Source organism: Roseobacter cerasinus (genome assembly GCF_009811755.1).
Lineage (GTDB): Bacteria > Pseudomonadota > Alphaproteobacteria > Rhodobacterales > Rhodobacteraceae > Roseobacter > Roseobacter cerasinus.
Window position 1 is genome coordinate 287,183 of the sequence record NZ_BLIV01000005.1, and the last position, 56,538, is coordinate 343,720.

Below are 56,538 nucleotides of genomic sequence, written 5' to 3' on the forward strand. Positions count from 1 at the left end.
ATCAGCATCCAGCCGTCAAAGGCGCCGGGCACGACCGTGGCCAGCAGCCCGGAGCCGGGGATCAATATCAGCCCCTGCTGGGTATAATGCTCCACCGTTGCGGCCTCGGGTGCTACGCCCTGTGCACAGAGGACTTGGACTTCGCCGGTTTTGGCAGAGTAGAAAAGCGCGGGCATGTCCCCTGCCGGCCCGTTCAGATGCGGCTCGACCACCTGCAGCGTCAAGGCAGCTGCGACCGCCGCGTCGAAGGCATTGCCGCCTTTTTCAAGAATGCTCATCCCCACCGCTGATGCAATCCAATGGGTCGAGGTCACGACGCCAAAGGTGCCTCTGATCTCGGGGCGAGTGGTGAAATCGGACATGGAGCCTCCAGATTAATGATCGCGCGGATCAAGCGCATCGCGCAGGCCGTCACCCAAAAGGTTGAACCCAAGCACGACAAAGAAGATCGACACCCCCGGCCACATCGCCATCCAGGGGGCCTGATTGAGGAAGTTCTTGGCGGTGTTCAGCATGGAGCCCCAGCTTGGCGCGGGCGGCTGTTGACCAAGCCCCAGAAACGACAGCGACGCCTCTGCGATGATCGCTGTGGCAATGGTCAGTGTTGATTGCACCAGAATGGGCGGCAGCACGTTCGGCAGGACGTAGCGCGACAGGATCTTGGGCGTTGGCAACCCAACGGCGAGCGCGCTTTCAATGTAGTTCTCTTGCCTGATACTCAGGACCTGCCCGCGTGTGAGACGCACAAAGATCGGTGTGGCCGAAATGCCGATGGCGATCATGGCATTGGTCAGCGACGGCCCCAGGAAGGCTGCCAGTGCAATGGCAAGGATGAGGAAGGGCACGGCCAGCAACGCTTCGGTGCAGCGCGAGATGACCGCGTCGGTCCAGCCGCCGAAGTATCCGGCCAGAATGCCCAGAGGCACACCAAAAAGCACGGCGATCCCGACAGAGACGACACCCGCGGCCAGGGACGCCTGCGCCCCCCAGATCAGCCGGGACATGACATCGCGGCCAATCTCGTCGGTGCCCATCCAGTGCGCCCAACTGGGTGCCTTGCGCACGGCGCTCCAATCGGTTGCGGCCGGGTCCGGGATCGGCAGCAGCGGGGCGGCCAGCGCGATCAGGATAAAGAACACCACCAGCGCGCCGCCGAGCATCGCGCTCTTGTGGCTGCGGAATTTCTTCCACACGCGGTTTTCGGCGCGGGCCTCCAGAACGGGGTCATTTGATGCGGGCGCCTGGGTTGCGGTCCGGGTCATATTAGCTTCCCCTGAGGCGCGGGTTGAGAACGAAATACATCGCATCCGCAAAGAGGTTCATGACGATGAAGCCCACAGCCGTGACCAGCACGATGCCCTGCACCACCGCATAGTCGCGGTTGAAGACGGCATCGACGACCAGCTTGCCAAAGCCGGGAATGGTAAAGATCTGTTCGGTCAGCACGGCACCCGCCACCAGCTCCCCGAACAACAGCGCGGTCAGCGTTACGATGGGCGTCAGCGCATTGCGCAGCGCGTGTTTGAGGATGACAACGCGTTCGGCCAACCCTTTGGCGCGGGCGGTCCGCACGTAGTCCGCGCTCAGTACGCCGATCATCGAAGACCGTGTATGCCGCATCAGGGTTGCGGCCAACGCCGTGCCCAGCACAAAGGACGGCATCAGCATCGTGCGGATCGACTGCCAGAGATCCTCCGACGGCGGCACATAGCCAGAGGCGGGCAGCAGCTGCCATTTCACCGAGACAAGCAGGATGAGCATGATTCCCAGCCAGAAGTTCGGAATGGACAGTCCTGACAGGGCCACGACATTGGCGACATAATCCGTCGCCGTGCCTTTCTTGACCGCCGACAGGATGCCTGCCGGAATGCCGATCACGAGGGCAAAGACCATCGACATCAAGGCCAGTTGAATGGTCACCGGCAGCTTTTGCGCCATCAGCTCTGTGACGGGCTGATTGGTCCGCAGGGACACGCCCAGATCCCCCTGCAGAGCATTGCCGACCCAGGCTAGATATTGCACGGGGATCGGATCGTTTAGGCGGTACTTTTCGCGCAACGCTTCCAACACCGCTGGATCGCGCTCTTCCCCTGCCAACACCAAGAGCGGATCACCGGGCAGCAGGTGTTGCAGCCCGAAGACCATGATCGAGATGATCACAACCGTCGGAATGGCAATCAGGATACGTCGCAGCAGGAACGCCAGCATGTCACAGCCTCAACAGCAAAGGCCCGCGCCACCCTGACAGGCGGCACGGGCAGGAAAGATCACTCTTCCCAGGTCACGTTTTCGAGGCGGATCATGCCATCGGGATAAGCGGTGAAGCCCTTCATCTTATTGCTGTAAGCCCAGATCCAGTTGACGTGATACAGGAACACGCGATTCAGATCGTCCAGCAGGATCGTCATGGCCTCATCGTAAAGCGCCTTGCGCTCTTCCGTGCTGCCCGCCACGCGCGCGGCATCCATCAACTCGTCCATCTTCGGGTTGGAATATTTGGAGTCGTTGATCCCGCCATCTGTCGTCACGAACTGGTGGTTGTTGCCATCCGGGTCCACACGGCCCGACCACCCAATCTGGCTCGCAGTGTAGTCGCCTGCGGATTGGTCCGCCAGCAACGTGGCAAATTCCTTGGAGGTCAGCTTGATGTCGATCCCGGCCTCGGCGGCCATGGCCTGCACAACCTGCATCACGGCAAGCGGCTCGGTGGAATTGGGCACCTGAACCTCCAGTTCCAGCCCGGCAGGAAAGCCCGCCTCAGCCAACAGGGCCTTGGCCTTGTCGATGTCACGGGCCTCCAAAGGCAGTGACTGGTTGTACCACGGCGATGTTGATGGGAAGGGCTGGTTGCCGGGTGCAAATGCCCCCTCGAAGACCACCTGGTTCAAGGCCTCGCGATCAACCGCATAGCTCAGAGCCTGACGTAAACGCTTGTCATTGCCCCAGGGGTTGTCGCCACGCGCACCGTTGCCGATGTTGAAGGTGATGGCCTGATAGCCAAGCGACACGGCACTATCCACGACGATATCGGCATCATTGTTCGCCTGCGCCAGGTCTGTTGCATTCAGGCGCTCCAGCATGTCGATGTCGCCCGCCTGCAGGTTCGCCAAACGCACCGTCGTGTCCGGGATCGGCAGGAAGGTGACGCTGTCAAAATGGATCGCATCGGCGTTCCAATAGTCGTCGAATTTGGTCAGAACAATCTTGTCCTGCGCCACCCGCTCCGTGAAGCTGAATGCGCCCGAACAGACCGGGTTCAAGCCGAAGTCTTCTCCGGCAGCTTCGGCAGCAGTGGGCGAGACCATCATGCCAGCCCGGTCTGCCAGTTGAGCCATCAAAGTGGCGTCCGGCCCTGCAAGGGTCAGCACGATTTCATACTCGCCGGTCACTTCGGTGCCGGTGATCGAGGCCAGCTCCGATTTGCGCCGGGACGTCTCCAGCGTCTGCGACCGTTCGATATTGGCGGCCACGGCCTCCGCATTGAATGGCGTGCCATCATGGAACACAACGCCCTCACGCAGCTGCATCGTGATCGCGGTGCCATCGTCAGAGGTGCCCCACGACGTGGCCAGCTGTGGGATGATCTCAAGATCGGGTGTGATGTCGACCAGCTTGTCGCAGAGCGACGCATAAACGATCCGCCCCACAAATGTGCGCGACTGGTCAGGGTCCAGCACGTCGGCGTCCGACTGCAAGGCAATCCGCAAATCCTTGGCAAAAGCCGGGCTGGCGGTGAGTGCCGTGGCGCTGATCAGCGCGGTGGCAATGACTTTCTTTATCTGTGACACATTCGAATCCTCTCTGTTCATGGTCGATCCTGTTTTTCTTTGTGGGCAATGGCGCCGCCTTCTGTCGCCGCGCGATAGAGCGCAAAACGAGCCTCGGCAGTCTTCGATTTTTGTGGTGCGGTTGCGGGGCGGGGCTGCGCTGGCAGCGTCTCCGCAAAATGGCATGCAACCTGGTGCGACGCGCGCTTTCCGGTGCTGAGCGTTGGCACCTGTGTCTTGCAGAGCGCCTGCGCGTGTGGGCAACGTGTGTGGAACCGGCAACCTTGCGGCGGGTCAAAAGGGCTGGGCATTTCGCCATGAACCGTCTCGCTGTGATCGGTCACGGCCCCATCCATCGACGGGACCGCGGCCAGCAGCGCCTGGGTATAAGGGTGCTGAGGGTCGGCAAAGACGTCCTCGGTTGTGCCGACCTCGACGATCCGGCCCAGATACATGACCGCCACACGGTCGCTCATATGCCGGATCACCCCGAGATCATGGGCAATGATCACGAGAGTCAGCCCAAGGTCGCGCGACAGATCACCCAAGAGATTGATCACCTGCGCCTGCACCGAGACATCAAGCGCCGACACGGGCTCATCCCCGATGATGAGCTTGGGCCCGGACGCCACCGCGCGTGCGATGCCAATGCGCTGGCGCTGGCCGCCGCTGAATTCATGCGGATATCTGTCCGCATGCTCCGCGCGCAATCCAACTTGGCGCAGCAGCTCCGCAACCTTGGCGCGCCGGTCCTGCGCGGACAGGTCAGGCGCATGGATTTCCAGCGGCTCGCCGACAAGCTTGCCAACTGTCATTCTCGGATTGAGCGAGGAAAACGGATCCTGAAAGATGAACTGCATGTCGCGGCGCAGCCTTCTCAGTTCCTGACCCTTGATCGCACTGACCTGCCGCCCCTCGAACAGCACATCCCCCGAAGTTGGCGTCAGCAGCTGCATCAGCAGGCGCGCGAGCGTCGATTTTCCACAGCCGCTCTCACCCACAATGGCGAAGGTCTCTCCGCGCCGCACCTCAAGCGACACCCCATCAACCGCCTGCACAACCGGGTATCGGGACAGCCACCCGCCACCCGTTCCGAAATGTTTGACAACATCGATGGCCTCAAGGATGATGTCTTGCTTCATCGGGCCACCTCGATGTTTTCCTCAAGAGGGACAAAGTGGCAGGCCACCTGATGCTGCGCGGCAATCTCCGAAAGAGCGGGACGTCGCGCGCATGCCGCCGTTGCGAAAACGCACCGGGTCCGAAAGCGGCAACCCTCGGGCATGTTCGCGATGGTCGGAACCGTTCCCGGGACAATTGCCAACCGCGCGCCTGGACGCTCCAGACCCGGCATCGCGCTCATCAGACCAATGGTATAGGGGTGTTGCGGGTTGTCGAAGACCTCCCGCACGGGCCCTTGCTCGACCACCTGACCGCCGTACATCACCGCTATGCGGTCGCCAATTTCGGCGACGACACCAAGATCATGGGTGATCATGATGGTGCTCATCCCGATGTCATCGCGCAGGTCCCGGATCAGGTCGAGAATTTGCGCCTGGATGGTCACATCGAGCGCGGTTGTCGGCTCATCCGCGATCAGCACCTGCGGATCATTGGCCAGGGCCATCGCGATCATGACCCGTTGGCGCATACCACCAGACAATTGGTGCGGATACTCCAGCAGCCGCTGCGCCGGGTTGGCAATGCCCACGCGGCGCAGCATGGTTTCGGCCCGGGCACGCGCCTGGGCGCGTGTCGCACCTCCTTGCTGGATGATCGCTTCGCAAATCTGGTCGCCGACGCGGAAGGCCGGATTTAGGGATGTCATCGGCTCCTGAAAGATCATGGCGATGCGATTGCCGCGCATGGCGCGTGGCACGACGTCGCGTGTCAGGTCGAAGGTCTCTCCGCCAATTCTGAGGTTTCCTGATGAAATCAAGGAAGAATCTGGCGGAAGCAGCCCCATGAGCGCCATTGCCGTGACGCTCTTGCCACAGCCGGATTCACCAACAACGCAGAGCACCTCACCTGATTTGGCCGCGAGAGAGACGTGATCCACAACGTCGTTTGGCTGCCCTCGAAAGCGGAGAACCAGGTTGGACAGTTCCATCGCGCAGAGATCAGATGGCCCATGCGAGCCGGTCTGATGATCTTGTGCATCTTTTGACACGACGTAGCCCTGCGACAGAGAACGCCCGAGAGCGCGAACCAATGTGAGATTGGTATTCGATACAACAGCGCCAATGCTGTCAATGCCAAACCGGTGGCACGGGCGATGTTGAGACACCTCGACTACATTTTGTGCATTGGGGCATGGCAACCGGCAGCGGCGATGCCCTCTGCCAGTGAAAACGGGCCTGAAAACCGGACCCGACCGGCAGATTTCTTTCGGGCAAAGCGCACAATCCGCTCTATCATGATCGAGAGCGGATCGCTCGGCCATCGCATCTCAAGCAACGGGAGGGTGGCAGCTTCGACCGCTGGAGTGTGCAGACAAAGCATCGTCTGCGGGCACACTGAGGGAGGAAAACCAATGCTGAGAAAGATCATCGTACCGGTTCGGGGAGATGGTATGACACAGACCGTGCTCGGGCATGCGTCTGCCTTGGCCAAGCATCACGGCGCCCATATTGTTGTGGCTCATTGCCGCAAGCGAGCCGAGGACATGCGGCCCTACAGCCGGGCTTTGCCATCGTTTGCGCGGGCAACAATGGTCGCGCAGTCAGAAGAACTGGCCAACCAGGAAGAACAGGATCTCCGGGCGCAATTGCATCAGTTCATGGCGTCGCTCGACATTGAAGAAACGGAGCGGCCGCACCCCGGCACCGCTTCGGTTGAGTTTGTCGAGGACTTTGGCCAGATGGCGGATGTGATCAAACGGACCGGGCGGCTGGCAGATCTGGTTGCGGTGGCCAAGCCCGACAGGGACCGCAACATCGGCACAAACTCGCTGCAGTCCGCCCTGTACCAGACCGGGCGGCCGGTGCTGATGTGTCCAAGCAGCGGCGATGTGGCGCCGGATTTCGGGGCGCATGTCACCATTGCATGGAACGGGTCATTGGAAGCATCGCGCGCCGTCGCCATGACGCTGGACATCGCCCGGGCGGCCAGATCGCTGACGATTCTGTCGGGCGGTAAGGGCGAACCACATGGCACGACGGCAGATGAGCTGATCGAATACTACCGCCTGCGGGGGGTCGACGCAGGCGCCCACAGATTTGAGGCGCGCAATCCGGGCGAGGCGCTTCCGAAGATCACAGCAGAGCTGGGTGCCAGCCTGTTGATCATGGGCGCTTATGGCCAAAACCACGAACGCGAAACGCTCTTTGGGGGCAATACTCAGGTTGTTGTAGACAGGTCAGAAATCCCGGTGGTTTTGGTACACTAAAGTATTCTTCATCCAGCAATAAAGTTTTGCTTGAAATGTTATTTTGGCAATATAATTTCTTTTTGGCAGAGACTATCTGTCACAACATGTGACGCTCTGTCCTAAGTGGCCATTCTGGAGGGACTGTCTAATGAAGATTACGAAACGCATGTTCATGAGTATCGTCGGAGCATCGCTGCTTGCCCCAGCACCTATGCAGGCCCTGGCCGATGGCTGGACGCCCCGAAAGCCTATTGATTTCGTGATCATGGCCGGACCTGGTGGCGGTGCCGATCAGATCGCGCGGTTCGTTCAATCTGTCGCGGAGAAAAAAGACCTCACAAATCGCCCGCTGGTGCCGAACAACAAGGGTGGTGGGTCCGGCGCAGAAGCACTGATCCACGTGAGCAACGCCAACGACCCTGATCACACCATTCTTGTGACGCTGAATTCGTTTTTCACAACACCCCTGCGTCAAGCCAATCTCGGCATCGACGTGCAGAAATTCACACCCATTGCCATGATGGGCGTCGACCCCTTCGTTCTGTGGGTGCACAAGGACAGTGGCATCACAACGATGGATGAGTACGTCGCCAAGGTCAAAGAGATGGGGGGCGAGTATGTCATGGGAGGCACTGGTGCCGGTCAGGAAGACAGCATCGTGATCGCCTACATGTCTGACGCCTACGATCTCGATATCAAGTATATTCCCTATGATGGTGGCGGCGCGGTTGCGAAAGACCTTGCGGGCCAGCAGATCATGGCAACTGTGAACAACCCCGCCGAGGCCAAGGGGTTCTATGAGGCTGGAGATTTTGTCCCACTGCTCGCCTTCTCGGACGAGCGCATGCCAGCCTACCCGGATGTGCCCACGATCAAAGAGATGGGGCACGATTTTTCCTACTACAACCAGCGGGCCGTCGTGGGTGCTCCGGGCATGTCGGATGAAGCGGCAGCCTACTATCAGGATGTGTTCACCCAGATCTATGAGAGTGACGAGTGGCAGGGATACCTGGAAGCCGAAAGCCTGTCGCCGCTGTGGATGAACGCGGACGAACAGCGTGACTATTGGGCGCTGCAGGTTGAAAATCACAAGACGCTGTTGACGGCTCTCGGAGAGTAAGGGCCGCACCCCGGTCTGGCGACAGACACAGATGACCTGAAAACAAGGAGGGCGAGATGCGCGTTGGTGAAATTGTGACCGCCGGATTTCTCGCCCTTCTCTCACTCTATTTGATGTGGAAAAGCACCGAGCTTCCCATCGGTTACATTGCGGGCCGGGGGCCGGGCGGCGGCGCCTGGCCTTTTTGGCTCTCCGCAATCATGCTGATCTGCTGCGGGTGCATTGCCTTCAACTGGTGGCGCGGATCAAACCCTGCCGCACAGTCGGATGAGCCTGTGCTGGACAGCCACGGATGGCGGACCCTGCTTCTCGTCGGCGGCGGGATTGTCGGCTTTGTGGCGCTGGTCAACATCATCTCGATGTACGGCGCAATCGCCGTGTTTCTGTTCTATTACACATTCATCCTGGGGCGGCATCGGCTGATCCTGAGTCTTTCGATTTCGCTGATCACACCCATCGCGCTGTTCTTCTTCTTTGAAGGCGCCATGCGCATCACCATGCCGTCCGGTCTGCCGTTCACTGATCCGGTGTTCAACATCCTCTACGACATCATTTACTGAGACCATGGCGTGTCTCCCAACTGAAAGTGTCTGGCCATGGACGTACTGACCCTGCTTGCGGATGGCATGTTGTTGTCGCTTCAGCCGCTGAATCTGGCGATGATCCTGATCGGTGTCACGGTGGGTCTGTTCATTGGGGCCATGCCTGGTCTGGGCTCTGTAAATGGGGTTGCGATCCTTCTTCCGGTCACCTTCCTCGTCCCGCCCGGATCGGCGATCATCTTCCTTGCAGCAATTTACTATGGGGCGATGTATGGCGGTGCGGTCTCGTCGATCACACTGGGTATTCCGGGCGCGTCCACGGCGGTGGCCACAACCTTTGACGGCCGCCCTCTGGCACGTCAGGGCCGGGCGAGCCTGGCCCTGGTCACGGCGGCCCTTGCGTCATTTGTGGGCGGAAGCGTGGCCAATATCCTGTTTACGCTCTTTGCGCCGGTACTGGCCTCTGTCGCGCTGTCGTTTGGTCCGCCGGAGGTCTTCGCGCTGATGCTGTTGGCCTTTGCCACCTTTGTGGGTCTGGGCGGCGATGACATCCCGAAAACCATATTCTCGATCTGTTTTGGCCTCGTGCTGGGCGCCATCGGGTTTGACCAGATTTCGGGAGCTCCGCGCCTCGTCCTGTTCGACTACAACGGCTTCTTGCAGGGCATCGGTTTTCTGGTTCTCGCCATCGGCGTTTACGGCATTGGTGAAATGCTCTGGACGATTGAGCAGACCCGCGGTGACGTCGAAAGCAACACGCCTAAGATGAGCATCAAGGGCATGGCGGTCGACACTAAGGAGGCCGCAAAACGTGGATGGCGCGGCACAATGATCGGGTCATTCCTGGGCTTCTTTGTCGGTGTCCTGCCTGCCGCCGGGGCGACGCCCGGTTCGCTGATGTCCTATGGCGTGACCAAGATGCTGTCGCGCAAACCCGACGAATTTGGCAAAGGCGCGCCCGACGGTGTTGCGGCCCCCGAGGCGGCCAATAACTCCGCCTCCACAGGCTCCATGTTGCCTATGCTGACGCTGGGCATTCCTGGCTCACCGACAACGGCCATTCTTTTGGGCGGTATGGTGATCTGGGGGTTGGTCCCGGGGCCGCGCCTCTTTGTGGACGAGCAGGAGTTTGTCTGGGGGCTGATCGGCTCGTTCTATATTTCGAACGCGGCGGCGCTTTTGATCAACCTCGCCTTCATTCCGGTGTTCATCTGGATGCTGCGGATGCCCTTTACCATCCTCGCGCCGATGATCTTTGTGCTCTCCATCGCGGGGGGCTATGCCGCGACGCGCGACATGTTCGATATCTGGCTCATGGTTGTCTTTGGCATTGGCGCGTTTTTCCTGCGCAAGTTCGACTATCCGCTGGCACCTGCAGTGCTGGCCATTGTGCTTGGGCCGATTGCCGAGCCGACCTTGCGCCAGTCTCTTCTTCTGTCATCTGGCGATCCATCAATCTTCTTTACCCGACCCATTGCTGGCCCGATCACGATTGTCGCCTTGGTCCTGATTTTCCTTCCAGCGGTGAAACTGCTGCGACGCGGGTTGGGAAGACGCCGCAAGAGGCCCGCGCAGTAAAAATGTGCGGGTCAGGGCCGGGCCCCCGTTGGACACCCATTGATCACGGCAGACACGCATCTGGCGTATTCTGTTTAAAGCTCTTGATTGATTGACGCGCCAGCTGCTGGTTCGATTGCTCCCGCAAGGAGGGATTGGCCGATGATGGGGCCACGGCAGGACGCGCAGGCGACGCTGTTTTATGCGCTCTTGCCGGAGGACCAGGTGCCGCAAGCCCACCTGCTGCGGTCGATTGACCACGTTGTCGATCTGGCCAGTATCCGCGCGCATCTTGCCGATTTCTACAGCCACATGGGTCGCCCGTCAGTCGATCCGGACCTGCTGATCCGCATGCTTTTGGCCGGGTACTGCTTTGGCATCCGGTCGGAACAACGGCTCTGCGAAGAGGTGCATCTGAACCTCGCCTCCCGCTTGCTCTGCTGTCTTGATCTGAACGATTGCGTGCCAGACCATACCACCTTCTCCAAGAACCGGCATGGGCGGTTTCACACAAGAGAGAAAGCAATGATCATCAAAAAGGACCAGGTTACAGGCGCGGATACAAAGACAAGGCTGCGCACCAAGAAGGTCATCAATTGGGACGCCACAGTTGGGCTCTGGTTACTGTTCGTTCTGGCGATTGTCGGCGTGCGGTACGTCCTGTTTGGCTGAATAGGTCAACAGTCTCATGTGAACGGCCCGGAACACTGCCGGGCCGTTTTTTGTTTATGTGGGCATACCAAAAAGTTATTCATAACGTTTTGATTCAGGAGCCTTCAGCTAGCGCTACTTAGCAGTTGTGCGGCTGAGCCGACTTGAAGATACACCGAGCCTCAAAGCAGATCACTACCGCTCAACTGACTTCGATGCTCGCCTAGCTTCCCAGTATCTCATCTTTCGAAACGAGGTAGACCTCGAAGCTCTTAACAGGGTCTTCACTGTCTTTTAGCCTTTGGAACAACCGATATACCCGTTCGCTGTCTCGCGGGTCGGGCGCTGTTTCAACGCCATCTACGAACTGAAAGACGAACACGGCAGTATCACCTTCCAGCTTAGGAGAAGCCTTCACCAAAGCCGCATCCAGATATTCATTTTGATCAGTAGGTTGTTTTTCCATTCCGCTCCCCACAATCACTGCAATCAATAGTAACTGGTTGCGGGTCCAAAAGCTTCCAGTCTTCAGGTTTAGTATTTCCTGACTCAGGTCAGCCCAACCGATAAATGGTTCGTGATCTGACTTCGACCAAACAGCAGTCACCCAGCCGTAGTTTTTGTGCCATACGTTTGCTCTCTCACCGATCTTGGGCATCAAATCCCACTTTGGCACGAATTTCAAATTCCCAAAAGCTAGCAACACCAGTTTCGGTCTCGCGCCAATAGTGTTTTCTAATTCCACAAGGTGTTTTAGACGCCGCAAAGGAGGTGGCAAAATCAAAGCCGGTTTACAAAGGTTTATGTTAATAGATCTTTCAGTAGATTTGGCGATTGTACCTCAAGAAACAAAAACTGCCTTTTCGGCCGGTTGATTTTGACTCTAGGTGCTTGGCAAGCACACAAGAATTAAGCGTTCTGCGCGCAAGAGCGCTACTAGCACGACTGTGGTAGAGTTGTGATAGGATGCAATTACTCAAGGGGATGACCGGTTCGAGACGGCGATGCACTTGCTTCGATGCACTTCTGGGCACGCCAGATTCAGCTGCGAGTAGACGAATAGCGTACGGTAATGGTCGAGCTCAGGAAAGCGGACTTTAATCTGATCAATCACCCACGCTTGATCCTCCGGGTCGTTTACGCTGATGAAAACAGGTTGATCCAGAAAATCAAAGATCTCTTCATCGCTGACGATATAGTCGCCCGGTCGCCGAAATTCGTAGTAGTCGTTGCTGTCAATAATGTCGTTGTAAAAGCCTATCTTCACCGAAGCGACCTGATCCGTTGGAAAAGAAGACCCTGATCCGACATCGCAGCGAAACAGCTTTTCGACGATGAAGGGGATGGAGTTGCTTTCCCCACCGCCGGCCGGGGTGTGTTCAATGAAGCTCCATTGACGAAACAGAGTGCTTTTCGTGGTGCTGAGCGTACTGCTAACGAGTTCCGTGCCGCCATCTGTGCTCTTTACTCCACCGCCTGCCTCAACTGTAGCGGAGAACCAATTCCAAAAGCTTGCGCCGACCTTGCCGGAGGCCTTCGCATAAGTTTCCTCAACGACCGTCTGCTTCACCTCGGATCGCGTTGTGGTGCCGCAAGGAACGTATTCACTGCCGGTGAACACAAAGGACCGTAGCGGATGCTCTCGGTCCAGTCTAAACAGCACGCCGCTTTCTTCATAGACGTCTAAATCGCGATCAAAAAGATCGAAAACAATCGTCTGATCGATGTTGAGCGTCGCGGCCGTCTGGGCGTCAAGCATAGCTTGGACGCGGTAGAAGTCCTGTCCTCCGGAACGGTCAGGGACACCATCGGCATCCGTGTCAACACGCGAGAAGCCAAAGGTGTAGCCCTGTCCTATCGGCTGTCTTTGGTCTCGGAGGCAATTTCCCTGCAAGACGATTGGGTTGCTTTCACCTGGGCAAAAAACGTCGCGCGTCAACCGAAAGGCTGCTTCCTTTTTACCTTCGGCTTCTGCGAAGAACCAGTTTCCGTTCCGTTTTCTCGCCTGTATCACCACATCTAGTCCAAAATACGAGCGAGCCGTTCTGAAGTTTACTTTATTGGGGATCCTGGACGTACTGTACAGGATCGTGCCTTCGGGCAGCCAGAGCATACGTGTCTGTGAGTCGTTGGAGAATGGGCGCATGTCAGACGCTTCAGCCCACTGGCCTTCAATAAGTTCTATCGTTTGCGCAACGGCAGGAGAATGGGTGACTAAAAGAGATAAAAAACACAGTTTGAGAATTCTGGTAGCTTGGGGCACCATTCTGATTTTCCAATGCAAATAAGACACGTACTAATGCTATGATGATGCATGGATACGCGTTCTTTGCCAACCTCGAATTGTTTGCGACGCGTCTTGCGATGCTCGACCTTTTAGACGCATCGGAACGTACCTCCAAACAAATCAGATTTCCCAAAGGCGTTTACGGTAGATAATCGCGACGATTGGCGTTTCAGACTGCTGGCCCAAGTAGTTCGCAACAAAAGCGGCTGCCCTAAACTTAGCTAGGAGATGTCACAGGAAAGTTCTGGCGGGGGCGGCAAGAGCGCTGGCCCCAGCCAACCGCTGAACCATGGCCCGGGGTCTTTTGCGCATAACAATGCGGATCAACTGCCCGGCAGTCCCACAAAGGCGCAAGAGGTCAGCCCAGACCTGCGGTCTTCGTTCGAGCAGAACAGCGATCCGCTGATGGCGCAGCAGCGCGCTGATTTGAGCAAGACGGAAGCAGAGCGCCGTGCAGAGCTGACGGGTCAGAAGCCATCACGGAGCCAGGCGCGGAGAACGCGGACACCGCATGCTCCACTACCAGAGATAATTTAAAGCCCGCCTTGCCCCACAGCGCGTCCGTTAAAGGGCGCTCCAAGCACTATGGCTATTTCTTCTGCAAGACCAAAGGTCGCTCGGAGCATCGCAAGAACATTCGCAAAGAGGTGATCGAAGAAGACTTTGAACACTTGCTGCGCTCCATTCAGCCTGCACCGAGTCTGTTCCATGTAGCGCGTGCGATGTTTGAAGAGCTCTGGACGCAGAGGCTTGCTCTTGCCAAAGGCGCAAAAAAACGCAGCCGAGCCCGTATTACGACGTTAGAGCGCAAAATGGCCACGCTGACAGATCGGCTTGTGAACACCGACAGCGAGACATTGATCAACGCGTATGAGTCGCAGATCAAGCGACTGGAGATCGAACGGGTTGAGTTGCATGAAATAGCGGCTCAAACAGAGGTGCCACGCAGACCCTTTGACAAGGTTTTTCGAACCGCCTGCAACTTCTTCGCAAACCCTTGGAAACTATGGGTTTCTGACAACTACGCCCATAAGAGACTGGTGCTCAGACTGGCGTTTCCGTCGACCTTGCCATACCAGCGGAATGAGGATTTCGAACCGCAGAAACCACATTACCATTCAAATACTTAGGGGGTTATTGTGGGCAAAGGTCCGGAGTGGTGGCGTTAGGTGGACTTGAACCACCGACCTAACGATTATGAGTCGTTCGCTCTAACCAACTGAGCTATAACGCCACGAGCGCGTGAATTATGATAGGCCGCATGCGGCGTCAAGGTGGAAATCGACGTTAACCGCCCCGAACCGCATCAATCATGCGCTGCACATTGTCCGGGTCGGCATCCGGTGTGATCCCATGACCAAGATTGAAGATATGCGGCCCGCCCGAAAAGGCTTTGACGATGGCGCGGGTCTCATCCACCAGGTCCTGTCCACCGGTGACCATATGGCGGCTGGCGAGGTTTCCCTGCACACAGCCATCGACCTGCACATGTTTCGCCGCCCAATCCGCGTCAACGGAATTGTCGAGCGCCACGCAGTCCACGCCCGTCGTCTTGGCGAAGCCAATGTAGCTCTCCCCCGCCTCGCGCGGGAAGCCGATCACCGGGATCTGCGGGTAGCGCGCCTTGAGTGCGGAGGTGATCTCGCGCGCGGGTTCCAATGCATATTTGCGGAACGCATCGCCCTTGAGCGAGCCCGCCCAGCTGTCAAAGATCTTGACCACCTCGGCGCCTGCATCGATCTGAGCGGCGAGGTAATCGATGGTTCCAGCTGTGATGCGCGCCATCAAAGCGTCAAAGACCGCCGGGTTCTCCTGCATCAACGCATGGGCAGGTCCCTGATCCGGCGTGCCGCGTCCGGCGATCATATAGGTCGCCACCGTCCACGGCGCCCCCGCAAAGCCAATGAGTGTTGTCTTGGACGGCAGTTCCCGACGCAGGATGCGCACCGTTTCATAAATCGGGTTCAGCGTGTCGTGGATATCCTCCACAGGGCCAAGCTTGTCGAAATCCGCCTGGCTCTGCACGGTCGACAGGCGCGGCCCCTCCCCCGTCACAAACCACAGATCGGCGCCCAGGGCCTGTGGTAGCAGCAGGATGTCGGCAAAGAGGATCGCTGCGTCAAAGCCGTAGCGGCGGATCGGCTGCAAGGTCACCTCGGCGGCCAACTCGGGGTTGTAGCAGAGCGATAGGAAATCTCCGGCCTGCGCCCGGGTCGCGCGATACTCAGGCAGATAGCGCCCCGCCTGACGCATCATCCAAATGGGTGGCGTCGGCAGCGTCTCGCCCGCAAGGGCGCGCAGGATGGTCTTGGTCTCGCTCATTACGTTGGTTCCGTCTTTCATGGCGCACACCCCGCTTGTAGTGGTAGAATCCAGATCATTCCAGTTGTCAGCTTAAGTTGACACACCTAAAAGATAAAGCCATGACAGCGCAGCTTCCTTCCCCCGACTCGCCCCTCAAGATTGGTACGCGCGGCTCTCCGCTGGCGCTGGCCCAGGCCCATGAAACCCGTACGCGGCTGATGTCGGCCTTTGAGCTGCCGGAGGAGGCGTTTCAAGTCGTGGTGATCAAGGTCACCGGCGACGCGATCCAGGATCGCCCGCTGAAAGACATCGGCGGCAAGGGGCTTTTCACCCGCGAGATCGAAGAGGATCTACTGTCAGGCAAAATCGACATCGCCGTGCATTCGACAAAGGACATGCCAACGGTTCAACCCGATGGGCTGGTGCTCGATACTTACCTGCCGCGCGAAGACGTGCGCGATGCCTTCATCTCTCCCCATCTGACGTCCATCACCGATCTGGCCAGCGGCGCGGTTGTGGGCACGTCAAGCCTGCGGCGTCGGGCGCAGCTGCTGCACCGGCGCCCCGATCTGAAGGTGGTTGAGTTTCGTGGAAACGTGCAGACGCGGCTGAAAAAGCTGGCAGATGGCGTGGCCGAGTGCACCTTCCTCGCCGCGGCGGGTCTCAGTCGGCTTGGGATGGGCGAGGTCCCCGCCACGCCGATTTCGCCCGACGATATGCTGCCCGCCGTGGCGCAGGGTGCCATTGGGATTGAGCGGCGTCTGTCCGACGACAATACGGCGCAACTGTTGCAAGCGATCCACGACGCCCCGACCGGGCAGCGATTGGCGGCGGAACGGAGTTTTTTGTTCACACTTGATGGGTCCTGCGAGACACCAATCGCGGGCCTGGCAGAGCTTTCCGGCGATCAGCTATACCTGCGCGGCGAGGTGCTGCGCCCGGACGGCTCAAAAGCCATAGCGGGCGACCGGCGCGGCGCGATCAGCGACGGTCATGCGATGGGACGTGATCTCGCCGAAGAGCTTCTGGCCCGGGCGGGCGCCGGCTTTTTCGATTGGCACAGCGCGCCTGCTTAGATCCACTTCGCCAATGGTGGCAGGCTCATCAGCACCGCATTGGCATCATGGCCGGTTTCCAGCCCAAACTTGGTGCCCCGGTCGTAGACAAGGTTGTACTCGGCATAGAGGCCGCGGTGTACCAGCTGCGCCTCCTTATCGGCCTCGTCCCAGTCCTGCACCCGGCGCTTGCGCACCAGCGGAACGAAGGCTGGTAGAAAAGCGCGGCCAATGTCCTGCGTCAGGGTGAAATCTGCCTCCCAATCGCCCGTGCAGTGATCATCCATGAAGATCCCACCCACGCCCCGCGCGCGCTTGCGGTGCGGGATAAAGAAGTATTCATCCGCCCATTCCTTGAGACGCGGGTAGAACTCAGCCCCGTGCGGGTCGAGCTTTTCTCGCTGCTGCGCGTGAAAATGTGCGGTGTCTTCGCCGTACTCAATGCAGGGGTTCAGGTCTGATCCACCGCCAAACCACCAGGCGTGCGGGGTCCAGAACATGCGCGTGTTCATATGCACGGCGGGCACATGCGGGTTCTGCATATGCGCCACAAGGCTGATGCCAGAGGCCCAGAAGCGCGGATCCTCCTTCATCCCCGGAATGCCCTTGCGCGCGGCCATGGCCATCTGCGCGCGCTCTCCCAGCGTGCCAAACACGGTGGAGACATTCACGCCCACCTTCTCGAACACGCGACCACCACGCATCACGCTCATCAGGCCACCGCCTGCGTCCGAGCCATCCTCACTGTGGCGACGCGTTTCACTGACATCGAATTGGCCCGGCGCCTCGGTGGACAAAGGGCCCTCACTGTGATCCTGCTCAAGACCTTCAAAGGCTGCGACGATCTCATCTCGCAAGCTGCGAAACCACGCGGCTGCGCGGGACTTTTCGGTCTCAAAACTGTCGGTCATCTGTGATCCACTGTGTCAGGCTATCCTGACAGTCTGTGTAGCCCGGAACGGGGTGAGACGAAAAGCGTCAATTCTCAGTGAGCCGGTGCGGCCACCACATCCAGCAGGCTGCGCCCGCCGTCTACCGTGATGACCTCACCAGTCACAAAGCCCGAGCTTTCGGCGGCAAGGAACTGGACCACCTCGGCCAGCTCGGACGCCCCGGCGATCCTGCCAAGCGGGGTATGATCGCGGATATCCTCACGCCAGTCGTTGTTCTCAACAACCAATGACTTGAGCGAGGCGCTCATCACCGACCCGAAAGAGATGGCGTTGACCCGGATCCGCTCCGGTGCCAGCGCCAGCGCCATGGAGCGGGTCATCTGCTCCAGCGCCGCAGAGGCAATGGAATAGCCCATCAGCTCGGGTCGGGTCTGGCGGGCTGCGATGGAGCTGAGGTTGATGATCGAGCCGACCTGCCCCTCGGGCTGATCCGCCGCCTGTTTGATCATCCGCTTGGCGACCTGCTGCGACAGCTTGAGAGAGGTCATCAGGTTCTGCTCCAAAAGAACCGAGACGGAGGTATCATCGACGTTCAACGCATCCGTCGGCATGACCTGACGCGAGGCGTTCACGAGGATATCGACCCGTTCAAAGGCGTCGATGGTGGCTGAGACCAGATTGGCGATAGTCAGGCGCTGCCGCAGGTCGCCGGCGAAGTAGCGCAGGTTGCTGTCTTCCGCCTCATCACCCCATTCGTTTGCGAGGCGTTTTTCATCCATATCGGCACATATGACATTCGCGCCCCGATCCGCGAACTGCCGTGCGATGGCCAGCCCGATTCCATTGGCGGCTCCGGTGACGATTGCTGTCTTGCCGCTGATTGAAAATGACATCTCGGTCTCCCATGACGCGGTTGGGGTGTGATGCGCTCAGCGCTTGTTCCGACGCGGGCGGCTGGCATGCAGAAGTTTGAATCTGCGGTCGCCGTCCAGTTCCTCGACGCTCGCAAAGAGGGTCTGTAGTTCGGATTCATAAGGCAAATGGCGATTGGCGACCATCCAAAGATGCCCCTGCGCGTGCAGAGCGCCTGCTGCCGCGCGGATGAAGGCCAGGCCGATCTGTGGATCCGCCTTGCGGCTGAGGTGGAAGGGCGGGTTCATGATAACGGTGTCGAGCGCCTGTGGCGGTCGCCAGGTGGTCGCATCCTCCCAGTGAAACTGAGCGCGCGGGTCGGTCACATTGTGTTTGGCGCACTCCAGCGCCATGTATCCAGCCTCGACCAAATGCACCTCTTCGACGGTCTGGCGGGTCAGCACATGCGCTGACAAAAACCCCCAGCCCGCTCCAAGATCAGCGACCGAGCGCCCCAGATCCTCCGGCAGCACCTCCACCAGCAGCGCCGAGGCTGGGTCGATACCATCCGCTGAGAAGACGCCAGGCGCTGTCCAGAACCCACCCTCCGTCAAGGCAGGGCCTGCTGCCCAATCGGCAAAGGCCTCGCCCCCCACATCCGTGACCCAGAACAGCTTTCCATGCGCCTTGGTGATCGGCCCGTGCACCTCCACCCGCTTGCGCATGTCGCGCAACAGGCTGTCAATGCCATCGGATTTCTGGCCATCAATCACCAGAACGCCCTCGGTTCGGGACGCGGCATCAGCGATCAATGCGCGGGCCAGAGGTTTCGCGCGGGGAATGCACACTACGGCTGCCGAATAGGGCCCTTGCGCTGCCGTTGCGCAGTCAAACCCCCGCGCCTGCAACTGTAGGGCGTCCGGTTTGAAATCACTGATGATGTGCGCACGCGCCCGGTCGATAGAGGGCAAGACCACGTCAGGCGAGGGGTGGAGCAGAGCGATCCGGCCCTCAGACGGCCACACCAACCACCCGCCGTCCAGCGCCAGCGACAACCGCGCGCCCATCATGCGATCAGTCTTCTTTTTCCATCGTGCATTGCAACGGATGCTGGTGGCGGCGCGCGAAATCCATCACCTGCGCCACCTTGGTCTCCGCAATCTCGTGGCTGAAGACCCCCACCACGGCCACACCTTTTTTGTGCACGGTCAGCATGATCTCGAACGCCTGCGCATGGTTCAGGCCAAAGAACCGTTCAAGCACATGCACGACAAATTCCATCGGTGTGAAATCATCATTCAAAAGCAAGACTTTATAGAGCGGCGGCCGCTTGGTCTTTGGCTTGGTCGCCGTCAGGATGGAGGTATCCCCGTCATCCTCCGACCGTCCGGCCATCATCACTGCGTCGCGGTGCATTGCTGCTCCTGATCTGCGTTTGGTCATGGTGAGTCTTTGAGCGCTCTATATAACCTGTCTGACCGTTTAGAAAAGGGGGCGGGGCGCAATGGCCCGCGCGCAGGACCGGATCGGCTTGGATGCGGATGACACTGCGCAGGCGTGTTCCATGTCACGCAGGCGCATGTTGCCCGTGATCTGCTCACCCGCGCCGATCAAAACAGGCGGCGCGGCAAGCTGCCGACCTCCAACAGATGACGCCTTGAGCGGAGAGGTGCGCTTCACGGAACATTAACGCAAATACCTTAAATCAAAGACTTTATAGAAACACAAAGCTGTGCTAGTCTCGCACATACAAAAAATGCCAGTCGAAAAATCGGCGGCGTGAGGCAGAAAAGGCAGATCATGATGAAGGTTCGGCGACTGATGCCGGCCCGTTACGGGCTATTTGTTCTTGCAGTTTTGTGGATGGTGATCATCGTGCCGCTGAGCGCGAGCGCTGCACCCTACGCGGCCTATGTGATGGACGCGAGATCTGGCGAGGTTCTGCACTCCCGCAATGCCGACACGCGGCTGCACCCGGCGTCGCTGACAAAAATGATGACGCTGTACATCGCCTTTCAGGCGGTCGAGCGGGGCGAGATCACGCTTGATACCAAGGTGAAAGTCTCACGCCACGCGGCGTCTGAGCCGCCGTCGAAACTTGGTCTGAAATCCGGTCAGCGCATTGCGCTGCGCTATCTGATCCGCGCCGCTGCGGTGAAGTCCGCCAATGATGCCGCCACCGCAATCGCCGAAGCGCTGGAAGGGTCGGAGGCCGCCTTTGCGCGGCGGATGAACCGCACGGCCAAAGCTATGGGCATGACCCGCACGACCTTCAAGAATGCGCATGGTCTGACCGAATCGGGGCATCTTTCCACAGCGCGGGACATGTCGATTTTGGGGCGCCATGTACTTTATGACTATCCCGAGTACTACAATCTCTTTTCCCGTCGGTCGACGCATGCGGGCGTGCGCGACGTCGCCAATACCAACAGGCGTCTGCTGTCAGCCTACCGCGGAGCGGATGGTATCAAGACAGGGTACACCCGGGCGGCCGGCTTTAATCTTGTGGCCTCTGCCGAACGCGGTCGGGAACGCATCATTGCCACCGTCTTTGGTGGCACCTCGACCAGCGCGCGGAATGCACGCGTGGCGGAGCTGCTCGACATGGGGTTCAAACGTGCCCCGTCGCGCGTCGCGCTGCGCAAGCCAAAAAAACCGGCCTATGTTCCGGGCGGCACGGGCAAGACCGTCCAGGTGAGCGGCATCACCCGCACCAGCCTGCGGCCAAGACTTCGGGCCGGGACGATGCTCGCCAGCGCCACGCCGGTTGAACAAACACCTCCGCCGGCGTCAGCCGCGGCCAGCACCAGCGGTGTTCTCTCCTCTGATATCCAACTGGCATTGATTGCGGCCCAGGACACAACCGTCGAAACACCTGATCTGTCCGGCAGCAGCTTCTCAGGCCTGGGCACGCGCCCGGTTATGCGGCCCGGCAGCGCAATTGATGCAGCCCTTGCCGAGGCGATACCCGAGACCGAGGTTGTCACTCGCCTGTCGACCTCTGGTGGGCACCAATGGGGCGTGAATGTCGGGCGCTACACCACCCGCTACAACGCGGAGCGCGCGCTTGTGACCACCGCCCTCGCCGAGATGACGACATTGGAAGGAACTCTGCGCAAGGTCGTTAAAAAACCAACGGGATTCGAGGCGAACTTCCTGGGCATGACCCGCGACAGCGCAGATCTGGCTTGCCGGAGGCTGGTTGCCCGCAACATTGACTGCGAGATGGTCGGGCCCACCTCCTGATCAGTGAATCCAATGCGCATACGAAGAATTGCACCTCCTAACGCTGCTTGACATCGATTTTTTGGCAAGCCAGGTGATGCGTGACGTTTCGAGTCGAGCGTCAGATACTTTAGTTGTCGTCTTTGGGGCGGTCGTCCCAACGGTCGCTCAGGATCCGGCGGCTGTCACCTTCCGGATCGTCATACTGACGCGATTTCAAAGTATAGAGAAACCCGACAAGCCCCAGCGCACCAAGCGCGAGCGAAATCGGTATCAGATACGCCAACACGTTCACCGCCGTCCTCCAATCCGCAATGCGTTGAGGGACACCGAGATTGACGAGGTGGACATGGCCAGCGCCGCGATCAGCGGCGTCGCAAATCCGGCCACTGCAAGTGGAACCGCGATGATGTTGTAGAACGTGGCAATGCGGAAATTCTCGCGGATACGCCGCGTCGCCTGTCGGGCCACCGACAGGGCGGTTCCAATCGGAGCCAGATCCTGCCCCAGCAAAACCATATCCGATGCCGCACGTGCCGCATCCAACGCCTGCGCCGGACTGATTGACACATGCGCGGAAGCAAGCGCCGCAGTATCGTTGAGACCATCACCAACCATCAGCACATGCCGGCCCTCATCTTGCAGCTCTGCGACCAGACGCGCCTTGTCCTCAGGGCGCATAGACGCGTGCCACGTCTCGATCCCGAGGCTCCGGGCAAAGGACGCCACAGCGGCGGTCCGATCACCAGACAGCAAAACCACCTCAAGACCCTGCGTCTCAAGCTCCGCCAGCATCTCCGCGGCTCCACGGCGAGATGTGTCCTCGAAGGTCAACACGATGGCTGCACCGTCATCGGTCTGCAGTGCGGCGCACATGGCCTCATCCTCCGGAGCGACGCCAATCCAGTCAGCCCGTCCGAGCCGCACAACAGCACCACCAAGTGTCGCTTCCACCCCGAACCCGGGGCGCTCAAGACGATCCGAAAGCGCGGCCTCGGAGACACCCTCGGTCTGAGCAATCGCGGCAATCGCCTGTGACAGGGGATGTTGTGACCCGCTGGCCAGCGCCGCGGCGATGGATTTCTGTGCCTCGGTCAGACTGCCCCAGTTGATCAGCTTCGGCGCGCCGGTTGTCAGCGTGCCCGTCTTGTCAAATACAACCGTATCCACTTCAGCGAGACGTTCCAGCGCGGTGGCGTTCTTGATCAAGAGGCCCTTGCCAAAAAGTCGCCCCGAAGCGGCGGTTGTGACTGCGGGCACTGCAAGCCCCAGCGCACAAGGGCAGGTGATGATCAGAACCGCCGCCGCGATGTTCAATGACACGCGCATGTCCCCCGACCAGATCAGCCAGCCAAGGAAGGCCAGCGCCGAGAGGATATGCACGCCGGGCGCATAGAGCTTGGCAGCACGGTCCGCGAGCGACGTGTATCGCGACCGTCCGCTCTCTGCGATAGCCACAAGGGCGGCCATGCGTTGGAGCGATGTGTCCTGCCCGACCGCCGTGGCCTGAAGCGTCAGCGGGCCCGTCAGATTGACCTCACCCGCACTGATGAGGTCTCCGGGGCCGCGCGGTTCCGGCACTGTCTCACCGGTCAAAAGCGCCCGGTCCACTTCGGAGCGGCCCTTAACAACTTTGCCATCCACTGGCGCGCGTCCGCCCGGACGCACCAAAACATGATCCCCGCGACGCAGCTCGGCCACTGGCACTTCAACAGGGCTGCCGTCATCGATCCGCAAGGCGCGCGGCACTTCCAGTGCTGTCAGCTCCTCCGCTGCGGATCGCGCTGCTGAGCGCGCGCGGGCATCCAACCAACGCCCCGCAAGCAGGAAGAAGGTCAGCGTCAGGGCGGCATCGAAGTAGGCGTGATGGCCGGACAGCCACGTCTCCCAAAGGGATGTCACGAGAGCAAGCGCGATGGCCAGGCTGATCGGCACATCCATGTTGAGCCGCCCCGCCCGCAGTGCGCGCCAGGCGTTTACAAAGAAGGGCTGCGCCGAAAAGGCGATCGCTGGCAACGCGATCGCTGCCGAAATCCAATGAAAAAGGTCGCGTGTCGCATCCTCCGCCCCGGACCAGACGGCCACGGACAACAGCATCACGTTCATCGAGGCAAAGCCCGCCACTGCCAGACGCATCAGCAAGGCCCGCCCGGCAGTGCTGGTGGTGGTCTCGTTCAGGGCGCTGGGGTCAAGCTCATGTGCTTCGAACCCTTCACGCGCCATCACATCCGTCAGCTCAGCGGCGGTCACCTCGGGCGCGGCGTCGACCAACGCGCGCTTGAGCGTCAGGTTCACCCGGGCGGAGGTCACGCCCGGGTGAACCGTCAGCGCCTGCTCGACCTTGGCAATGCAGGCCTGACAATGGATTGTCGGCAAGGACAGCATGATCCGCGCGTCCTGCGGTGCCACTGCAACGGGCCCCGTCGGGGCCGCAAGGCAACCCGGACAGGCCGCTGGCGCGTTTGTGGCGGTGGCCGTCACGTCGCCCCCCTGGGCACATGCAGGATGACCCGCTGCTGAAAGACGGTGCCATCCGCCGCCACAGCCTTCATACGCAGGTTCCAGTTGCCCGGCGTCAGCACCGCAGGCGCGACATAGGCTGCCCCGTCGAAAACGAATTCCGGGGCTTGGTCATCCCGCACATGGGTGGCCCGGCCAAGGGTGGCGTCAAGCTCGGCCACCTGCACGGGCTGCCCGGCGCGATCAGTGATCGACAAGACCACCTGATCCCCCCGCGCCTGGGCCAGCACCGACCAGCCCAAGGCCTGCTGCGCGGTCCGGTTTTCGTCGAAATGCTGGCTGGCCACATAGGAATTCTTGACCTCAAGGCCCGGAAAGGTGCTGAGCGCCTTGTAAGCGAGGGTAAGATTGACCCCGATGATCACCGTGAAGGCCGAGACAAATATCAAGGCCACATGGCGGCCCGTCAGTTGCTTGGAAGCGGTCGTCATTACTGATCTCCTGTGCCGTTAAAGCTGCTGTCCTTATAGGCGCGGTCGCCGTTGCTGAGGTCTTCCACCCAGAACCGCAGGTCCGTGCGCCCGGCCTCCGCCGGATCAGATCCGCGCGGTGCGACCACATAGACCCGCTGCAAAAGCGACGTGTCGGCGGGCACGTCGACCGACCCGTAAGGCGTGCCCTCAAGCTGGATGCGCAGTGCCGGATCACCGACCACTGAAAGTCGGAACAGCCGTTCGTCATTGTTCTTGTTCCGCAGACGGATGTCATAGGTGTTGCGGATCGACCCATCCGAGAGAGTGACGAAGGTCGGATTGCGCACGGCCGCCACGGTCATTTCAATCTCGGCCCGGATGAACAGCGCCACAAGCAGGGCGACGCCAACCGCGCTCCATAGCGCGGTGTAGAGCATGGTGCGCGGGCGGAAGATGTGTTTCCAGACCGCGCGGGGCTCTGCCCCTTTGCGCTCGCGGTCTTCATCGGACAAGGCGATGTAGTCGATCAGGCCGCGCGGCTTGCCGATCCGCTCCATCACATCGTCGCAAGCGTCGATGCAGAGCGCGCAGGTGATGCATTCCAGCTGTTGCCCATCGCGGATGTCGATGCCCATGGGGCATACGTTCACACAAGCCATGCAGTCGATGCAGTCGCCCATGGGCTGGGTCTTAGCTTCCTGGCTGTGCTTGCGCGGCTCGCCGCGCCACTCACGGTAGGCGACGGTCAGCGTGTCTTCATCCATCATCGCGGCCTGAATGCGCGGCCAGGGGCAGGCATAGATACAGATCTGCTCGCGCATGAACCCGCCAAAGACAAAGGTTGTCGCCGTCAGGATCGCAACTGTGATGTAAGCCACCGCATGCGCTTGCCCGGTGAAAAGCTCAACGAAGAGCGTTGGCGCGTCAGCAAAGTAAAAGACCCAGGCACCGCCGGTGGCCACAGCGATCAGCAGCCAAAGCACCCATTTGGTCAGCCGCAAGCGCAGCTTGCGCGCATCCATCTTTTCCTGCCGGTGCAGGCGCAGCCGGGCGTTGCGGTCGCCTTCGACCCAGCGCTCAACCAGAATGAAAAGATCGGTCCAGACAGTCTGGGGGCAAGCGTAGCCGCACCAGACCCGTCCCAGCGCGGAGGTAAAGAGGAAGAGACCCAGCCCCGCCATGATCAGCAGGCCCGCGACAAAATAGAACTCGTGGCTCCAGATCTCGATCCAGAAGAAATAGAACCGGCGGTTCGCCAGATCGAGCAGCACCGCCTGGTTGGGCAGATCCGGGCCACGGTCCCATCTGATCCACGGCACGAGATAGTAGATCCCAAGGGTGACCGCGAGGATCACCCATTTCAGGTTACGAAACGAGCCTGAGACACGGCGCGGAAAGATCGGTTCGCGGGCGGCGTAGAGGCTGGGAGGCGGCGCTTGATCAGTCACGGCGGTCCTTGCGGATATGTAGGAGGGCGAACGGGGCCGGCATACATTTGCGACACCTCGCCGCAAATCCGGCCCCGCCGGAAAGAGGCTTACTCACCGCCACCTAATTGGTGGACGTAGAGCGCCACTGCCCTGATTTGTGCCTCTGTCAGCCGCTGGGTCCAAGGTGGCATGACGCCATAGCGGCTATAGGTCACAGTCTCGGTTAGGGCCTCCTCATCCCCGCCGTAAAGCCAGATGGCATCTGCGAGATTCGGCGCGCCCAACTCGCGGTCGCCAAGCCCGTTCTCGCCGTGACATGAGGAGCAGTTGTCGGCAAAAACCTCCGCTCCCGCAGGCACGAGGCTGGCGTCCGTTGGCGTGCCGCCCGACAGATCCATCACGTAGTTCACCACCGATGCGATCTCCTCCGGTTCGAGGATCTCACCGAAGGCGGGCATCTCCGAATAGCGCGCATCGGGGTCGTCCTCATTGCGGATGCCATGGGCAATGGTGGCGTGGATCGCTTCGATATCCCCACCCCAAAGCCAGTCGTCGTCCAACAGGTTCGGATAGCCGACAAAACCTGCGGCACCCGAGCCGTGACACTGCGCACACCAGGTCCGGAAGACCGCCGCGCCGGAGGACACCGCATAGCTGTTCAGCTCGGCATCCGCCGAAATCTCGGTCAGCTCCGCCTCGGCCAAACGCATATTGATGGCCGCGTTGGCCTCTTCGACGGCAGCGATCTCAACGGCGACCTCGCCACGAGTGGAGTACCCGAGCAGGCCAGATGTCGCCGAAGACACCAGCGGCCAGGCCGGGTAAGCAATCGTGTAGAGCACACCCCAGACGATGGTGGCATAGAAGGTCCAGAGCCACCAGCGTGGCATCGGGTTGTCAAACTCTTCGATCCCGTCCCAGCTGTGGCCGGTGGTGTTCGGATCGCCCTCTTGTTTTGGGGGTACTTTGCTCATTTGTTGGCCTCCTCTCGGGGCGCGGGTCGGTCGTCATTGCGGAAGATCATGTTCTTGGCCTCGTCGTGCACAGCGCCAGAGCCGGGCCGGATGACCCAGACCCAGACACCCACAAAGATGCAGAACAGAACCAGAAGCATCCAACTGTCAGCGAATTCACGTAGGAGCGAATAGGTTTCCATGCAAAATCCTCCTAGCGGCTGGCGTCAGGCGTGAAGGTCGAGAAATCGACCAGCGTGCCCAGCATTTGCAGGTAGGCGATCATCGCATCGGCTTCGGAAATGCCCGGCTGGCCGTCGAAGTTGCGCACCTGCGCGCCCGGGTAGCGTTCCAGCAGCCCGTCAAAATCGCTGTCAGGGTCGGCCTGCGCACGGAAATCCGCAGCCGCCTGCTCGATCATCTCGTCGGTGTAGGGCACGCCGACCAACCGATGCGTACGCAGCAGATCTTCAATATGATCGCCGTCGATCAGGGTTTCCTCCAAGAAGGCATAGGGAGGCATGATCGATTCCGGCACCACCGACTTGGGATTGCGCAGGTGGTCGAGGTGCCAGTCGTCCGAATAGCGCCCGCCGACCCGTGCCAGATCCGGCCCGGTGCGTTTGGAGCCCCACTGGTGCGGGTGATCGTACATCGATTCCGCCGCCAGCGAGTAGTGGCCATAGCGCTCGACCTCGTCGCGCATTGGGCGGATCATCTGGCTGTGGCAGACATAGCAGCCCTCGCGCACGTAGATATCCCGCCCGGTCAGCTCCAGCGGTGAATAGGGGCGCATGCCCTCCACTTTCTCGATGGTGTTTTCGAGATAGAAGAGCGGCGTGATCTGCACCAAGCCCCCGATGGTCACCACCAGGAAGCTGAAGATCAGCAGGAGGGTGGCGTTGGTCTCAAGGATTTTGTGTTTGTTCAGGATCGACATTGTGGCCCCTCCTTATTCCGCAGGGACAGCTGTGCCGAGGGTCGCCTTGGCAGGCGCCGCACGGACAGTCATCCACAGGTTATAGCACATGATGAGAGAGCCAGCGAGGAACAGCACCCCGCCCAGACCGCGCACCACATACATGGGGAACTTGGCGCTGACGGTGTCGGCAAAGCTGTTCACGAGGAAGCCGTTGGCGTCGACTTCGCGCCACATCAGCCCTTCCATGATACCGGTGACCCACATCGACGCCGCGTAGAGCACGATGCCGATGGTGGCGAGCCAGAAGTGCCAACTGACAAGGCTGAGGCTGTAGAGCCGTTCCCGCTTCCAGAGCACGGGCACCAGATAGTAGAGCGCGCCGAAGGTGATCAGCCCGTTCCAGCCCAAGGCACCGGAGTGCACGTGGCCAATGGTCCAGTCGGTATAGTGCGACAGCGAGTTGACCGAGCGGATCGACATCATCGGCCCTTCGAAAGTCGACATGCCGTAGAAGGCTAGGCTGGTGACCATCATCCGCAGCACCGGGTCGGTGCGCAGCTTGTCCCAGGCGCCCTGAAGCGTCATCAGGCCGTTGATCATCCCACCCCAGCTGGGCATCCACAGGATGATCGAGAAGACCATGCCGAGCGTGGACGCCCAATCCGGCAGCGCGGTGTAGTGCAGGTGGTGCGGACCGGCCCAGATATACAGGAAAATCAGCGCCCAGAAGTGAATGATTGAGAGCTTATAGGAGAACACAGGGCGTTCGGCCTGTTTCGGCACGAAGTAGTACATCATGCCCAGGAACCCGGCCGTCAGGAAGAAACCCACGGCGTTGTGGCCGTACCACCACTGCACCATCGCATCCTGCACGCCCGAGAAGACCTGCACCGATTTGCTGCCCCAGATCGAGACGGGGATCGAGATGTTATTGACGATGTGCAGCATCGCGACGGTCACGATGAAAGACAGAAGGAACCAGTTCGCCACATAGATATGCGGCTCTTTGCGCTTGATGATCGTGCCGAGGAAACAGGCGAGAAAGGCGACCCAGACCACGGTCAGCCAGATATCCACATACCACTCAGGCTCGGCGTATTCCTTCGACTGCGTGCCGCCCAGAAGGTAGCCTGTCGCCGCGAGAACGATGAAGAGCTGATAGCCCCAGAACACGAACCAACCCAGGTTGCCGCCCCAAAGCCGCGCTGCCGAGGTGCGCTGCACAATGAAGAACGACGACGCGATCAGCGCGTTGCCCCCGAAAGCAAAGATCACCGCCGAGGTGTGCAGCGGACGCAGGCGTCCGAAGTTGGCATAGCCTTCCGCCCAGGCAAAGTTCAGCTGTGGAAACGCCAGCTGAAAGGCGATCACCACCCCGACAAGAAAGCCGACAACCCCCCAAAACGCGGTGGCAATCACACCGGCACGCACAACGCTGTCAAAATATTCATTGGTGGGGATAGGTTTAGCGGGCTCATCCGTCGCGCGCAGGGTGACAAGAAACAGCCCCCCCGCGACGATCATAAAGATCACCATATGGACCTGATAGGCCAGATCGCGGGCATAACTCGCCGCGATCATCGTGAACAGCGTGGCAAGCGCCAGGACCACCAGCTTCACGTAGTTATGTGTTCCGGTATTCATTGCTCCGGGTTCCCTTCCGGTTCGCCCCGCGTCGGCGCGGGTACGTTCGTTGTCTGTCTTCTGTCGCGCGAAGTGATTACTGGCGCCTTGATCTGCATCAAGATTTTAGCGGTTTTCACCTGATGCGGATCAAGGACTGCTTAGGCGGCTTACCTCAGGTTGAAAAGACAAGACCACCGAAAAGGGAATGCGCCGATGTCCTTCAAATCACTCTTTACCGCCACAACATCCTTTGACGGGCACCGGGCCGCGCTGGCTCAGGCGGCCGAGTTGACGAAGGCCCTCGACGCGCATCTCGACGTCATGTGCCTTGGCATGGATCGCTCGCGCAGCAACTACTATGAGGTCGGCTCAAACGCCATTATTGTCCAGGCTGCACTGGAAGAAGCCCATAAGAAAGCAGGGGCCGTACAAAAGGACATCGAAGATTGGCTGGCGCCCGGCACGCTGCGCTGGAGCACGCAAAAGTCCATCGCCACACTAGCTGATGTGGGCCGCCCTCTGTCAAAGGCGGCGCGCTTCACCGACCTGTCGGTGGTGCCCCTGCCCTACCGCAAGACCAGCACCAACGAGGAAAATCTCATCCTCGAAGCGATACTATTTGACGCAGCGAGCCCGACCATTGTGATGCCCGACGTTGACCCGGTTTCGGACCCTTCCTGCATCGTGATCGGCTGGAATGAGAGCGCTGAAGCCCTTCGGGCGATTCGGGCAGCACTCCCATTCCTGAAAGCGGCCAAGGATGTGCATATTGCCATCATCGACCCACCCGAACATGCCGCAGACAGGTCCGACCCGGGCGGCGCACTGGCGGTCATGCTTTCACGGCACGGCATCAACTGCGATATCCAGGTCATTTCCCGAAATGGCGCCCGCGTCAGCGAACGGCTGCAGCGTCATGTGACCGAAATGGGGGCCGATATGTTGGTGATGGGTGCCTATGGGCATTCGCGTTTTCGGGAGGCCCTGCTGGGCGGGGCCACCCGCGAGATGCTGGAGCACGCCAAAGTGCCGGTCTTCATGGCACACTAGGCGTGAACCGGGGGCGTCGCGGCGCCCCTTGCCATCAGATCAGGTAACCACCGTCGCTGTCATCCCCCGCTTCGGTCATCAGCCGGTCCATATCCGGCACGCGGATCTTGCGCTTGCCATCCAGTGCAATCACCCCGTCGCGTTTCAGTGCCGACATCTGGCGGCTGACCGTCTCAAGCGTTAGGCCCAGATAGTCCGCCATGGCCTCCCGCGTCAGCGCGAGATCGAAGCTCAGCTCCTTGCCCGGAGGGGCTGTGCCCAACAGCGCGTCGCGACGTGCGATGATCGACAGCAGGCTGGCGATCTTTTCACGGGCCGTCTTGCGCCCAAGCACCAGCATCCATTCGCGTGCGGCATCCAGCTCGTCCAGGGTCATCTCCAGCAGGCGATGGGCCACATGCGGCGTCGTATTGATCATATGTTCAAAGGGTTTCCGCCGGAAACAGCACATCACCAGATCCGTGGTCGCCGTGACCGTATAGGCGGCTTCTTCCCGCCCGGGGCGCCCCACAAAATCAGATGGCAGCAGCAGCCCCACCATCTGTGTGCGCCCATCCTCCATCGTCTGGGTCAGCGTCGCCACGCCCGAGACAACGGAGGCCACAAAATCCATATGGTCACCGGCCCACATCACCGTCTGCCCGGCACTGAAGCTGCGGTAATACTTGATGTCTTCCAACAGCTCGAGCTCTTGGCTGTCACATTTGGCGCAGACAGCCCGATGACGAATCGGGCAGTCCGAACAGGTCTTGAAGGCAGGGGCAACCACCTGCTGCATCTTGGAGCTCCTCTTTTTGATCTGTGTCAAGGAACGATGACACAACGCACTTTATGCGGGTAGTATGCACATGACATCCAAATTAGCAAAGCTGGGTCTTTTTGACGCGATGGTGCCGCGGTACACGAGCTATCCGACCGCGCCCCAGTTCAAACCGGAGACCGGAAGCGCCCAGATGGAGCGCTGGATCAGGGCCATTCCGCCGGGCAGTCAGATATCGCTCTATCTGCATATCCCGTTCTGTCGGCGGCTGTGTTGGTTCTGTGCATGTCGCACGCAAGGCACGCAGACGCTGTCGCCGGTGGCGGGCTATCTGGACACACTGATCCAGGAAATCGAGATGCTAGGGCACCTGCTGCCCGAGGGCGTGACGTTGAGCCGGATGCACTGGGGCGGCGGAACGCCCACGCTCCTGTCGCCACCGATGATCGCGGAGCTTGCGCAGGCGGTGCGGCAGGTGGCCCCCTTGGCGGAGCGCGCCGAATTCTCGGTTGAGATTGACCCCAATGAGATTGACTCGGAGCGCGTTGACGCGCTGGCTGCGGCTGGCATGAACCGCGCCTCGATCGGTGTGCAGGATTTCGACCCCGAGGTGCAAAACACAATTGGCCGGATACAGGATTTCAAGGTCACTCAGCAGGCCGCCAACATGCTGCGTGACGTGGGCATCACATCTCTGAACGCTGACATTCTTTACGGGCTGCCGCATCAGACCGAAGCGCGCATCGCCGATTCCGTACAAAAGCTGCTGACGCTGAACCCGGACCGGGTGGCGCTCTATGGTTATGCGCATGTGCCTTGGATGGCGCGGCGCCAATCCATGATCCCCAGCGATGCGCTGCCCGCACCGGAACGACGGCTGAACTTGTTCGACACCGCCGCGCGGCTTTTCGAATGGGATGGGTATCGCCAGATCGGCATTGACCATTTTGCCGTCCCGCAGGACGGGCTGGCCATCGCAGCGCAGAGCGGTCAGCTCCGACGCAACTTTCAAGGCTATACAGATGATCCCGCAGAGGTGCTGGTGGGGCTTGGCGCCTCGGCGATCTCGCGGTTCCCGCAGGGCTATGCGCAGAATGCCTCGGCCACATCCGCCTATGCCAAGGCGATCCAGGGCGCGCGCTTTGCCACGGCGCGTGGCCATAGCTTTGCCGGAGAAGACCTGTTGCGGGCGCGCCTGATCGAGGCCGTGATGTGCGACTTCGAGGTGCGCTTTGACGACATTGCGGAACGCTTCCCGCATGGGGTTGCCCGCGTGGCCGAGTTGCTGCAATCCGCAGCGGATCACTTTGGCGAGATGGTGCAACTGGCGGACACCGGGCTGCGAATCCGGCCACAGGGGCGGCCGCTGACCCGGATCATCGCGCGGTTTTTCGACGCCTATGACATGTCGGGGGCTGGGCACGCCTCGGCCATCTGAGTGCAGGGCGGCCCAAGGCCCGCCCCACCTGCTGGTTGCTCCCTTGGTCGCGTGGTTTCAAACGGCGGCTTGCAGGAGCGTGCGGGTGTAGTCATGTTGCGGCGCGTCAAATATCGCGTCGACATCTCCGATTTCGACCACATCCCCATGCTTCATCACCATCACCTGATGCGACATGGCGCGTACGACCTTGAGGTCATGGCTGATGAAGATATAGGCCAGCCCGTATTTTGCCTGCAGGTCGCGCAAGAGATCGACGATCTGCACCTGCACGGTCATGTCCAGTGCGGAGGTCGGCTCGTCCAGGACCAGCAGGCGCGGGCGCAGAACCATCGCGCGCGCGATGGCGATCCGCTGTCGCTGGCCGCCTGAGAACTCATGCGGGTAACGGTCCATTGTGGCGGGGTCGAGGCCCACCTCGACCATCACCTCGCGCACCAGCTCCCGCGGGTCGCGATCAGCGTCCACTTTGTGGATGCCCAGCCCCTCGGAGATGATCTGAGCGCAGGTCATGCGCGGCGACAGTGAGCCGTAAGGGTCCTGGAAGACGATCTGCATGTCCTTGCGCAAGGCGCGCAGCTCACGCGTAGACCATTTGCGCACGTCCTGCCCATTGAAGACAATCTGCCCTTCGGAGGTAATCAACCGCATCATCGCCAGCGCCAGGGTTGTCTTGCCGGACCCGCTTTCGCCGACGATCCCGATGGTCTCACCCGCCCGCACGGACAGGGTTGCATCATTCACGGCCTTCACGTGACCTACAGTGCGGCGCAGCAGACCCGCCTGAATGGGGAACCACACCTTCAGATGCTCGGTCCGGGCCACGGTCTCCGCATCCGTCGGGACCGGCGTCGGCTGACCCGATGGCTCTGCACTGAGCAGTTTCTTGGTGTAGGGATGCTGTGGTGCATCAAAGATATCTGTCGCGCGGCCCGTCTCTACGATTTCGCCGTGCTGCATCACGCAGACACGGTCCGCGATGCGGCGCACGATGCCCAAGTCATGGGTGATGAACAAAAGCCCCATGCCCAGACGGTCCTTGAGCGCCTTGAGCAGGTCCAGGATCTGCGCCTGAATGGTCACATCCAGCGCGGTGGTGGGCTCGTCCGCAATCAGCACATCAGGTTCATTGACAAGCGCCATGGCAATCATCACCCGTTGCCGCTGGCCACCCGAGAGCTGATGCGGGTAGCTGCCCAGCCGCGTCTCCGGATCGGGGATGCCCACCTGTTCGAGTAGCTCAAGGATACGCGTGCGCGCCGCAGCTCCGGCCAGACCCTGGTGCAGTGCGATGCTTTCTGCCAGCTGCTTTTCGATGGTGTGCAGGGGGTTCAGCGAGGTCATCGGCTCCTGAAAGATGAAGCTGATGTCATTGCCGCGCACCTTGCGCAGCAGCGACTCGCCCGCGCCGATCATCTGCTGGCCATCGTAGGTGACCGACCCGGAGATCTCTGCACTGTCACCGAGCAACGATACTGTCGACAGCGCCGAGACGGATTTGCCGGAGCCCGACTCGCCCACCAGCGCAACGGTCTCGCCACGTTCAACCGAGAAGCTGACGCCCTTGACCGCTTCTGTCAGCGCGCCATCCTGCCGGAAGCTCACCCGCAGGTCTTTCACGTCGAGCAAGGCGCTCATGAAAAGGTCTTTCTGGGGTCAAAGGCATCGCGGATGCCCTCGAAAATGAAGATCAGCAGCGACAGCATGATCGCAAAGGTGAAGAAGGCGGTGAAGGCCAGCCAAGGGGCCTGCAGGTTCTGCTTGGCTTGCAAGGTCAGCTCTCCCAACGATGGCGCGGACGACGGCAGGCCGAAGCCCAGAAAGTCCAGGATCGCCAGAGTCGAGATTGTGCCAGTCACGATGAAGGGCAGCATCGTGAGCGTGGCGACCATGGCGTTGGGCAACATGTGGCGGAACATGATGGTCGTGTTGCCGACGCCCAGGGCGCGCGCGGCGCGCACATATTCGAGGTTCCGCGCGCGCAGGAACTCTGCCCGCACGACGCCGACCAGCGAGGTCCAACTGAACAGCACCAAGAGGATCACCAAAAGCCAGAAACTTCGCCCCAGGATCGCGAACATGATGATGATCACATAGAGCGAGGGCGTGGACGCCCAAATCTCAATGATCCGCTGAAAGATAAGGTCGGTCTTGCCGCCAAAGAACCCCTGCACGGCGCCCGCGATGATGCCAATGATGCTGGCAGCGCCCGTCACGATCAGCGTGAAGAGGATCGACAGCCGGAACCCGTGAATGACGCGCGCCAGCACGTCGCGCTTGGTGCCATCGGTGCCCAGAAGGTTCTCGCCATTGGGCGGCAGGGGGGCAGCACCCGGGCGGTCCACAGCGGTGTCGAAGGAATAGGGGATCAACGGCCAGATGGCCCAGCCGTTCTCGATCGCTTCACCCTCGATGACGCCATCCTGCGCATCTTCGATATAGCCCTCCGGATCGTCGAAACAGAGGTCGAGCCCTCCCGTCTCGATCAGGCATTTAACCTCCGGGTCACGGTAGACGGCCTCGGTCTGGAAATCGCCGCCAAATTCCGTTTCGGGGTAGAAATTCCAGATCGGAGTGTAATAGCTGCCACGGTACTGCACGAGGATCGGCTTGTCATAGGCCACGAACTCGGCCATGAGCGAGACCCCGAAGAGCAGAGCAAAGAGCCACAGCGACCAATAGGCGCGGCGATTGCGCTTGAAATTGCGCCAGCGCCGCTGGTTGAGAGGGGAAAGCGCCATCAGCCTTCCCTCCGCTCGAAGTCGATGCGCGGGTCGACCAGCACATACATCAGATCCGACAGGATGCCGACGATCAGGCCGATCAACCCGAAAATAAAGAGCGTGCCGAAGACCACCGGATAGTCACGCGCAACGGCTGCCTCGAAACCGAGGCGCCCCAGGCCATCGAGGCTGAAGATCGTCTCGATGATCAGAGAGCCGCCAAAGAACACGCCGATAAACACCGCCGGAAACCCCGCGATCACAATCAGCATCGCGTTGCGGAAGACATGGCCATAAAGCACACGTCTTTCGGGCAAGCCTTTGGCACGGGCGGTGATGACATATTGCTTTTTGATCTCGTCCAGAAAACTGTTCTTGGTCAGCAGCGTCAATGTGGCGAAGGCCGAGATGGTTGATGCCAGCACCGGCAAGGTGATGTGCCAGAAGTAATCCGCGACTTTGCCCAAGGGGCTCAGCTGATCGAAGTTGTCCGACGTCAGACCCCGCAACGGGAAGAGTTGCCAGTACGATCCACCCGCAAACAACACCAGAAGCAGGATCGCGAAGAGAAAGCCGGGGATGGCATAGGCTGCGATAATCGCACCGGACGTCCAGGTGTCGAAACTGGTGCCGTCTTTCACCGCCTTGCGAATGCCCAGCGGGATCGACACAAGATAGGCAATCAGCGTCGACCAGAGCCCTAATGTGATCGAGACGGGCAATTTCTCCTTGATCAGATCAATGACCGAGATTGATCGGAAATAGCTCTCTCCGAAGTCAAACCGCATATAGTTCCAGATCATGTTCAGGAACCTCTGGACAGGCGGCTTGTCGAAACCGAACTCACGCTCAAGCTCTTCGATGAACTCCGGTGGCAAACCTCGCGCGCCAACGTAGTTGCTGTTCTCAGACGCTGCGTTCAGCTCATCCGCGCCAGCGTCATTGTTGGTCCCGGCGAAGGCGCCAAACACATCACCGCCCCCCTGTGCCCTCGCGATGGCCTGCTCTACCGGGCCACCAGGCACAAATTGCACCAGTGCGAAGTTGATCAGCATGATCCCCAACAACGTCGGAATGATCAGCATGAGCCTGCGAAAAATATAGGCGCCCATGGTGCGATTACCTCAGGGCGCCCGCCACCCGTAACGCATCCGACTTGTCTTGATTGTACCACCAGAAATCAAGGTGCCCGAGCGCATAGGGCGGGATTTGTTCGGGATGCTCGTATTGATCGTAGTGGGCAACCCAGTAGCTGGGATTGTACCACAAGGGGATCATGAAAAATTCATAGCGCAACGCGCGGTCGAGCGCCATGACCGCCGCCTTTTCGTCTTCTCTGGTGAGCGCTTGCAAGGACTTTTCGATTATGGCGTCAACCAATGGGCTCGCCAGCCCGGCCGGGTTGAACAGCGAGAACTCTGCAGCTTCAGACCCGTAGTATTGTGCCAGCCCGGTTCCCGTTCCCAGAAACGCCGCGTATTGGTCAAAGACCAGATCATAATCGCGGTCTCTCTCCCGCGATGTGTATTGTGCAGGGTCCACAACTTCGAGAGTGATGTCGATGCCAAGTTTGCGGACATTGGAAACAAAGTTCTCCATCACCGCCTTGCCAGTCGCTGATGTTGAACCGCTGAGCAGGAAATTCAGTTTCAACGGTCTGCCGGATGCATCAATGCGTGTGCCATTGTCACCGATGGTGTAGCCAGCTTCGTCCAGCAATGCCATCGCCTTGCGTGCATTGCGCCTATCAAAGACCCGTGCAGGGTTTGACGTATGCGGCTGACGCACGTCTTCCGTGATCATTCCCGGGGGAACCAGATCGCCCAAGGACTGCAGCAACTCCAGTTCCACGCCTTCTGGCGTTCCTTTCGCCTCAATGGGCGTACCTTGCGAAAAGGAAGACCGTTGTGAAAACAACCCATATTGTAGGCTTTCGTTGGTCCACTCGAAGTTGAAGGCCAGCGCAATCGCTTCGCGGACGCGCCTGTCTTTCAGAACATCTTTGCCCAAATTAAAAACGATCCCGGTCGGCACAGGTGGTGAACCGTTTCGCAGTTCCTTTTTGACGACGTGGCCCTGATCCACCTTGGGGAAATCATATCCCGTAGCCCACTTGCGACTATCTCCCTCCGTCCGCAGAGTATATTCACCCGCTTTGAACGCTTCGAAGGCGGCGGTGTCGTCACCAAAGATCTCCAGGCGAATACGGTCAAAGTTGTTGCGCCCGACATTGATCGGAAGGTCTTTTCCCCAATAATCCGGGTTGCGTTTCAAAACGATGCGCTTGCTCAGATCCACACTCTCGATCACGTAAGGGCCGGAACCGGGCGGTGTCTCCACCCAGGTTTCGTCAAGCCGCGTACCTGTCTCATCAAACCATTTCTTCGGCCATACGGTGGTGCCGCCGACCTGCTCGATCAGGCTGCGGCGCGAAATGCCATCTGCGAAGTAGAATTTGACGGTATGATCATCGATTGCCTCGACATTGGGGATACGCTTTTTCACCGCCTCGCGGAAGGATCTGAGACCTTGGTCCAGAATCAGGTTATGACTGAAGACAACATCATGAGCGGTCACGGGTGTCCCATCCGAGAATCGGGCCTCGGGGCGCATATGGAAGATGACCCATTCCCGCCCGGGAGGGTACTCAACGCTCTCGCACAAGAGGCAGTAATATTCGCTATAAACGTCTGCGGGCAACGCAACACGACTTGGTGCCTCTCCCAGAATGCTTTCATAGTGGAAAATGGAAAACAGATGCGCGCGCCCCTTTCCATTATAGGGGTTCATAGAGTCGAGGGTCCCGACGAAAGGCAGAGAAACCTCGCCGCCTTTGGGAGCGTCGGGATTGACATAGTTAAAATGATTGAAATCTTCTGGATAGGTCAGAGTACCATAGAAAGAATAACCATGGCTGACGATGGTCTCTTCTTCAGCGCGGCTATCACCCGCCCAGATCAGCGCAACCGTCAGGGCCAGTACCCCAAACACACTCTGAATGGACCGACTGATAGCCCTGCGTCCTGGCGCGCGGCTTTCTACGGGTGTCATCTGGCATATCCTCCGGTCTTCTACAGCCTGTCTCGGTCTCTTGGTCGTTAACCATGTATGCTAACGGGACGTCTCGCCAAGTTACAAGTTGCGAAAATGTGATCTGGCAGGACCAGACCATCCCAACGACAAAAAGCCGCCTGTTTCTTAACAAGCGGCTTTTTTGGTTAATTTGTCGTTAAGACCAGATCTCTGAATCAGTTGGCGAGGCTGTCAAGATAGGCGATCAGATCGGCCCGCTCTTCCACTTTCTTCAGACCTGCAAAGCTCATCGAGGTGCCGGGCGCATAGGACGATGGCCGCTCCAGGAACCCGTTCAGGTTTTCGGCCGTCCAGGCCCCTTCCATGGATGCCAGAGTATCGGAGTAGTTGAACCCGCCCACGGCACCCTTGTCGCGGCCAACCACGCCATAGAGGTGCGGGCCGGTTCCATTTTCACCGTCTGCCAGCTTGTGGCAGGCCGAGCATTTGCGGAAGACCTTGGCGCCATCTTCCGGATCAGCCGCCGCGAGAATGGTCGCGAAATCGACCTCTTCCACTTCTGCGACCTCTTCGCCACCTTCCACTTCGATCACATAGGACGCTTCGCCGTGGCTTTGGACGTGATAGAGTTCTTCCGCTGCCCACTTGCCGAGCAGAAACACGAGCAGCGCGCCGCAAACCGCCCCGGCTGCTTTGGTGAAGGTCATTGTGTCGAACATTCTCATGAATCCGTTGCTAAGGGTTTGCCGCTATCTATTGCTTCACCTTGGCGGAGGCAAGGTGTAGTTACCGCGACCAATCGCCCTCGCATAGAAGAAAACACCCAAGGAACACTTAATGAGTACCGCATCCGCCACCCGCATTGCCTTTCAGGGAGAGCTGGGCGCCTACAGTCACGAGGCCTGTCTGAATGCCCGCCCGAACGCCACCCCGGTCCCGTGCCGGACGTTTGAGGATGTCGTCAAGGCGATGCATGACGGGCAGGCCGATCTGGCCATGCTGCCGGTGGAGAACACCACCTATGGACGTGTCGCGGACATCCATACGCTGCTGCCCAAATCCGGGCTGCATATCATCGAAGAGGCCTTTGTCCGCGTGCGCATCAACCTGATGGCGCCCAAGGGCACCACGCTGGAGCAGGTCAAACACGTGCGTGCGCATCTTGTGCTGCTGCCGCAGGCACGCGCCTTTCTCGATGCGCATGGCATCACAAGCGAAGCAGCCGCCGACAGCGCGGGCGCAGCCGCAGAACTGGCTGAAAGTGCAGAGAAGGGTGTCGGCGCGCTGGCCAGTGCAGTCGCCGCAGAGATGCACGGCCTCGAAATCCTGGCGCGCGACGTCGAGGACATGCAACATAACACCACGCGTTTTTTGCTGATGGCCCATGCGCCGGACCATTCCCGCAGGGCCGAGAAGATGATCACCAGCTTTGTCTTCGAGGTGCGCAACATTCCCGCCGCGCTTTACAAGGCGATGGGTGGATTTGCCACCAACGGCATCAACATGACCAAGCTGGAAAGCTATATGGTGGGCGGGTCGTTTACGGCGACGCAATTCTACGCCGATATCGAAGGTCACCCGGATGACCCAGGTGTGCGGCGCGCGCTCGAAGAGCTCGACTATTTCACCAATATGGTTGAGATTCTGGGCGTCTACCCGGCGGATCCGGGGCGCGACTAGTCTTCACCCGGACGCTGCCACTCAGCTTTGAGTTCCAACTCCTTCAGATACTGCGCGACCCGAGCCTTGTACCGCTCGGTCAGCCGGGCCTTGGCGATCTTCAGCGATTGCAGCAAAAGACGCGCCGCCAGCGTGCCGGGCCGCATCTCAAGGCTGACCATAACGCGCGTGCGCTGCGGTGACAGAGCGAGCAGTTCGACACGGCTTTGCCCTTTGATACCCTGCGAGGTGAAATCGACCCCGATCACATGCGGCGCAATAAGCTCCGTCAGTAGCACCTCAACCCGGCGTCCCCGGTTGCGATGCACAAAGACGGCCATCCACTGCATCCCGACGGCCGGCCCGTCGAGGGCGTCCAGCCGCTGGATCTGCGCACCCCGACGCCGGGCCGCCTGCTCCAGCTCGGAAAACTCCGTCAACAGGTCAAAAGCCTGCTGGATCGGGACAGCCATCACCTCTTGCGTCGAGAATTTCATGGCTCATCTGCCCTCGAGCGCACGCTAGTCCAGCCGGTCTGCAAGCCAGTTCTCCAGCAGAAAATGCGCAATCGCGCCCTTGCGCGCCGGGCGGATTACGGGGTGATCCCCGGCAAAAACAGTCATCATCTCTTCGCGCGAGACCCACAGCGCATCCTCGATCTCGACAGGGTCAACGGTGATCTCTTCGCTGATGGCCTCGCCCGCACATCCAAACATCAGAGAGGCCGGAAACGGCCAGGGCTGACTGGCCAGATAGCGCACAGGGCCAACCTTGACCTGCGTCTCCTCGAACACTTCGCGGCGCACGGCGGCTTCCAATGTCTCGCCCGGCTCAACAAAGCCGGCCAGAAGGGAATACATGCCTTCCGGCCACCCGGGCGACCGCCCCAGGAGGACCGAGTTGCCCCGGGTCACCAGCATGATGACAACGGGATCGGTGCGCGGGAAATGCGCCCCGTTGCACGCCGTGCAACGGCGCTGCCACCCGGCCTGGGCGATATCTGATGGCGCTCCGCAGCGCGCGCAGAACTTATGCGTCTCGTGCCACCCCAGGATCGCCTTGCCGGTGGCCGCAAGCTCGGCGTCCCGCGGGCTCAGCCAGGTCATGACGCGCCGCAGTTCCATGAAGGCCGTGCTCTTCGCCAGCAGCGGGTGACGCTGTTCGGTTGGGTCGAGAAATGCGCCCAGAGCCGTTTCGTCCAAATCATCTGGGACCCAGTCGGTCAGCTCGCAGGCAAAGCGATACGCCCCGTCTTCCCGTCCCAGCAGGATCTGTTCGCTAGAGGTCTGCGCAAGCACGGGATGATCCATCGGCAGCCGCGCCAGCGCCGCAGCCTCACCTGCCTCGATCAGCGGTTTGCCGCGCCAGAACAGAACTGCACGTGTGTCACCCGCTGTCCGCGCCGCCTCCAGCGCCGCCTGGTCCAGCCGCATCTCACCAGCCCGGTCCAGAGACGAGCCGCCAAAGGTTACCGTCTCTGCATGTCTCATAGTGGTCCCCGCATGTGTTGCACGACTGGCACGCGCCCGGCAGCATTTCAAGAGACAAGAGCCCGCGCGAGGTGACCAAGTCTTGCCAACCTTTGCGCGATCTGATGGAAATGAACTCGTGCAAGGGTTGATTTCCTCCAACACGGCGCCCGGACATACGGGCGCGAACCTCGCGGTCGAGCAGGCCCGGTTGCGCATTCTGGCGACCAGCGATCTGCACATGCAGCTCATTGCCTATGACTATGTGAAAGACTGCCAGACCGGGGGCGACAGCCTCGCGCGGCTGGCCACGCTGATCCGCAACGCCCAGTCAGAGGCCGAAAGGATGGGTGCGCTGTGCCTGTTGCTCGACAATGGCGACACGTTGCAGGGCAACCCGCTTGGGTCCTTCCTCGCCAGTCAGCGTGTCACGCCCAACCCGATGGTCACAGCAATGAATGCGCTTGGATATGACGCCGTTGGCCTTGGCAATCACGATTTTGATCACGGGATGGAGCATCTGGCGCGCGCGATGGCGCAATTCGAAGCCCCGATGCTCTGCTCGAACGTCCGCTCCGACCGGCTACCCGCGCTACACCCCGCTGCTGTACTGGACCGTGTGGTGCCGCTGGCCTCGGGCGGCTCGGAGACGCTCAGGATCGGCGTCGTCTCTGCCTTGCCGCAGCAGACGGCGACCTGGAACCGGCAGCATCTGGATCGGTCAACGCGGATCACCGGCCCGCTTGATGCGCTGAAGACCTGCATTGCGCAGGTGAAAGCCGACGGCGCCGATATAGTGATCGCGCTGGCCCATATGGGTATTGCCCAGTTCGATGAAGGTGAGGACCCGCAGAACCAGACCGCTGAGGTGGCGGCCCTCGATCACGTGAACGCAGTGATTGCCGGGCATACGCACCTGCGCTTTCCGGGGCCGGATCATGTCTCTGTCGCGGGGGTCGACTGCGACCGGGGCCTGATCTCTGGCACGGCGGTTGTCATGCCCGGTAACGCCGGTTCTGATCTGGGCGTGATCGACCTTGAACTGGAACGCAGAGGCGCAGCAGGAGATTGGCAGGTTATCGATCAGACTGTCAGCCTGCGGGAACTGACCGCCGATATTCGCGAAGAGCCCGCCATCGCCATGCTCGCCAATGATGCGCATCTGGCGACGCGGAAGCAGCTGGCGGAACCGGTGGCAGATCTGGCCACTCCGATGCATAGCTACTTCGCTCTGGCCGCACCAAGCCCGGTTCCGGCGCTGATGGCAGCAGCGAAATGCCATGCGGTTGAACAGGCCATCCAGGGCACGGAACTGGCCGATCTGCCACTGCTCGCAGCCGCCGCGACCCCGGCGACGGGCGGCTTTGAAGGGCCGGAAAACTTCGTCAGCCTGCCTGCAGGTCAGCTGGAACGGCGGCACATCGCGGGGCTCATCCCCTTCGCCAATCAGGTCTGGGCGGTAAAGGCCACCGGCGCGCGGATCATCGGCTGGCTTGAGAGGTCCGCGCTGATCTTCAATGTTCTCAAGCACCGCAACGCCGATCAGGTGCTGATCGATCCACAGGTGCCGGGCTTTCGCTACGATGCAATCTATGGGTTGACCTATCAGATCGACCTGACAGTGCGGCCCCGGTTCGACGCAGCAGGCCGGGCTGTTGAGGGTGCGGTTGGTCGCGTTTCGGACGTGCTCTGGCAGGGTCAGCCGATTCGCCCTGATCAGGAGTTTCTGGTTGCCGTGACAGACCACCGCGCGGGCGGGGGCGGCACATTCCGTCCCTTCGAGGAGAGCGACATCGTCGTGCGCGGCCATGCTCCACTAAAACAGGCACTGACCCAATATCTGGGCAGCTCCGGGCCGGACATGCCGCTGCCCACGCCACCCTGGCGGTTTGCGCCAGCGCCGGGCATCAGCGCAATCCTCTACACGGCGCCCGATGCGCTGAACCATCTGGCTGATATCGCTGGCATGCGCCCCGAACCCTGCGGCTTTACTCAAGACGGGTTTGCGCGGTTGCGGTTGCATCTTTGATGGCTGGCCTTGCGCCTTCTCACTGACCCCACTATATCGGCCACTGAGAGGTTGGCGCGGGCGAGCGCCTCGCCAACCCGGTCAGGTCCGGAAGGAAGCAGCCGTAACGAGCCCCGCTTGGGTCGTTGTCCAGCCTCTCACCTCTCTTCCCCTCAAAACAGTCACCGAAGGCTGGCGGGCGCGGTCGTTGTTCAACGCGGCAGACCAGACGCGCCAAACAGAAGCCTGCTCCAGACCGCGCTGTTTCGTTGCGCGAAGGCACCGATGTGGCCGATTTTGCGCAAACCGGCATCTTCAGGCGCAATGCGCTCCACCTCGACATGACGGTCATAGAGATCGGCCAAGCGCAGGGTGCAGATTTCGGGGCAGACATCATCATCGGTGAATGAGACCAGCCGCACCGCCGAAGCGGCTCTGGACCAGTCGGGTGCGGGCAGACCGCGGCCAGCGGAGTCCAGAAATCCGCCGCGTGTTGTGCACCACCGCCGCCACTCGCGATAAGCCGTGGCGGGCATGTCGGTTCCGAACCCGAGGCGACGCCCGGGCATGTATCCCAGAAGTGCAGTGGCTATCGGCGGCAAGCCGAACCAGAAATAGAGCGCCAGCGCGCGGTAGGGCCACGGATGGTCCGCATGATGCACCAGCCCGCTGGCGACCCCGATGACCCGATCGATTCCGTTGATGTCCGATTGCATCGGCAGCATCATCGCGCCAAGCGAATGGCCCATGACCCACAGTGGCACATCCGGAATGGCGCGACGCAGATGGGACCGCGCCGCCAGACTGTCGCGCAGGCCCCAGTCGGACATGGTGGCGCGGCTGGTCCGGATCTTGCCGGTCAGCGATCTGCCCGTTCCGCGATAGTCATAAGTCAGCACCGCAATACCATGGTCGCACGCCGCCCACTGGGCAAAGGCGCGGTAGTAGCCCTGTGGCACACCGGTGGCGCCATTGAGCACCATCGCGACCCGGGGTGAGAAAGGCGGCGTGTAAAGAGTGCCGCCCAACTCGGCCCCATCCGCCGTCTTGATCAAGCGGCGACGCACAGCTGCCGTTTCAATAACTTTCAGCATGAGACTGGCTTTCTCCTTGCGCTAGACCGTTTGGTCTAATCTCACTACTGGACCATTTGGTCTAGTCATGTCAAGGTTTTCCAATGACCCAAACGGCCCTGCCCACCAAAGACCGGCTGATCCGCGCAGCAGCACAGCTTTTTCGCACCCACGGCTATCACGGCGTTGGTCTCAACGATCTGCTGACGGCCGCCAAAGCGCCCAAAGGCTCGCTCTATCATCACTTTCCGGACGGCAAGGCCGACTTGGCCATCGCAGCGGCAACCTGGGCTTCGGACGAGATGTTACGCGTGATCGCGGCGAGTTTTGCGGAAGTCGACACCTTTGGGGACGGTGCTACGACGCTGTGTTTCAAACTGGCCAAGCTGTTTGACCTGACCGGACAGCAAGACGGCTGCCCGATTGGCTCGACTCTTTTTGAGGGGCCCGGCAATCCGGAATTCCTGCGCCATGCTGCGCGCTGCTATGATGGCTGGATGGCTGAGGTCGAAGACAATGCCCGGCGGCTTGGGCTGTCACCGGAGCAGGCCACCCGTCAAGCCAAACATGTGTTCCTGCTGATCGAAGGTGGCTGGCAACTCGCGCGCGCGCGGCGCAGCTCTGACGTGCTGCGGTCACTGCCGGATCTGTTCCACTCCAATCCCGACAAGGGCACAGGCTGAATCTGACCCACAGGCGCCTGGGCCTGCTGGACGCCGGGGGGTGAAGCCTCTACCTTGCCCGCACCCTGCCCGGAAAGCACACCATGCAAGACAACACATCCAACTATCAGGTCCTGGCCCGCAAATACCGACCCGAGATCTTTGCGGATCTGGTCGGTCAAGATGCGATGGTGCGCACGCTGAAAAACGCCTTTGAGGCGGATCGCATTGCGCAGGCCTTCATGATGACCGGCATCCGGGGCACGGGCAAAACCACCACCGCACGGATCATCGCCAAGGGGATGAACTGCATTGGCCCCGACGGCACTGGCGGGCCGACGACGGAGCCTTGCGGGCAGTGTGAGCATTGCACCGCGATCATGGAGGGGCGCCATGTCGACGTGATCGAGATGGATGCGGCTTCCAACACCGGGGTGGCCAATATCCGCGAGATCATCGATTCGGTGCATTATCGCGCGGCCTCGGCGCGCTACAAGGTCTATGTCATCGACGAGGTGCACATGCTCTCGACCGGGGCGTTCAACGCTCTGCTCAAAACGCTGGAAGAGCCGCCCGCGCATGTGAAATTCATCTTTGCGACCACCGAGATCCGCAAAGTGCCGGTGACGGTGTTGTCGCGCTGCCAGCGGTTTGATCTTCGGCGGATCGAGCCGGAGGTGATGATCGCGCTGATGCGCAAGATTGCAGACGCGGAAGGCGCGCAGATTGCCGAAGATGCGCTGGCGCTGATCGTGCGGGCCGCCGAAGGCTCCGCCCGAGATGCCACCTCGCTGCTGGATCAGGCGATCAGCCACGGTGCGGGCGAGACCTCGGCCGATCAGGTACGCGCGATGCTGGGGCTGGCGGACAGGGGCCGGGTGCTCGATCTCTTCAACATGATTCTGAAGGGGGATGCGGCGGCGGCACTCACCGAGCTGTCAGCGCAATATGCCGAAGGGGCGGACCCGATGGCGGTGCTGCGCGATCTGGCGGAGATCACCCATTGGGTATCGGTGGTGAAGATCACGCCGGAGGCGGCAGAGGACCCGACCGTGTCACCCGACGAGCGCGCGCGGGGGCTGACCATGGCCGACGAGTTGCCGATGCGGGTGCTGACACGGTTATGGCAGATGCTGCTGAAGGCGCTCGACGAGGTGGCAGGCGCACCCAACGCGATGATGGCGGCCGAAATGGCAATCATCCGACTAACCCATGTGGCTGATCTGCCCAGCCCTGAAGAGCTGGTACGCAAGCTGAAAGACGCAACACCTCCCCCTCTGCCGGGTGGACCTGATGGAGGGGGACAGCCTGTGCAAAGCACAGGCGCGCGTGCCGCGGGCGGGGGGGCCTCGGCTGTCGCCTCGGCCCGGACATCCGCGGGCGGCAGTGCCGGGCAGGCCACGGCGCGGGCGCTTGAGGTGCAGGAGGCGCTGGCGCGCTATCCGACCTTTGACCATGTGGTGGAGCTGATCCGCGCCAACCGCGACGGCAAGCTGCTGGCGGATGTGGAAACCGATTTGCGGCTGGCCTCTTACCAGCCGGGGCGCATCGAGTTTCAGCCCACGGAGCGCGCGCCGCGTGATCTGGCGCAACGGTTGGGGCACCGTCTGCAGATGTGGACCGGGAACCGCTGGGCTGTCACGGTTGTGAACGATGGCGGCGGCAAAACCATCGATGAAGTCCGTAACGCCGAAGACTATGCGCTGAAGGAGACCGCCACCGCGCATCCGCTGATGCAGGCGGTTCTTGCGGAATTCCCGAAAGCCCGGATCAGGTACATCCGCACGCGGGACCAGATCGCGGCAGATGCGGTGCAGGAGGCGCTGCCTGAGGTGGAGGACGAGTGGGACCCGTTTGAGGATGACTGAGGTGCGCGCGCTCATCCCCTCTGAAATGGCGGAGCTGGAGCGGGACTGGCAGATGTCGCCCGGGCTGATCTCTGGCCGACATGTCTTTCTGACCGGTTTCAACGGTTGCCCGCTCGACGGCCCGCCATCATCTGACCCCGCCACCCAGATCGAGACAGCCTTTAACGCGGTCGCCATGGTGCTAGCGGAGGCCGGGCTGGATTTTCGCGATGTGGTGGATATGACCAGCTATCACGTGGGGCTGGCCGAGCACCTGGCGCTCTTCCGGCACTTGCGGGCCAAACGCCTGCGACGCCCCTACCCCGCCTGGACCGCGATTGAGGTGGCGGGCTTTGCAACAACGGGCGTGATTGTTGAGCTGAAGGTGGTCGCGCGGCTCAGGACCGGGTAAGGCTAGGACAAAGCTCATGCACACAGAACAAGGACAAAAGACATGTTCAAAGGACTAGGCGGGCTCGGCGATATGGCCGGGATGATGAAAAAGGCCCAGGAAATGCAGGGCAAGATGGCCCAGTTGCAGGAAGACATGCACAATATCATGGTCGAAGGCTCCTCCGGCGCGGGCCTTGTGACGGCAACCTGCACGGCCAAAGGCGAGCTCAAGACGCTGAACATCGACCCCTCCATCTTCAATGGCGACGACAAGGAAGTGGTCGAAGACCTGATCCTCGCAGCCATCAAGGACGCCCAGAGCAAGGCCAGCGAGCGCGCGCAGGCCGAGATGGCCAAGCTGACCGAAGGCATGGGCCTGCCCGCTGACATGAAGCTGCCGTTCTAAGGCACGATGACTGCGCCGCTGCCTCCCGCCCAGTATCGCGTGCCACCCTATTGGATGCGCGCCGGTGGGTGGGTGGTGTTGCTCTCAGCACTGGCGGCGGCGATCTATGCCACCATCGAGGTGGCACAGATCGGCAGGTTGAAAGATGCGGCGCTCATCGCGCTGGTCACGACCAACACGCTCTTCATCTATCGCTTTGGCATTCACATCGCTCCACGTCTGGGCCGGCTGTTTGCGGAGTTTCCCGTTGCAGGCACGGATCCGCAAGGCGCGGTTGATCACCTTTTGGGGGACCGGAAGACCGGTCTGCCCGCTTGTATCTATTCAGGCTTCATCGCCTTTTCGGTCTGGCAGATCGACCCTTGGCGGGATGATGCGGTGCTCACGCTTTGGCTGTGCCTGTTTCTCTTTATGAACAACCTGATCGTCGGCACCGTGATCGTCAGCATCGCGCGCTTCTGGCAACTGGTGCTGCGTGAGCTCGGCACGCTGGACCTGCGCATCCTGAACCTGCACCGCGCGCCCATGATCGACCTGCTGCGCATCAACAGCCAGATTGTCATGGCAACAGCACTGGTGACCTGTCTCGCCATCCTGGGCCTTGTGCTGTCGGACTATGCCATCGACCCGATCATTCTGGTCTTTTCGGTCAGTGCGCTGGCCATGGTGGTGGCCACTTACGCCGTACCGGTCCTGCCTCTGGCCAACCTGCTTGCCGCCAAAAAAGCCGAGGAGCTGGACCGGCTGGAGCGCATGATTGACGCGCGCATCCGGCATCTGGCAAACGAACCACCACGCGACGATCTGGGGCGCGAGATTGACCAACTGCCCAGCCTGGATGATCTGGTCGAGGCGCGCGATCTTGTGATGAAGGTCCGAACCCTGCCGCCCGGCGGGCAAATCTCTGTCTCGGCTGCGGCCATCGTGACCTTCTTGTCTTTCATGCCCACGCTCATAGACTACACGATGCGAAAACTCTTCTGAGCGCATCCAGAGACCAAAGAGGGCAGACACACGTGAGCAGCACCAGAGACATCGACGCGCTGATCGAGTTGATGGCAAAGCTGCCGGGGCTCGGGCCCCGGTCGGCGCGGCGCGCGGTGCTGCATCTGATCCGCAAACGCAGCCTGTTGCTGACCCCGCTGGCTGACGTGATGCAAACCGTCGCGGCAACCGCACGGGAGTGCCTGAACTGCGGCAACGTGGGCACCGCGGATGTCTGCGACATCTGTACCTCGGAAAAACGCGCCAATGGCGAGCTCTGCGTTGTCGAAGACGTGGCGGACCTCTGGGCGATGGAGCGGGCGGGCGTCTTCAAGGGGCGGTATCACGTGCTGGGTGGGACGCTCTCGGCCCTCGATGCGGTGGGCCCGGAGGAGCTGCGCATTCCCCGACTGGTGGACCGTGTGCCCGGTGAGAACATCACCGAAGTCATTCTTGCCCTGAATGCCACCATCGACGGGCAAACCACAGCACATTACATCGCCGACCAGCTGGATGGGCAGGTCAAGCTCACCTCGCTCGCACAGGGTGTGCCGATTGGCGGAGAGCTTGACTACCTCGACGACGGGACCATCACCGCCGCGATGCGCGCGCGCAAAGCCATTTGAGATGTGGAGGCACGGGCTGACAGGGCCGAGGCTGGCCCTGTCATGGGATCGGTCAGGATCAGACCGTCTCGGGGCGCGGTGCTTTCGATTTTTTCTGCGCCTGGCTCTTGCGTGGCTCAAGGGCCAGATTGATGCCCGCCGCCTGCAATGTGGCGTTGAAGGCAACCAGATCCATCTTGTCGCCGTCGATCTGACCCATCAGCGTGGCAAGCAACGCAGGCCGCACAGCGCTCTCAGGAAGGTCGGCCACAAGGTCATCAAGCTCGGAGGCTTGCAGCGCAGCACCTCCAAGGCCGAAGGGTTGCCCGGGTTCGATGGACATCTTGCCTGCCCCGTTGGCCAGAGGAAGCGACGATTGTGTCTGCGCACCAATGCTGCCTTCGGGCTTGAAGTAAGTGGCGCGATTCTGCGGGGTCAGCAACACGTCGACAGGCGTATCGCTCTGCGCGACCTGCTGGAACACACCAAAGCCGCCCGGACCGGGCACAAACTGGAACAGCGCTGGCAAGCTGATGTCGACATAGCCTCGGCATTCAAAATCCGGTGTCGGCGGCGTGCATCCCGGCATCGCAAAAGGATCGCTTGGCAGAACCGCAACCAAGGCCGTTCCATGCGCAGGAACTGTCACCAGCGGGTTGAGGCGAAATGACTTTGCATCCACATCCGCCACAAGTGTGAAGGTCCCCGGCGCGTTGTCCTCCCCGGGCGTGTCGACAAAGACGACCGTGTTATCAAAGAGGCTCCTGTCCGGGTCCGTGATCGGGGATGTGGTGAAATCCAACCGAAAGGACAGCGCCTGATCCTCAAGATTGCTGATCTTGAGGAAATACCCTTGCAGGACGGTATCGGCCGGTCCTTCCGGGGACTGAGGTTTGAAGATGAGTTCAAATTGGGAAACGTTCATAACCAACTCCAGAAAATAAAGGTAAAATCGAAAAGAGGCTAAGTGTGCACGTTTTGCGGGAAAAATCCAATTTTCCTTTTGCAATGGCGCAACCCTCTGGTCTCAAAAAGAAACCCCCAGGGGCCGAGTGGCTCCAGGGGGTGTCAAGTTTTAAATCGGTTGAAGCTCAGCGCTGCGGGTCGCTGTCTTCATCCTCTTCAACTGGCCCGTCAGGCAGGTTGAAGAAGCTGTCTGCGTCGGCAAAGGCTTCGGCGCCCTGTTTCTCTTCCTCTTCCTCCGGCTCGCCCGAGAGGGTGAAGGTCTCCAGCCCCTCGATGGCGGTGGGGATCTTGGGTTCAGCCTCCATGCCGAGGCTCTGCTCGGTGCTGACCAGCTTGCGACGCTCATCATCGCTCATCACCGGCGCATCAGCGGCTTTCTTCGCGGCCGCTTTCTGTACGGCGGCATCCAGTTCAGATTGCTTACAGAGCCCAAGCGCCACCGGGTCGATCGGCTGGATGTTGGCGATGTTCCAGTGGGTGCGTTCGCGGATCGCCTGGATCGTGGGTTTGGTGGTGCCCACCAGCTTGCTGATCTGGCCATCGCTCAGTTCGGGGTGGAATTTCACCAACCAGAGGATCGAGGCTGGGCGGTCTTGTCGTTTCGACAGAGGCGTATAGCGCGGGCCACGGCGTTTCTCTTCGCCTTGCGCTGCTGCGTTGAATTTCAGTTGCAGCTTGTGCAGCGGGTTGGACTGCGCGGCGTCAATCTCGTCCTGCGTCAGCTGGTTGTTAGAGACCGGGTCAAAGCCTTTCACGCCCTGCGCCACATCGCCATCGGCAATCCCCTGCACTTCCAGCTCGTGCATGCCGACGAAATCCGCGATCTGCTTGAAGCTGATGGTGGTGTTGTCCACCAGCCAGACGGCGGTGGCCTTGGCCATGATCGGTTTTGCCATTGTCTTAACTCCTGTCTACCGGTCTGTGCCCACATCTGTCCTGTCGCCTGAAACGGCTGTCCCGGGGGTCGGAACGGTTTCCATTGTGGGGGAACTTGTGGTGTATATAGGCGGATGAGCGGGATAAGGAAAGACCCAATGCGCAGCCTGCTGATCTGGCTGTTGACCGCCCTGCCCCTTGCGGCACAGGAGCATCGGGCGGGTGTGTTCGACTACTACGTGCTCAGCCTCAGTTGGTCGCCAAGTTGGTGCGCGCTGGAAGGCGATGCGCGCGGGTCAGAGCAATGTGACGCCCGGCACGATCACGGATGGATTCTGCACGGGCTCTGGCCACAGTATGCGCGCGGCTATCCTGAGTATTGCCAGACGTCCGCGCGCGCGCCATCGCGGCGCATGACCGGTGAGATGGCGGATATCATGGGCACATCCGGTCTCGCCTGGCATCAATGGAAGAAGCACGGCACTTGCAGCGGGCTGGAGGCGGCGGATTACTATGCGCTCTCCCGCGAGGCTTATGCGCGGGTGACCCGCCCGCCCGTGTTTCGCCGGTTGGAGACGGCGGTGCGGGTGCCACCTTCCGTGGTCGAAGAAGCGTTTCTGGAGGCAAATCCGGGTCTGGGCCCTTATGGCATTACCATAACTTGCCGACAGGGACACATTCAGGAAGCGCGGATTTGCCTGACGCGCGATCTTGAACCGCGCGTTTGCGGTGCAGACCTGCGGCATGATTGCACTGCAGACAATGCGCTTTTCACACCGATCCGATGAACCGTCGCATCATACTCTGGATTGCGGCGGTGAACATCGCACTGCCGGCGCTGATGTCCACTCTACTGGCGGCAGCCTCACTGCCTTCGGCTAGAATGATCGGTTTTCTCGGCTGCGTGATCGTTATCTTCACCCTGAACGAATATAGTGGCTTAGAGTGAAAATGGCTTTGGTCATTGCAAGTTCTTAATCTTCTATCCGCACTGCTCTTCGGGGTTCTGACGTTCTTTCGTGCGATACCGCTTCTACCATTGTTGGCCCGAACACTCTATTCATATTAGCCGCCAGCGACTTCTAAAACGATCTTGCCAATGTGATCCGAACGCTCCATGCGCGCATGCGCCTTGGCTGCCTCTCCCAGCGGGAAGGCCTGGTCCATGACCGGGGCGATGCGCCCGGCGGCCAGCAGAGGCCAGACAGCCTCGCGCAGGTCCTGCGCGATCTGCGCCTTGGCCAGGTCGCTTTGCGGGCGCAGGGTGCTGCCAGTGATTGTCAGCCGCCGCATCATCAGAGGCGCGAAGTTGACCGCCACCTTGGGGCCTTGTAGAAAGGCGATTTGAACCAGCCGCCCGTCATCCGCCAACGCCTTGAGATTACGGGGGATATAGTCGCCTCCCACCATGTCGAGGATCAGATCAGCTCCGCCTTCGGCGCGCAGCACCTCGACAAAATCCTCTTCGTGGTATTTGATCGCGCGTTCTGCGCCCAGCTCGGTACAAGCCGCACATTTCTCGGCAGAGCCCGCGGTGGTGAAAATGCGGGCCCCAAAGGCGCGGGCCAGTTGGATGGCCGTCGTCCCGATGCCGGAGGAGCCACCGTGCACCAGAAAGCGCTCGCCCCCCTTCAAACCACCGCGCGTGAAGACATTGGACCAGACGGTGAAAAAAGTCTCCGGCAGGCAGGCGGCGTCTTTCAGCCCCATGCCGTCCGGCACCGGCAGGCAATGCGCGGCGGGGGTGCAGACATATTCGGCATAACCGCCGCCGGGCAGGAGCGCGCAGACCTGATCGCCCACGGCCAGCCCGGAGACACCCGCACCCAGCGCCACGACCTCTCCGGAGGCTTCGAGCCCGGGCAGGTCGCTGGCTGTGGGCGGCGGCGCGTAAAGACCTGCCCGCTGCAGCGCGTCGGGCCGGTTCACGCCGGCCCAGGCCACCTTGATGACCACCTGCCCATGCGCGGGCTCCGGCACCGGGCGGTCGGTCATCTGCAAAACCTCCGGCCCACCGGGCTTAGTAATCTCAACGGCACGCATCATCTCGGGCATGGATCGGTCCTTTCTGTTGCCCCATGCCTAGCAGGACCGGTCAGAATGGCAAATGCGTCTCAGCGCGCGCGGATCGCCTAGTCGCGCGGGGCGGTCCAACTGCCTGGAAAATCCATCTTTGGCATCCGGGCGGGCGCCTTGATCTGGCTCATCAGCCAGTTGGGGCCAATCATCAGGCGGCTGAGCGTGGGGCTGTTGCGCACCCGGGCCTTCGCCTTCTCGATCTGCATCACATCGTCGATGCGCCGGTCGAGGAAGGCCCATGTCGCCATCGCGTCGGGACTGTCATCGCCCAGCCAGTAAAGCACCGTGGAGGAATAGACCCCGCTGAGCGTCGCGCGTTTTGTGTACCAGTTGATGTCGTCAGAGGTGTCGCCAAGGGCCGTCCAGATGGCATCAACCGTGCCCCAGATCAGCTTTGCCCCGTCGACCGCATACATCGGCAGCGCGAAGAGCGTCGTCCCCCGGCGCACCGCCTCCTTGTCCTCCACCGCCTCCAGCCGCCAGCGGACAGCTGCGGCAACTTTCTCGCGGAATTTCATGCCGCTCATGTCTTCGGATTGAATACTTGCCTGCATGGCGTCATCACCCCTCCGATGGAACGCAATGGCGAGGTCTATCGCACCACGCGGACAGATGGCGCGGGCCACAGTCGGGTCCACTTCAGTGTCGCGAATCGCGGCCTGAAACGTGGCTTCTGACCAGCCGTCGAAGGGCACATGCGCCAAGGCTGCGTCCAGCAACTGCGTTTTTGCGGTCTCATAGGATGTCGTCATATGGAATCTCCAAAGGCGAGATGGGCTGTTCTACTGGACAAGATAGATCGTCCTTGCTATATGCCCACTTCCTGCAAATCCTTGCAACTCAACTTAGAAAGGTGGTGAAAACCACATGCAGGTTAGTGTTCGCGACAACAATGTCGATCAGGCGCTGCGCGCGCTGAAGAAAAAACTGCAGCGCGAAGGTGTCTTCCGCGAAATGAAGCTCAAGCAGCATTTCGAGAAGCCGTCCGAGAAAAAAGCGCGCGAGAAGGCGGAGGCGATCCGCCGCGCCCGCAAGCTGGCACGCAAAAAGGCCCAACGCGAAGGGATGCTCTAAGCAATATCCCGGCTTGGCCGCAGAGATTGCCCCGTACCTTTTCAGGTGCGGGGTTTTTTTGTTCTGGCACCTGCCAGATCGCTAAAATGCAACGCAAAATGCCACCTCACGAGGCGGTGAAGGCACCGGTCGTTAAGTCAGATACGTCACAGTCCAAGCTGACGTGATTGGACGGAGACGGGGATGCCCAACACCACAGCACCACCTGAGGAAGAGAGTCTTTTCACGAGCCTCAAACGCTGTGCTTTGCCTGCCGTGTTTGTCTGTGGCATGACAGCCGCCATTGTCTTTGGCGTGCACGACATGGTGCAGCGCGCCGTGGATGCGTCAGTTCGCGCGAAGGCGGACCGGGATGCACGTCACTGGGCCAGCCATGTTCAGGAGGGGTTTGGAGACCCGGCCACGCTTTTGCAGACCGGCCTATTGAGCCCGGCACAGCAGGATCTGATCGACATCGCGATCTCCCATGGCAATGTGTTTTCCTTTGTGCTCTTCGATTCAGACGGGCGGTTGGTCTATTCCTCCGACTATGGCGTGTCGAATACACGGGCCGAACAGGTTGAACATCCGGTTGCGAGCAGCGTGATCCGCTCTCAAGAGCCGCAGATCGATATCATCAAAAGGCCCCGCGTGGACGGGTCACACAATCTGTTTGTGCATGCATTTACACCGATCGGAGATCAGAACGGCCAGCCGCGCGGTGCGATTGGCCTCTACATCGATAAATCTGCTGATGCGGCGCTCTATACCAAGTTCATGTACTTGATTGGTGTTGTTCTTCCGCTGATCTGCGCCCTGCTCTATGCGCTCCCTGCCCTGGCGTTCATCATGAAGCGGGAGCAGGCCTTCGCACGCACACGGCGTGTTGCGGCACTCTCACGTCATGATCATCTGACAGGCGCGCTGAACCGTCAGACGATGTCCCGCGAATGTCAGGCCCGCTTTGCCAAGCGCCCTGCTGGGCAGAGCATTGGCGTCTTCTTTCTCGACGTCGACAATTTCAAGACCATCAATGATGAGAATGGGCATGCCTTTGGCGATGCCTACCTGAACCACCTGGCGTCAATCCTGATGGGCAGTGTGCGCGAAGGTGATCTGGTCGGGCGCATGGGGGGCGATGAATTTGTGATTGCGCTGCCGAATGCCACCATCAATGTGATGGAGGCGGTCAGCCACGCCATTCTGGACAAGGCGCGAGAACCCTTTGAACACAAGGGGCGCACCATTCAAAGCAGCGTCAGCATCGGCTATCATCTGGCGGATACCTCCATGACAGCGCCAGAGGCGCTGCAGGCTGCAGACCTGGCCTTGTACCACGCCAAGGCAACCGGCCGAAATACGGCGGTGGCTTATTTCCCGGCACTCGACACGCAAAAGATAAGGCGCAAGAAGATCGAGATGCGGTTGCGCGACGCGCTTGAGCGGTCTGAATTCGAGATCGCGTTTCAACCCATCACATCATCGTTTGAGGGTAAAATCCTTGGGTTTGAAGCGCTTGTCCGGCTCAGCTTCGAAGACGGCACACCGCTGGGGCCGGATGAGTTCATCCCCATCGCCGAAGACTGCGGGCTTGTGCAACGGATTGGTGAACATGTTCTGACGCATGCGGTTGAAACCGCAAAGGGCTGGCCCGAGGATGTCTTTGTGTCCGTCAATCTCTCGCCCTCACAATTCGACCGGGCCGATGTGGCACAGATGGTGGAGCGCCTGCTGATCCGGCTTGATTTTCCCGCGCACCGTCTGGAGCTGGAAGTGACCGAAGGGCTGCTGCTGGGCAACAAGGAGCATGTCTCTGATCAGCTGGCCCAGCTCAAACGGCTCGGCGTCCGCATTGCGATGGATGATTTCGGAACTGGTTATTCCAGCCTCGGCTATCTGTGGAAGTATGAATTCGACAAGCTGAAGATCGACAAGATCTTTATGGAAGGCCTAGACTTTGACAAGGA

General features: G+C 60.4%; 56 protein-coding genes, 1 tRNA gene, 1 other RNA gene and 1 pseudogene (2 of these 59 only partly in view). 24 read left to right on the forward strand and 35 right to left on the reverse strand.

The window, feature by feature from the left end:
* The 6 genes in view from So717_RS14400 to So717_RS14425 are tightly spaced (at most 59 nt apart) and all read right to left on the reverse strand, a layout consistent with a single transcriptional unit that may run on beyond the window.
* A protein-coding gene (locus tag So717_RS14400; RefSeq protein ID WP_159978482.1) for a gamma-glutamyltransferase family protein crosses the window boundary here: on the reverse strand, window positions 1-362 show its beginning. Its footprint begins 1,420 nt before the window's first position; only the first 362 of its 1,782 coding nucleotides appear in the window; the start codon lies at window positions 360-362; its stop codon lies beyond the left edge, outside the window.
* A gap of 12 nt (window positions 363-374) precedes the next feature.
* Entirely contained in the window at window positions 375-1,262 is an 888-nt protein-coding gene (locus So717_RS14405; RefSeq protein WP_159978484.1) for an ABC transporter permease, read from the reverse strand.
* A gap of 1 nt (window position 1,263) precedes the next feature.
* Window positions 1,264-2,208, reverse strand: coding sequence for an ABC transporter permease (locus So717_RS14410; RefSeq protein ID WP_159978486.1), 945 nt, complete (start codon window positions 2,206-2,208; stop codon window positions 1,264-1,266).
* A 59-nt stretch (window positions 2,209-2,267) separates the two neighbouring features.
* Window positions 2,268-3,809 carry an ABC transporter substrate-binding protein gene (locus tag So717_RS14415; RefSeq protein WP_159978488.1) on the reverse strand — a complete coding sequence of 514 codons (1,542 nt, stop codon included), beginning with the start codon at window positions 3,807-3,809 and terminating at the stop codon, window positions 2,268-2,270.
* Entirely contained in the window at window positions 3,806-4,909 is a 1,104-nt protein-coding gene (locus tag So717_RS14420) for an ABC transporter ATP-binding protein (RefSeq protein ID WP_159978490.1), read from the reverse strand. Before So717_RS14420 ends, So717_RS14415 begins: the two co-directional genes overlap by 4 nt.
* Window positions 4,906-5,877 (reverse strand): ABC transporter ATP-binding protein, encoded by a 972-nt coding sequence (locus So717_RS14425; RefSeq protein WP_159978492.1) that lies wholly within the window; start codon window positions 5,875-5,877, stop codon window positions 4,906-4,908. The genes So717_RS14420 and So717_RS14425 overlap by 4 nt, the downstream gene beginning before the upstream one ends.
* Window positions 5,878-6,339: 462 nt before the next feature.
* Between So717_RS14425 and So717_RS14430 the strand changes: the two genes are divergently transcribed.
* The 5 genes and pseudogenes from So717_RS14430 to So717_RS14450 form a co-directional block, all read left to right on the forward strand.
* Complete coding sequence (locus tag So717_RS14430; protein WP_238840955.1) at window positions 6,340-7,155, forward strand: universal stress protein; 816 nt, start codon at window positions 6,340-6,342, stop codon at window positions 7,153-7,155.
* A gap of 130 nt (window positions 7,156-7,285) precedes the next feature.
* Window positions 7,286-8,257, forward strand: coding sequence for a Bug family tripartite tricarboxylate transporter substrate binding protein (locus So717_RS14435; protein WP_159978496.1), 972 nt, complete (start codon window positions 7,286-7,288; stop codon window positions 8,255-8,257).
* Between the two features lie 56 nt (window positions 8,258-8,313).
* A complete protein-coding gene (locus So717_RS14440; protein WP_159978498.1) occupies window positions 8,314-8,817 on the forward strand; it encodes a tripartite tricarboxylate transporter TctB family protein in 504 nt (167 codons plus the stop codon).
* 36 nt (window positions 8,818-8,853) lie between these two features.
* Window positions 8,854-10,377, forward strand: a complete 1,524-nt coding sequence (locus So717_RS14445) for a tripartite tricarboxylate transporter permease (RefSeq protein ID WP_159978500.1) — start codon at window positions 8,854-8,856, stop codon at window positions 10,375-10,377.
* Window positions 10,378-10,518: 141 nt separating this feature from the next.
* A pseudogene (locus tag So717_RS14450) lies at window positions 10,519-10,863 on the forward strand (transposase); the annotation flags it as partial.
* A 367-nt stretch (window positions 10,864-11,230) separates the two neighbouring features.
* Here the strand turns inward: So717_RS14450 and So717_RS14455 are convergent.
* Entirely contained in the window at window positions 11,231-11,752 is a 522-nt protein-coding gene (locus tag So717_RS14455) for a hypothetical protein (protein WP_159978502.1), read from the reverse strand.
* Between the two features lie 231 nt (window positions 11,753-11,983).
* Window positions 11,984-13,273 carry a hypothetical protein gene (locus So717_RS14460; protein ID WP_238840957.1) on the reverse strand — a complete coding sequence of 430 codons (1,290 nt, stop codon included), beginning with the start codon at window positions 13,271-13,273 and terminating at the stop codon, window positions 11,984-11,986.
* Between the two features lie 566 nt (window positions 13,274-13,839).
* Here So717_RS14460 and So717_RS14465 point away from each other — a divergent pair.
* Entirely contained in the window at window positions 13,840-14,424 is a 585-nt protein-coding gene (locus So717_RS14465; RefSeq protein WP_159978506.1) for a hypothetical protein, read from the forward strand.
* 27 nt (window positions 14,425-14,451) lie between these two features.
* Here So717_RS14465 and So717_RS14470 read toward each other — a convergent pair.
* Window positions 14,452-14,528 (reverse strand) — tRNA-Met (locus tag So717_RS14470).
* A 53-nt stretch (window positions 14,529-14,581) separates the two neighbouring features.
* Window positions 14,582-15,616 carry a uroporphyrinogen decarboxylase gene (gene hemE, locus So717_RS14475; RefSeq protein WP_159978748.1) on the reverse strand — a complete coding sequence of 345 codons (1,035 nt, stop codon included), beginning with the start codon at window positions 15,614-15,616 and terminating at the stop codon, window positions 14,582-14,584.
* A gap of 101 nt (window positions 15,617-15,717) precedes the next feature.
* Between hemE and hemC the strand changes: the two genes are divergently transcribed.
* Window positions 15,718-16,674, forward strand: a complete 957-nt coding sequence (gene hemC / locus So717_RS14480) for a hydroxymethylbilane synthase (protein WP_159978508.1) — start codon at window positions 15,718-15,720, stop codon at window positions 16,672-16,674.
* Here the strand turns inward: hemC and hemF are convergent.
* The 4 genes from hemF to clpS form a co-directional block, all read right to left on the reverse strand.
* Window positions 16,671-17,564, reverse strand: coding sequence for an oxygen-dependent coproporphyrinogen oxidase (hemF, locus tag So717_RS14485; RefSeq protein ID WP_159978510.1), 894 nt, complete (start codon window positions 17,562-17,564; stop codon window positions 16,671-16,673). The genes hemC and hemF overlap by 4 nt on opposite strands.
* Window positions 17,565-17,638: 74 nt before the next feature.
* Entirely contained in the window at window positions 17,639-18,439 is an 801-nt protein-coding gene (locus So717_RS14490) for an SDR family NAD(P)-dependent oxidoreductase (protein WP_159978512.1), read from the reverse strand.
* 36 nt (window positions 18,440-18,475) lie between these two features.
* The gene (locus tag So717_RS14495; RefSeq protein ID WP_159978514.1) at window positions 18,476-19,468 is read right to left on the reverse strand and encodes a class I SAM-dependent methyltransferase; all 993 of its coding nucleotides are present in this window, start codon (window positions 19,466-19,468) and stop codon (window positions 18,476-18,478) included.
* A gap of 4 nt (window positions 19,469-19,472) precedes the next feature.
* The gene (gene clpS, locus So717_RS14500; protein ID WP_159978516.1) at window positions 19,473-19,814 is read right to left on the reverse strand and encodes an ATP-dependent Clp protease adapter ClpS; all 342 of its coding nucleotides are present in this window, start codon (window positions 19,812-19,814) and stop codon (window positions 19,473-19,475) included.
* 88 nt (window positions 19,815-19,902) lie between these two features.
* Here clpS and So717_RS14505 point away from each other — a divergent pair, with 88 nt between their 5' ends.
* Together So717_RS14505 and So717_RS14510 are read left to right on the forward strand one after the other, a co-directional pair.
* Window positions 19,903-20,088, forward strand: coding sequence for a hypothetical protein (locus So717_RS14505; protein ID WP_159978518.1), 186 nt, complete (start codon window positions 19,903-19,905; stop codon window positions 20,086-20,088).
* 113 nt (window positions 20,089-20,201) lie between these two features.
* Window positions 20,202-21,644 (forward strand): D-alanyl-D-alanine carboxypeptidase family protein, encoded by a 1,443-nt coding sequence (locus So717_RS14510; RefSeq protein ID WP_159978520.1) that lies wholly within the window; start codon window positions 20,202-20,204, stop codon window positions 21,642-21,644.
* Window positions 21,645-21,753: 109 nt separating this feature from the next.
* Here So717_RS14510 and ccoS read toward each other — a convergent pair whose 3' ends face one another.
* The 8 genes from ccoS to ccoN all read right to left on the reverse strand — a co-directional run bounded on the left by ccoS (window position 21,754) and on the right by ccoN (window position 29,505).
* Window positions 21,754-21,918: a cbb3-type cytochrome oxidase assembly protein CcoS gene (ccoS, locus tag So717_RS14515; RefSeq protein WP_159978522.1), complete on the reverse strand. Its 165-nt coding sequence runs from the start codon at window positions 21,916-21,918 to the stop codon at window positions 21,754-21,756.
* The gene (locus So717_RS14520; RefSeq protein ID WP_159978524.1) at window positions 21,915-24,104 is read right to left on the reverse strand and encodes a heavy metal translocating P-type ATPase; all 2,190 of its coding nucleotides are present in this window, start codon (window positions 24,102-24,104) and stop codon (window positions 21,915-21,917) included. The genes ccoS and So717_RS14520 overlap by 4 nt, the downstream gene beginning before the upstream one ends.
* A complete protein-coding gene (locus So717_RS14525) occupies window positions 24,101-24,574 on the reverse strand; it encodes a FixH family protein (RefSeq protein ID WP_159978526.1) in 474 nt (157 codons plus the stop codon). Before So717_RS14525 ends, So717_RS14520 begins: the two co-directional genes overlap by 4 nt.
* A complete protein-coding gene (gene ccoG / locus So717_RS14530) occupies window positions 24,574-26,004 on the reverse strand; it encodes a cytochrome c oxidase accessory protein CcoG (protein ID WP_159978528.1) in 1,431 nt (476 codons plus the stop codon). Before ccoG ends, So717_RS14525 begins: the two co-directional genes overlap by 1 nt.
* A gap of 89 nt (window positions 26,005-26,093) precedes the next feature.
* A complete protein-coding gene (ccoP, locus tag So717_RS14535) occupies window positions 26,094-26,960 on the reverse strand; it encodes a cytochrome-c oxidase, cbb3-type subunit III (RefSeq protein ID WP_159978530.1) in 867 nt (288 codons plus the stop codon).
* Window positions 26,957-27,142: a cbb3-type cytochrome c oxidase subunit 3 gene (locus So717_RS14540; RefSeq protein WP_159978533.1), complete on the reverse strand. Its 186-nt coding sequence runs from the start codon at window positions 27,140-27,142 to the stop codon at window positions 26,957-26,959. Before So717_RS14540 ends, ccoP begins: the two co-directional genes overlap by 4 nt.
* Window positions 27,143-27,153: 11 nt before the next feature.
* Entirely contained in the window at window positions 27,154-27,879 is a 726-nt protein-coding gene (gene ccoO / locus So717_RS14545) for a cytochrome-c oxidase, cbb3-type subunit II (protein ID WP_159978535.1), read from the reverse strand.
* A 12-nt stretch (window positions 27,880-27,891) separates the two neighbouring features.
* Window positions 27,892-29,505, reverse strand: coding sequence for a cytochrome-c oxidase, cbb3-type subunit I (gene ccoN, locus So717_RS14550; protein ID WP_159978537.1), 1,614 nt, complete (start codon window positions 29,503-29,505; stop codon window positions 27,892-27,894).
* Window positions 29,506-29,700: 195 nt separating this feature from the next.
* On the opposite strand from ccoN, the gene So717_RS14555 reads away from it, so the two are divergent.
* Window positions 29,701-30,537, forward strand: coding sequence for a universal stress protein (locus tag So717_RS14555; RefSeq protein WP_159978539.1), 837 nt, complete (start codon window positions 29,701-29,703; stop codon window positions 30,535-30,537).
* 34 nt (window positions 30,538-30,571) lie between these two features.
* Here the strand turns inward: So717_RS14555 and fnrL are convergent, their stop codons facing one another.
* Entirely contained in the window at window positions 30,572-31,315 is a 744-nt protein-coding gene (fnrL, locus tag So717_RS14560) for a transcriptional regulator FnrL (protein WP_159978541.1), read from the reverse strand.
* A gap of 64 nt (window positions 31,316-31,379) precedes the next feature.
* Between fnrL and hemN the strand changes: the two genes are divergently transcribed.
* Window positions 31,380-32,735 (forward strand): oxygen-independent coproporphyrinogen III oxidase, encoded by a 1,356-nt coding sequence (gene hemN, locus So717_RS14565; protein ID WP_159978543.1) that lies wholly within the window; start codon window positions 31,380-31,382, stop codon window positions 32,733-32,735.
* A 57-nt stretch (window positions 32,736-32,792) separates the two neighbouring features.
* Here the strand turns inward: hemN and So717_RS14570 are convergent, their stop codons facing one another.
* From So717_RS14570 to So717_RS14590, 5 genes are all read right to left on the reverse strand, one after another.
* The gene (locus So717_RS14570; RefSeq protein WP_159978545.1) at window positions 32,793-34,373 is read right to left on the reverse strand and encodes an ABC transporter ATP-binding protein; all 1,581 of its coding nucleotides are present in this window, start codon (window positions 34,371-34,373) and stop codon (window positions 32,793-32,795) included.
* Complete coding sequence (locus So717_RS14575; RefSeq protein ID WP_159978547.1) at window positions 34,370-35,476, reverse strand: ABC transporter permease; 1,107 nt, start codon at window positions 35,474-35,476, stop codon at window positions 34,370-34,372. The genes So717_RS14570 and So717_RS14575 overlap by 4 nt, the downstream gene beginning before the upstream one ends.
* Complete coding sequence (locus So717_RS14580) at window positions 35,476-36,570, reverse strand: microcin C ABC transporter permease YejB (RefSeq protein WP_159978549.1); 1,095 nt, start codon at window positions 36,568-36,570, stop codon at window positions 35,476-35,478. Before So717_RS14580 ends, So717_RS14575 begins: the two co-directional genes overlap by 1 nt.
* A gap of 7 nt (window positions 36,571-36,577) precedes the next feature.
* Window positions 36,578-38,509, reverse strand: coding sequence for an extracellular solute-binding protein (locus So717_RS14585; protein ID WP_159978551.1), 1,932 nt, complete (start codon window positions 38,507-38,509; stop codon window positions 36,578-36,580).
* Between the two features lie 197 nt (window positions 38,510-38,706).
* Entirely contained in the window at window positions 38,707-39,210 is a 504-nt protein-coding gene (locus tag So717_RS14590) for a c-type cytochrome (protein ID WP_159978553.1), read from the reverse strand.
* 118 nt (window positions 39,211-39,328) lie between these two features.
* On the opposite strand from So717_RS14590, the gene So717_RS14595 reads away from it, so the two are divergent.
* Entirely contained in the window at window positions 39,329-40,171 is an 843-nt protein-coding gene (locus So717_RS14595) for a prephenate dehydratase (protein WP_159978555.1), read from the forward strand.
* Here So717_RS14595 and So717_RS14600 read toward each other — a convergent pair.
* Entirely contained in the window at window positions 40,168-40,647 is a 480-nt protein-coding gene (locus So717_RS14600; RefSeq protein ID WP_159978557.1) for an SRPBCC family protein, read from the reverse strand. The two genes, So717_RS14595 and So717_RS14600, sit on opposite strands and share 4 nt — an antisense overlap.
* Window positions 40,648-40,671: 24 nt before the next feature.
* The gene (nudC, locus tag So717_RS14605) at window positions 40,672-41,640 is read right to left on the reverse strand and encodes an NAD(+) diphosphatase (protein WP_159978559.1); all 969 of its coding nucleotides are present in this window, start codon (window positions 41,638-41,640) and stop codon (window positions 40,672-40,674) included.
* Window positions 41,641-41,758: 118 nt separating this feature from the next.
* Between nudC and So717_RS14610 the strand changes: the two genes are divergently transcribed.
* Together So717_RS14610 and ffs are read left to right on the forward strand one after the other, a co-directional pair.
* On the forward strand, window positions 41,759-43,648 hold the full coding sequence (locus So717_RS14610) for a 5'-nucleotidase C-terminal domain-containing protein (protein WP_238840959.1): 1,890 nt from the start codon (window positions 41,759-41,761) through the stop codon (window positions 43,646-43,648).
* A 44-nt stretch (window positions 43,649-43,692) separates the two neighbouring features.
* Window positions 43,693-43,791, forward strand: an RNA gene (gene ffs / locus So717_RS14615) — signal recognition particle sRNA small type.
* 48 nt (window positions 43,792-43,839) lie between these two features.
* On the opposite strand, the gene So717_RS14620 is transcribed toward ffs, so the two are convergent.
* A complete protein-coding gene (locus tag So717_RS14620; protein ID WP_159978560.1) occupies window positions 43,840-44,721 on the reverse strand; it encodes an alpha/beta hydrolase family protein in 882 nt (293 codons plus the stop codon).
* A gap of 83 nt (window positions 44,722-44,804) precedes the next feature.
* On the opposite strand from So717_RS14620, the gene So717_RS14625 reads away from it, so the two are divergent.
* The 6 genes from So717_RS14625 (at window position 44,805) to recR (ending at window position 49,618) form a co-directional block, all read left to right on the forward strand.
* On the forward strand, window positions 44,805-45,383 hold the full coding sequence (locus So717_RS14625) for a TetR/AcrR family transcriptional regulator (RefSeq protein ID WP_159978562.1): 579 nt from the start codon (window positions 44,805-44,807) through the stop codon (window positions 45,381-45,383).
* Window positions 45,384-45,466: 83 nt separating this feature from the next.
* Window positions 45,467-47,230: a DNA polymerase III subunit gamma/tau gene (locus So717_RS14630; protein ID WP_159978564.1), complete on the forward strand. Its 1,764-nt coding sequence runs from the start codon at window positions 45,467-45,469 to the stop codon at window positions 47,228-47,230.
* Window positions 47,223-47,621 carry a Rid family hydrolase gene (locus So717_RS14635; RefSeq protein WP_159978566.1) on the forward strand — a complete coding sequence of 133 codons (399 nt, stop codon included), beginning with the start codon at window positions 47,223-47,225 and terminating at the stop codon, window positions 47,619-47,621. The genes So717_RS14630 and So717_RS14635 overlap by 8 nt, the downstream gene beginning before the upstream one ends.
* A gap of 42 nt (window positions 47,622-47,663) precedes the next feature.
* Window positions 47,664-48,008, forward strand: a complete 345-nt coding sequence (locus So717_RS14640; RefSeq protein WP_159978568.1) for a YbaB/EbfC family nucleoid-associated protein — start codon at window positions 47,664-47,666, stop codon at window positions 48,006-48,008.
* A 6-nt stretch (window positions 48,009-48,014) separates the two neighbouring features.
* Entirely contained in the window at window positions 48,015-48,992 is a 978-nt protein-coding gene (locus tag So717_RS14645; RefSeq protein ID WP_159978570.1) for a hypothetical protein, read from the forward strand.
* Between the two features lie 32 nt (window positions 48,993-49,024).
* Window positions 49,025-49,618 (forward strand): recombination mediator RecR, encoded by a 594-nt coding sequence (recR, locus tag So717_RS14650; protein ID WP_159978572.1) that lies wholly within the window; start codon window positions 49,025-49,027, stop codon window positions 49,616-49,618.
* A gap of 58 nt (window positions 49,619-49,676) precedes the next feature.
* Here the strand turns inward: recR and So717_RS14655 are convergent, their stop codons facing one another.
* Window positions 49,677-50,522 (reverse strand): hypothetical protein, encoded by an 846-nt coding sequence (locus tag So717_RS14655; protein ID WP_159978574.1) that lies wholly within the window; start codon window positions 50,520-50,522, stop codon window positions 49,677-49,679.
* Between the two features lie 166 nt (window positions 50,523-50,688).
* On the reverse strand, window positions 50,689-51,459 hold the full coding sequence (locus So717_RS14660) for a DUF1013 domain-containing protein (protein ID WP_159978576.1): 771 nt from the start codon (window positions 51,457-51,459) through the stop codon (window positions 50,689-50,691).
* A 138-nt stretch (window positions 51,460-51,597) separates the two neighbouring features.
* On the opposite strand from So717_RS14660, the gene So717_RS14665 reads away from it, so the two are divergent.
* Window positions 51,598-52,227, forward strand: a complete 630-nt coding sequence (locus So717_RS14665) for a ribonuclease T2 family protein (protein ID WP_159978578.1) — start codon at window positions 51,598-51,600, stop codon at window positions 52,225-52,227.
* On the forward strand, window positions 52,224-52,388 hold the full coding sequence (locus So717_RS14670; protein WP_159978580.1) for a hypothetical protein: 165 nt from the start codon (window positions 52,224-52,226) through the stop codon (window positions 52,386-52,388). Before So717_RS14665 ends, So717_RS14670 begins: the two co-directional genes overlap by 4 nt.
* 116 nt (window positions 52,389-52,504) lie before the next feature.
* Here the strand turns inward: So717_RS14670 and So717_RS14675 are convergent, their stop codons facing one another.
* Window positions 52,505-53,494, reverse strand: coding sequence for an NAD(P)H-quinone oxidoreductase (locus tag So717_RS14675; RefSeq protein WP_159978582.1), 990 nt, complete (start codon window positions 53,492-53,494; stop codon window positions 52,505-52,507).
* A gap of 77 nt (window positions 53,495-53,571) precedes the next feature.
* Complete coding sequence (locus So717_RS14680) at window positions 53,572-54,270, reverse strand: COQ9 family protein (protein ID WP_159978584.1); 699 nt, start codon at window positions 54,268-54,270, stop codon at window positions 53,572-53,574.
* A gap of 115 nt (window positions 54,271-54,385) precedes the next feature.
* Between So717_RS14680 and rpsU the strand changes: the two genes are divergently transcribed.
* Window positions 54,386-54,592 carry a 30S ribosomal protein S21 gene (gene rpsU / locus So717_RS14685; protein WP_008207378.1) on the forward strand — a complete coding sequence of 69 codons (207 nt, stop codon included), beginning with the start codon at window positions 54,386-54,388 and terminating at the stop codon, window positions 54,590-54,592.
* 183 nt (window positions 54,593-54,775) lie between these two features.
* Window positions 54,776-56,538, forward strand: partial view of a putative bifunctional diguanylate cyclase/phosphodiesterase gene (locus tag So717_RS14690; RefSeq protein ID WP_159978586.1) — the 5' portion only. The gene runs 217 nt beyond the window's last position; 1,763 of the gene's 1,980 nt are visible here — the first part of the coding sequence; the start codon lies at window positions 54,776-54,778; its stop codon lies beyond the right edge, outside the window.

Coding starts and splice junctions, on each gene's coding strand:
- So717_RS14405 (WP_159978484.1), bottom strand. CDS start 1,262: ATGACCCGGACCGCAACCCAGGCGCCCGCATCAAATGACCCCGTTCTG.
- So717_RS14410 (WP_159978486.1), bottom strand. CDS start 2,208: ATGCTGGCGTTCCTGCTGCGACGTATCCTGATTGCCATTCCGACGGTT.
- So717_RS14415 (WP_159978488.1), bottom strand. CDS start 3,809: ATGAACAGAGAGGATTCGAATGTGTCACAGATAAAGAAAGTCATTGCC.
- So717_RS14420 (WP_159978490.1), bottom strand. CDS start 4,909: ATGAAGCAAGACATCATCCTTGAGGCCATCGATGTTGTCAAACATTTC.
- So717_RS14425 (WP_159978492.1), bottom strand. CDS start 5,877: ATGGAACTGTCCAACCTGGTTCTCCGCTTTCGAGGGCAGCCAAACGAC.
- So717_RS14430 (WP_238840955.1), top strand. CDS start 6,340: ATGACACAGACCGTGCTCGGGCATGCGTCTGCCTTGGCCAAGCATCAC.
- So717_RS14435 (WP_159978496.1), top strand. CDS start 7,286: ATGAAGATTACGAAACGCATGTTCATGAGTATCGTCGGAGCATCGCTG.
- So717_RS14440 (WP_159978498.1), top strand. CDS start 8,314: ATGCGCGTTGGTGAAATTGTGACCGCCGGATTTCTCGCCCTTCTCTCA.
- So717_RS14445 (WP_159978500.1), top strand. CDS start 8,854: ATGGACGTACTGACCCTGCTTGCGGATGGCATGTTGTTGTCGCTTCAG.
- So717_RS14460 (WP_238840957.1), bottom strand. CDS start 13,273: ATGGTGCCCCAAGCTACCAGAATTCTCAAACTGTGTTTTTTATCTCTT.
- hemE (WP_159978748.1), bottom strand. CDS start 15,616: ATGAGCGAGACCAAGACCATCCTGCGCGCCCTTGCGGGCGAGACGCTG.
- hemC (WP_159978508.1), top strand. CDS start 15,718: ATGACAGCGCAGCTTCCTTCCCCCGACTCGCCCCTCAAGATTGGTACG.
- hemF (WP_159978510.1), bottom strand. CDS start 17,564: ATGACCGACAGTTTTGAGACCGAAAAGTCCCGCGCAGCCGCGTGGTTT.
- So717_RS14490 (WP_159978512.1), bottom strand. CDS start 18,439: ATGTCATTTTCAATCAGCGGCAAGACAGCAATCGTCACCGGAGCCGCC.
- So717_RS14495 (WP_159978514.1), bottom strand. CDS start 19,468: ATGATGGGCGCGCGGTTGTCGCTGGCGCTGGACGGCGGGTGGTTGGTG.
- clpS (WP_159978516.1), bottom strand. CDS start 19,814: ATGCACCGCGACGCAGTGATGATGGCCGGACGGTCGGAGGATGACGGG.
- So717_RS14505 (WP_159978518.1), top strand. CDS start 19,903: ATGGCCCGCGCGCAGGACCGGATCGGCTTGGATGCGGATGACACTGCG.
- So717_RS14510 (WP_159978520.1), top strand. CDS start 20,202: ATGAAGGTTCGGCGACTGATGCCGGCCCGTTACGGGCTATTTGTTCTT.
- So717_RS14525 (WP_159978526.1), bottom strand. CDS start 24,574: ATGACGACCGCTTCCAAGCAACTGACGGGCCGCCATGTGGCCTTGATA.
- ccoP (WP_159978530.1), bottom strand. CDS start 26,960: ATGAGCAAAGTACCCCCAAAACAAGAGGGCGATCCGAACACCACCGGC.
- So717_RS14540 (WP_159978533.1), bottom strand. CDS start 27,142: ATGGAAACCTATTCGCTCCTACGTGAATTCGCTGACAGTTGGATGCTT.
- ccoO (WP_159978535.1), bottom strand. CDS start 27,879: ATGTCGATCCTGAACAAACACAAAATCCTTGAGACCAACGCCACCCTC.
- ccoN (WP_159978537.1), bottom strand. CDS start 29,505: ATGAATACCGGAACACATAACTACGTGAAGCTGGTGGTCCTGGCGCTT.
- So717_RS14555 (WP_159978539.1), top strand. CDS start 29,701: ATGTCCTTCAAATCACTCTTTACCGCCACAACATCCTTTGACGGGCAC.
- fnrL (WP_159978541.1), bottom strand. CDS start 31,315: ATGCAGCAGGTGGTTGCCCCTGCCTTCAAGACCTGTTCGGACTGCCCG.
- hemN (WP_159978543.1), top strand. CDS start 31,380: ATGCACATGACATCCAAATTAGCAAAGCTGGGTCTTTTTGACGCGATG.
- So717_RS14570 (WP_159978545.1), bottom strand. CDS start 34,373: ATGAGCGCCTTGCTCGACGTGAAAGACCTGCGGGTGAGCTTCCGGCAG.
- So717_RS14575 (WP_159978547.1), bottom strand. CDS start 35,476: ATGGCGCTTTCCCCTCTCAACCAGCGGCGCTGGCGCAATTTCAAGCGC.
- So717_RS14580 (WP_159978549.1), bottom strand. CDS start 36,570: ATGGGCGCCTATATTTTTCGCAGGCTCATGCTGATCATTCCGACGTTG.
- So717_RS14585 (WP_159978551.1), bottom strand. CDS start 38,509: ATGACACCCGTAGAAAGCCGCGCGCCAGGACGCAGGGCTATCAGTCGG.
- So717_RS14590 (WP_159978553.1), bottom strand. CDS start 39,210: ATGTTCGACACAATGACCTTCACCAAAGCAGCCGGGGCGGTTTGCGGC.
- So717_RS14595 (WP_159978555.1), top strand. CDS start 39,329: ATGAGTACCGCATCCGCCACCCGCATTGCCTTTCAGGGAGAGCTGGGC.
- So717_RS14600 (WP_159978557.1), bottom strand. CDS start 40,647: ATGAAATTCTCGACGCAAGAGGTGATGGCTGTCCCGATCCAGCAGGCT.
- nudC (WP_159978559.1), bottom strand. CDS start 41,640: ATGAGACATGCAGAGACGGTAACCTTTGGCGGCTCGTCTCTGGACCGG.
- So717_RS14620 (WP_159978560.1), bottom strand. CDS start 44,721: ATGCTGAAAGTTATTGAAACGGCAGCTGTGCGTCGCCGCTTGATCAAG.
- So717_RS14625 (WP_159978562.1), top strand. CDS start 44,805: ATGACCCAAACGGCCCTGCCCACCAAAGACCGGCTGATCCGCGCAGCA.
- So717_RS14630 (WP_159978564.1), top strand. CDS start 45,467: ATGCAAGACAACACATCCAACTATCAGGTCCTGGCCCGCAAATACCGA.
- So717_RS14635 (WP_159978566.1), top strand. CDS start 47,223: ATGACTGAGGTGCGCGCGCTCATCCCCTCTGAAATGGCGGAGCTGGAG.
- So717_RS14640 (WP_159978568.1), top strand. CDS start 47,664: ATGTTCAAAGGACTAGGCGGGCTCGGCGATATGGCCGGGATGATGAAA.
- So717_RS14645 (WP_159978570.1), top strand. CDS start 48,015: ATGACTGCGCCGCTGCCTCCCGCCCAGTATCGCGTGCCACCCTATTGG.
- So717_RS14655 (WP_159978574.1), bottom strand. CDS start 50,522: ATGAACGTTTCCCAATTTGAACTCATCTTCAAACCTCAGTCCCCGGAA.
- So717_RS14660 (WP_159978576.1), bottom strand. CDS start 51,459: ATGGCAAAACCGATCATGGCCAAGGCCACCGCCGTCTGGCTGGTGGAC.
- So717_RS14665 (WP_159978578.1), top strand. CDS start 51,598: ATGCGCAGCCTGCTGATCTGGCTGTTGACCGCCCTGCCCCTTGCGGCA.
- So717_RS14670 (WP_159978580.1), top strand. CDS start 52,224: ATGAACCGTCGCATCATACTCTGGATTGCGGCGGTGAACATCGCACTG.
- So717_RS14675 (WP_159978582.1), bottom strand. CDS start 53,494: ATGCCCGAGATGATGCGTGCCGTTGAGATTACTAAGCCCGGTGGGCCG.
- So717_RS14680 (WP_159978584.1), bottom strand. CDS start 54,270: ATGACGACATCCTATGAGACCGCAAAAACGCAGTTGCTGGACGCAGCC.
- rpsU (WP_008207378.1), top strand. CDS start 54,386: ATGCAGGTTAGTGTTCGCGACAACAATGTCGATCAGGCGCTGCGCGCG.